We start from the raw sequence: 46798 nt of genomic DNA, 5'->3' as shown, positions 1-46798 counted from the left end.
GCCTGCCTGCACACCATCGACAAGCAGGAGGCGTCCAACGAGGCCGCGATGGCCGCGTTCGTGTCCGTCGCCCGCCGGGCCCGACGTCTGCGCGCTGGGCAGCCGGTACGGGCGCTGGGACCCGGACAGCCCACAGGCCGAGATCTGCCGGGACACGTACGGGAAATGACCCGGTCCGGGTTCGGGACACGCCCTGGCTAGTCGTCGCCCTCGCCCGCGCCGGGCAGCCCGCCCACCCGCTGTTCGAGCCGGGTGAGGGCGGCGCGCACGCCGTCGCCGTACCCGTCGTCCGCGAGCGCGTGGACCGACTCGCGGGCCCGGAGCAGATGGATGCGCGCGGCGTCCGGCTGGTCGAGCTTGACGTAGTCCGCGGCGAGATTGAGGTGGAGGGAGGGGTAGAGGGCCCGCAGGGCGAGGGAACGTTCGTGCTCGGCGAGGCGTTCGTCGGTGAGCGCGCCCGCCGCCGACAGGGCCCTCAGGTCCCAGGCCAGTTCGTCGGCCGGGTCGTCCTGGGTGTCGGCCATGTAGTGCGCCAGTGTGCAGCGGTGCAGCGGGTCGCCGCCCTCGCCGATCTCCGACCACAGGACGAGGAACCGGTCCCTTGCCTCCTCGCGGTCACCCGCGTGGTGCAGCATGACCACCTGCCCGATGCGGGTCATCATGGCGTCGTCCGCCGCCTGCTCACGCTGCTGTGCCACGGGCTCTCCTCCAGGCTCCCCTGCCGGTCACGGTCTGTCGACGCTAACCGCAGACGTCGGAAATACGGGCCAGGCGCGGCTCCGCGCCCCCGGCCCGTCCGCGCGCCGCTCAGCCGAGGTCGGGGATACGCCAGTCGATCGGCTCGTGGCCCTGGGCCGCCACCGCCGCGTTGATCTGCGTGAAGGGCTGCGAGCCGAAGAACTTGCGGGCGGAGAGCGGGGAGGGGTGCGCGCCCTTGACCACCACATGCCGCTCGGTGTCGATGAGCGGAAGCTTCTTCTGCGCGTAATTGCCCCACAGGACGAAGACGGCCGGGTCGGGCCGGTCGGCGACGGCTCTGATCACCGCGTCGGTGAACTTCTCCCAGCCCTTGCCCTTGTGCGAGTTGGCCTCGCCCGCCCGGACCGTGAGCACCGCGTTCAGCAGCAGGACGCCCTGCCGCGCCCACGGCATCAGATATCCGTTGTCCGGGATCGGGGTGCCGAGCTCGGCCTGCATCTCCTTGTAGATGTTCCGCAGCGACGGCGGCGTCCTCACGCCCGGCCGCACGGAGAAGCACAGCCCGTGTCCCTGCCCCTCGCCGTGGTACGGGTCCTGGCCGAGGACGAGCACCTTGACCTTGTCGTACGGGGTCGCGTCGAGCGCGGCGAAGACCTCCTCACGCGGCGGGTAGACGGGACCCTTCGCGCGCTCCTCCTCGACGAAGTCGGTGAGCTCCTTGAAGTACGGCTTCTGCAGCTCGTCGCCGAGGACGCCGCGCCAGGACTCGGGCAGCATCGCGATGTCGGTCACGTCAACAACCTCCGGGGTACGGGCACATGCACGGCCGCCCGCGCTCCGGCGCGGGCGCGGCCGTTCTTCCACCCCTGAACCTACCGGCGCCCACTGACAACGCCCGCCGCAGGAGCCCGTACGCCCGGCTCACCAGCTGGTCTTGCGGTGCAGCTGCCACATCAGCATGATCGTCGACGGGTCCAGGGCGCGTTCGCCGCCCGCGATCTCGTCGCTGGCCGCGATGTACTGCTTGCCCTGCCACAGCGGCAGCAGCCGCGCGTCGTCCGTCATGATCTGCTGCGCCCTCTCGAACTGCCGCACCACGCTGCCGCGGTCGCTCGCGCGGCGCGACTGCGGCAGCAGCTGTCCGGTGATCTCCGGCGAGGGGTACGGCGTGCCGAGGGCGTTCTTCTCCCCCACGAACGGGGCGATGAAGTTGTCGGCGTCGGGGAAGTCGGGGAACCAGCCGCGGCCGAACACCGGGTACTCGCCGTCGCGGTACCCCTTCTCGTACGTCTTCCAGGGGCGGCTCTTGAGGGTCACCTTGAACAGCTTGGACGCCTCCAGCTGCCGCTTGATCTCGGCGAACTCGGGGCCGGTGGCCGAACCGTAGCGGTCGGTGGTGTACCAGAGGGTGAGCGGTACGGGGGTGGTGATGCCCGCCTTCCGCAGGATCTTCGCGGCCTTGCTCGCGCTCGGTTTTCCGAAGTCGTCGAAGAAGTCGGTGGTGTGGCCGACCAGGCCGCGCGGGACCATCGAGTACAGCGGTTCGACGGTGTCCTTGTAGACGGTGTGCGCGATGGCGCCGCGGTCCACGACCTGCGCGACTGCCCGGCGTACCGGGAGCTTGGCGGCCATCGGGTCCTTGGGGTTGAAGACCAAATAATTGATCTCCATGCCCGCGCCCTCGACGAGCTGGAGCCCCTTCGATGCCTCCTGGTCGTCCCTCAGCCGCACGATGTCGGAGGCGGCCAGGCCGCGGAAGGTGACGTCGATCTTCTTGTCGCGCAGGGCGGAGACCATCTGCGCCGAGGACGTGAAGTAGCGGATCGTCACCGCGTCGTTCTGCCGGTCGGCGAACCCCTTGTAGTGCGGGTTCCTGACCAGTTCGGCACGCTCGCCGTCCTTGTAGGAGCGCAGTTCGTACGGACCCGAACCGGATATCTTCCCGTCGTCGCGCACCGCCTTGGCCGGGTAGTCGTCGGGGTCGACGATCGACATGGCGGGGGTGGCGAGCACGAAGGGGAACGTGGCGTCCGGCTTGTTCAGGTGGAACGTCACGTCCCGGTCACCGCTCGTCGAGACCCGGTCGAGGCTGCCGAGCAGCCCGGCCGGCCCGCCCTTGACGCCGATGGCGCGGATCCGGTCGATCGAGTACTTGACCGCCGCGGCGTCGAGCTTGTTCCCGTCGGAGAACTGCATGCCCGCGCGCAGCCTGCAGTGGTAGACGCGGTTGGCGTGGTCGGAGAAGGAGCAGTCGGCGGCGTCGGACTCCGGCTGGGCGGCGCCGGGCGGGAAGGCGACCAGCGTCTGGTACACGTTGCGGAACAGCTCCCACGAGCCGTCCCAGGAGGCCGCCGGATCGAGGGTGCTCGGGGCGCTGGTCGTCCCGACGACGATCGGTTTGTTGTCGTCCGAGCCGCCGGAGCCGGTCATGCCGCATCCGGCGAGCAGCGCCAGTGAGGCAGCCGCCGCGAGCGGACGGGGGGCAAGCAACCGTTTGAACACGCGCACGCACCTCGATCAGCCATGCCTTGGGAGTCGGCAGACAATATCGCAGTGCCCCGCCCGGGCAACTGCCTGTTCGGGCGGGGCACTTCACGCGCGCGTGGGTTTGTCAGCAAATGAGGGCCGAAGCCCTCTTGCGCGCCTCAGCCGACGCCCGCGTTGAGGAAGATCCCGCCGTCGACGACGAGGGTCTGCCCGGTGATCCAGTCGGCCTGGGACGAGGTGAGGAACGCGGCGGCGCCGCCGATGTCCTCGGGCACACCGAGCCTGCCGAGCGGGTAGGCGGCCGCGGTCTCGGCCTCGCGGCCCTCGTAGAGGGCCTTGGCGAACTTGGTCTTCACGACGGCCGGCGCGATGGCGTTGACGCGCACCTTGGGCGCGAACTCGTGGGCGAGCTGGAGCGTGAGGTTGACCATGGCGGCCTTGCTCATGCCGTACGCGCCGACGAACGGTGAGGCGGTGATGCCCGCGACGGAGGCGATGTTGACGATCGCGCCGCCGTTCTCCTTCTGCCACGCCCTCCAGGTCTGCTGGGCGAAGCCGAGGGCGGAGACGACGTTGGTCTCGAAGACCTTGCGGGCGACGTTCAGGTCGAGTTCGGCGATCGGCCCGAACACCGGGTTCGTACCGGCGTTGTTGACCAGGTAGTCGACACGGCCGAACGCCTCCATGGTGCGCTCGACGGCGGCGGCCTGGTGGGCCTCGTCGTGAGCCTTTCCGGCCACGTGGATCACGCGGTCGGAGCCGAGGCTCTCCACGGCCTCCTTGAGGGCGTCCTCGCCGCGTCCGGTGATGCAGACGCGGTCGCCGCGCGCGACGAGGGCCTCGGCGATGCCGTAGCCGATGCCGCGGCTGGCGCCGGTGACCAGGGCGACCTTGCCCGAGAGTTCTGCGGTCATGTGGGGGTCTCCACGCTCTTCCGGGGGTTTTCCGAGGGCTTGCGGGTCTCAGTTGAGCGGGCCGCCGGCCACGTACATGACCTGGCCGGAGACGAACCCGGCCGCCTCGCCCGTGAAGAACGCGATGGCGTTGGCGATGTCCTCGGGGCGGCCCACGCGCTGGACCGGGATCTGCGTGGCGGCCGCGGCCTGGAACTCCTCGAAGCCCATGCCGACGCGGTCGGCGGTGGCCTTGGTCATCTCGGTGACGATGAAGCCGGGGGCCACCGCGTTGGCCGTGACACCGAACTTGCCGAGTTCCTTGGCGAGGGTCTTGGTGAAGCCCTGCAGACCGGCCTTGGCGGCGGCGTAGTTGACCTGGCCGCGGTTGCCGAGCGCGGAGGACGAGGACAGGTTGACGATGCGGCCGAACTTGGCGTCCACCATGTGCTTCTGGACGGCCTTGGACATCAGGAACGCGCCGCGCAGGTGCACGTTCATGACCGTGTCCCAGTCGGACGCGCTCATCTTGAACAGCAGGTTGTCGCGGAGCACGCCCGCGTTGTTGACCAGGATCGTCGGGGCGCCGAGCTCCTCGACCACGCGGGCGACGGCGGCCTCGACCTGCGCCTCGTCGGAGACGTCGCAGCCGACGGCGAGGGCCTTGCCACCGGCGGCGGTGATCTTCTCGACGGTCTCCTTGCAGGCGGCCTCGTCGAGGTCGAGCACGGCGACGGCGCGGCCTTCCTCGGCCAGTCGGACGGCGGTCGCGGCGCCGATGCCGCGCGCCGCTCCGGTCACGATCGCTACCCGCTGCTCAGTGGTGGACATGCTCTTCGGTCTCCTCGCCCTAGAGGTCGGACGCACCACCCCGCACGGGTGAGCGACCGCTTAGTACCTTGTGCGGGTGACGCTAGAAGCCCTGGCACCCGGTGTCAACGTACCCACCGGGTGCCTCTGATCACTCGGGCGACTCCCGGCCGCCGCGCGCAGGCGGCTTCAGCGCACCAGAAGGTCGAGCAACCGCTCCGCCTCGGCCGCCGGGTCCGCCGTCAGTCCGGTGTGCACGGGGCCCGGCTGCACCACCGTCGAGCGGGGCGCGACGAGCCAGCGGTAGCGGCGCCCGGCGTCGTCGTCGGACGCCTGCCCCGCCGCCGGGCCGCCCGCGCAGTGCCGGGAGATCGCGGCGAGCACGGCACGGACGCCGGCCACGTCGGCCTGCGGATCAAGGGCGAGCAGCCTGCTCTCGTCCAGGTGGGTGAGGGCGGTGACGTACGACCGCGCACGGCAGTACACGACGACACCGGCGTTGATCCGTTCGCCGCGCTCGACACGCGGCACCACGCGCAGCAGGGCGTACTCGTAGACGTCGCGGGTCTCGCGCCCGGCACGGCTGTCGCGCGCGCTCACCGGCCCGCCTCCCGGGTGATCCAGCCCGGCGTCGGCCGGGTCCGTGCCGGGCCGGCGCCGGGCAGGGCGATGCGTTCGTGGACGGTGGCGGCGCGCCGGAAGAGCGAGTCGACGTACGCGCGGCGCACCGCGTCGGGCGTGTCGAAACCGGGCTCGTCGGTCAGCCAGACGTCCGGCACGTCGGCGGCGGCCGCGGCGATCGCCTCCTCGGTCACGCGCGGCGCCAGCTCGGCGGCGGCCGCGGCGACATCGGGCCCGAAGGGGGCCAGGGCGTGGTCGGTGGCGTCGTACGACCGGTCCGCCCAGGCGGCCGCGGTCGGCCAGTTGTGGTGCCAGATCATGCTCGCGCCGTGGTCGATGAGCCACACCTCGCCTTGCTGGACCAGCATGTTGGGGTTGCGCCAGGACCGGTCGACGTTGTTGATCAGCGCGTCGAACCAGACGACCCGCCCGGCCTGCGCCGGGTCGACCGCGTAGGCGAGCGGGTCGAAGCCGAGCGCGCGCGACAGGAACCGCATGCCCAGGTTGGTTCCGCCGCTCGACTTGAGCAGTCCCTGCACCTGCGGGTCGGGCTCGCCGAGCCCCAGGACCGGGTCGAGGTCGAGCGTGACGAGCTCGGGGACGCGCAGCCCGAGGTGGCGGGCGAGCTGCCCGCAGATCACCTCGGCGACGAGCGTCTTGCGTCCCTGCGCGGCTCCGGTGAACTTCATGACGTACGCGCCGCCGTCGTCGGCTTCGACGACGGCGGGCAGGGATCCTCCCTCGCGCAGGGGGGCGACGTAGCGGGTCGCTGCCGCTCGCGTAAGCATCGCCCCAGGTTATACGGCTACCGGGCTCACCTCGCGGTGAGTGTCCACAGGTGGTCGGCGGTGCCGTTGTCGGACCATTGCAGGACCTGCGCGCCGGAGGAGGTGCTCATGTCGTTCACGCCCAGCAGGAGACCGCTGTTGTAGTCGGCGATCTTGTCATGCCCGTCGGCGGCCGGGATGATCTGCCAGAGGTGGTCGGCGGTGTTGTTGTCACTCCAGATCAGAGCGGTGCCGCCGTTGTCCGTGCTCATGTTCCGGATGCCCAGGAGCAGGCCGCTCTTCTGGTTGACGATCTTGTACAGGCCCGAGCCGGCGGGCACCAGGGTCCAGTTCTGGTCGGTGCCCCCGGTGGGCGCGGACTGCACGACCGACGTGCCCACGGCGGTGCCCGCGCCGCTGGTGTCGAGCGCCAGGCCGCTGTTCGCGTTGGTGATGCGGTAGCGCCCGGCCAGCGAGGTGGAGGTGCCGCTGGGGGCGATCACGAGGTGGTAGCCGTCGGAGGCGTTCATCGTCACCGGCACCGTGACGGCACCGCCCGAGACCGTGTAGTCGGCCTCCGAGATGGTGATCGGGCCGGAGGAGGCCGTCGTACGGCCGGCGTCGGGGCTGTACTCCAGCTTGACGTGGACCCTGCCGCCGAAGGCGGGCAGCGAGGAGAGACCCTTGACGGTCACCGCGCAGGAGCCGGTGCAGCCGCCCGCGAGGACGCTGATCCGGTCGCCCGAGCCGTCGAGGGAGGCCAGTCCGTCCATGCCGGTCTGCGCGGGAGGCGTGGTGACCAGCATGTTTCCGGACATCTCGCCGTACCACTTGTACGTCCAGTAGGAGCCGTTGGGCGAGCCGCCGGTGTCGGTGAGGGTGTCGCCGAGGGTGCCGTAGTGGTTCCAGAAGGCGAGTTCGGCGTCGTGGACGCCTGCCCGCTCGAACTTGGCCGCGTAGCCGATGAGGGCACCGGAGTCGCCCATCTCGGCGGGCTTGCCGTACTCCTCGATGGAGATCGGGCGCGGGCTGATGCCGAGCCTCGACTCCAGTGACCGGTAGGCGGCGACGTCCGCGGCGATGTTCTGCGCGCCCTGGAGTTCGTGCCAGGAGATGACGTCGGGGACGGTGCCGTCGGCCTCGGCGTCGGTGAGGAAGGTGGTCATCCGGTTCAGGTTCCACGTCGAGTAGCTCGGCCCCTGGATCGGCGTGGAGGCGTCCTTGGAGCGGACCTCCTTGTAGGTCCGGGCCCAACCGGCGTCGAAGGGGCCCGCGTCCGTGGTGTCCCAGGTCCAGTCGGGCTCGTTCCACAGCTCGTAGGCGGCGATGTCGGTGGCGCCGGAGGACCGCACGGACGTGACCTGCTGATCCACGGCCGACAGCCAGTCGCTCCAACTGACCCATTTGTACGGGAAGTTCGGATACCAGTCCGGCATGCGTACGACTACCTCGGCACCCGCGCGGGCGGCTTTCGGGGCGACGACCAGAGCGTCACCCGCCGGTTTCGGCTCGCCGTTGGGGAGCTGGGAGCCGCCCGGGGCCATCTGAACGAAGGTGTTGGGCCTCAGTGCGCCGACCAGGCCGTCTGCGGGCGTGGCGTCGTCGGCGAGACCGTAGAGGCTGCCGGTGGCGACGTGTGTGACGGGGCGCAGGGTCTGGTCGGCGTCGACGACGAGTGTCGTGGACGAGGTGGGCACGGCCTGGGCGGGCGCGCCCGCGAGGACCACGGCGGCGGTGGCCAGGGCCGTGGTCAGGGCGGCGGCCGCGCGGCGGCCGTGCTTTGCGCCTCGACTGACGGGATTCTGACGGTGACTCAGGTGGAACATCAGCGGCTCTCCTGAAGGTCAGGGCAAAGAGGGTGGCGGACGCGCTTCGGGCGGTGGTGCTGTGCGACGAGTTCTCGACGACGCGACTGGGACGCGAGGAGGGGAGGTGCGGGCGCAGGGGGCAGGTGGGCCCCGGCTTCGGCCGTTGGGCGCCCGGGCGGCCGCGGGCACCGTGCTTCAGTCCTTGACCGCGCCCGCGGTGACGCCCGCGGCCACGTAGCGCTGGGCGAGGACCAGCAGGACGGCTGCGGGGATCGACGCGACGACGGCCGTGGCCATGATCGCGTTCCATTCCTGGTTGTTGTTGCCGATGTACTTGTAGATGCCGAGGGTGATCGGCCGCAGGTCGCCGCCGCCGTCGAGGGTGTTGGCGAAGACGAAGTCGGACCAGGACCACAGGAAGCTGAACAGCGAGACGGTGACGACGGCGTTGCGGCTCACCGGCAGGACGACGGACCAGAAGGTGCGGAAGGTTCCGGCGCCGTCGATGCGGGCCGCGGAGATCAGCTCGCCGGGGATGCCCGACATGAACGCCGTGAAGATCATCACGCCGAAGGGCACGGCGATGGTGGAGTCCGCGATGATCAGCCCCCACCAGGAGTTGAGCAGGCCGAGGTCGAGGAAGATGCCGTAGAAGCCCATCGCCATGACGATGCCGGGGATCATCTGGGCGACCAGGAGGAGGAGGCCGAGCGGTCCGCCGCCGCGGGGCCGGAGCTTGGCCAGGGCGAAGCCGGCCGGTGCGGCGAGGACGAGGGTGAGGGCGACCGTGCCGAGGCCGATGAGCAGGCTGGTGCCCAGGTAGGGCATCTGGTCGTCGAGGACCGCCCGGTAGCCCTCGAAGGTGGGATGCAGCGGGAGCAGATCGGGTGGGGTCTTGCGCATGTCCTGCTGCGGGGTGAGGGACACGTTCAGCATCCAGTACACCGGGAACAGCATCAGCGTGGTGAGCAGGACACCGAGGGCGGTGTTGCGGCGTGAGCGCCAGGCTCCGGCGCGGGGGGAGGTCACGCTTCCTGCCTCCTCTGGACACGGATGTACAGCAGCCCGAAGGCCAGGGCTATGAGGATGAGGATGTTGCCGACGGCCGCCCCGGGCCCGAACTTGGGCAGCAGCGTGCCGAAGCCGAGCTGGTAGGACCAGGTCGCCAAGGTGGAGGAGGCACCGCCGGGGCCGCCCTTGGTCATGATCCAGATCAGGTCGAACACCTTGAGCGTGTAGACGAGCCCGAGCAGCAGTGTGATCGCGGAGACGGGGCGCAGCAGCGGGAAGGTGATGTGCCGGAACTGCTGCCAGGCGCTCGCCCCGTCCAGCGACGCCGCCTCGTAGAGCTCGCCCGGGATGTTCTGCAGGCCGCTGTAGAGGATGACCAGGTTGAAGGGGATGCCGATCCAGATGTTCGCGATGATCACCGAGGTCAGTGCCCAGTGGGGCGAGGTGAGCCAGTCGACCGGTGCGACCCCGGCCAGGTGGAGGGCGTAGTTGACGACGCCCGACTCGCTGTTGAGCATCCACGACCAGGTCGACGCCGACACGATCAGCGGCAGCAGCCACGGGATCAGGAACAGCGCCCGCAGGGTCGGCGCGAGACGGAAGTGCCGGTTGAAGAAGACCGCCAGGGCGAGTCCGGCCGCGTACTGGAACACGATCGACACCAGGGTGAAGACCATGGTGTGGCGCATCGCCGGACCGAAGGTCGGGTCGTCGAGCACCGTACGGAAGTTGTCAAGGCCGGAGAACGGGGCGTCCCCCGCCACGAAGGACCTGACGGTGTAGTCGCGCAGGCTCAGGTCCAGGTTGCGGTAGAGCGGATAGACGTAGAACGCGGTGAGGTAGGCGAGCAGTGGCGCGACGAAGGCCAGTGCGGTCAGCCGGCTTCTGCGGCCCTGGCGACGCCGGAGCGCCGGGAGGCCCTTCCGGTCGTCGAGGCCGGCCGCCCCGGGACGTGCCGGGGACCGCCGTTGGCGGCGGTCGACGCGGGCGAGGGTCATGCGAGCTCCTGAGTGCGGATGGAGATGCCCGGGGCGGGCGCGGCTCGGGCGAGGGGGCCGGGTGTCCTGCGGTGTGCCCCGCACGTGTCGGCCGGTGGTCAGCCGTCGCCCTTGGCGGCGGCCTTCTGCGCCGCGTCGAGGGCGGCCCGCGGGCTCTTGCCGCCGGACAGGGCATCCTGCACGGCGGTCCACATCGACTGCGAGATGGTCGGGTACTTGGTGCCGAGGCCACCGCTGGTCCGGCCGCGGGCCGAGGCCACCGCGGCCACCCACGGCTTGAGCTTCGGGTTCCGCTTGACCTGCTCGGCCTGCACGACGGCGGTGGGTCCGACGTACGCGAGCGTCGTGTCGGTGGGCAGCAGGTTCGCGTCGCTGGTCAGACAGGTGACGATCTTCTTGCTGACCTCGTAGCGCCCGGTGTCCTTCTGCACCGGGACGGTGACGAACTCGCCGCCGGTCGGCACCGGCGCCGAACCGCCGTTGCGCGCCGGGATGCTGATCACGCCGTAGCCGAATCCGGCCTTGTCGGCGTTGCCGAGCTGCCAGGTGCCGTTCTCGCTGAACGCGTACTGTCCGGTGGCGAACTCCTGCCAGCTGGTGGTCTGGGTGTTCTGCAGGACGTCCTTGGGGGCGTAGCCCGCGTCGACCCACTGCTTCCACAGCGACAGCGCGGCGACCGCCTTGGAGGAGTTGAGCCGGGTGAGGTCGGCTCCCGCGCCCCAGAACCAGGGCAGGAACTGGAAGCTGCCCTCTTCCGTGTTGATCGCCGAGAAGGTGATGCCCTTCTTGCCGGCCGCCTTGACCTTCTTCAGGGCGGCCGTGAGCGAGGCCCAGTCCTTGATGGAGGCGGGGTCGACGTGGGCGGCGGACAGGACCTTCTTGTTGTAGTAGAGGGCAAGGGTGTTGGCGCCGATGGGGACTCCGTAGGAGGCGCCGTCGACCGTGGTTCCGGCGTCGATGATGTTCTTCTGGATCGACCCCGTCTTCAGACCGAGTGCGGCGGTCTGGTTGAGGATGCCCGCTTCCACCAGCGTGGAGACCACCGGGTTGTCCACCAGCATCACGTCGGGTGCGTTGCCCTGCTGGGCGGCCAGCAGCGCCTTGTTGCCCAGGTCCGAGGTGTCCATGCCGGTGCGCTTGATCTTGACCCCGGCCTCGGTCCCGCACTTGGTGACGAGCTTGGCCCACGCCGAGGACGCGTCGAACTGCGGGTACGGGTCCCAGAACGTGTACGTCTTCCCGGACGCGCCGGAGGAGTGCAAGGAGTTGGAACCGCCTCCGCAGGCGGTGGCGGAGGCCAGGGTGCCGATGACGGCGAGGGCGGCTATCAGGGTGCGGCGGGCGTTTCTCACGGGTGACCTCGATGTGTCGGGGGGTCGTGCGCAGGCGGTGGGGAGACGGGACGGAGCGGTCGGCAGAGAACGGTCGGAATCGAGCGGTCGGAATCGAGCGGTCGGAATCGAGCGGTCGGAATCGGGCGGTCGGGAAGGAGCGGGAGGAAGCTGTCGGGGACGAAGGAGCGTCAGGGAGCAGGGGCGTCAGGGAGCAGGAGCGTCGGCGAGGAAGGAGAGCGCGAGGGCGAGTGCGAGGCGCAGACAGAGAAAGAGAAGGGGTCAGCCGGTGGGCAGCCAGACACGCATGCCGCCGTCCTGGCGGTTGGCCCAGGCGTAGTACGGGATGGCGGTCAGTTCGACGGAACTCCCGGTGGACGGGGCGTCGGTGGTGGTGCCGGTGGAGGCCCCGGACTCGGCGCAGGCGTAGGGCCACCAGCCCCGGTCGGGGGTGGACCGGCGGTACCCGCCCGCCACTACGGTGACGACACCGCCGAGCAGGTCGGGGCGGTCCTTCACGGCGGGCGGCGCCGTGGTGTCGATGACCAGGTCGTCGAGGCCGCCGCCGGGGTGGTCGGCCTGTTCCAGGCAGTAGACGAGCGGCCCGCGTTCGATGGCGACGCAGCCGCGTACGGCGTCCACGCGGGGGTCGGCCTCGGTGAGGCGGGGCGCGAGGACGAGTTCGAGGACGACCTGATCGCCGGGGGCCCAGGAGCGCTCCAGCCGCAGCCAGCCGTCGGCGGCGGGGGCGTCGGTCCGGTCGTAGGTGGTGTCGCCGCACCGGACCCGGTACTCGCGGCACCACTGCGGGATGCGCAGGGACAGCGCCCAGGGGCGGTCGGTGGGCGTCTGCTCCACCGTCAGGCCGATCGTGCCGTGCCAGGGGTAGTCGGTCTCGGCGGTCACCGTGACCGGCGCTCCGGCCACGTCTCCCGTGTAGCGGCCGCTGACGTACTGGTGGATCTGCAGGCCGCCGGCGTCGGTGGAGGCGAGGTAGTGCTCCAGCGAGGCCAGCAGCCGCATGGCGTTCGGCGGGCAGCAGGCGCAGCGGAACCAGCGGGTGCGGCGGGCCGACTGGTCGCCGCCGGAGTCGGTGTGGCCGTCGCGGACCTGGAGCGGGTTGACGTACAGCCAGCGCTCACCGTCAAGGGAGACGCCCGCGAGGAAGCCGTTGTACAGGGTGCGCTCGATCAGGTCGCTGTACCGGGTCTCGCCGGTGAGCAGGGCCATGCGCCAGCTCCACTGGATGGAGGCGATGGCGGCGCAGGTCTCGCAGTAGGCACGCTCGTTGGGCAGCTCGTACGGGTCGCCGAAGTCCTCCTCGTCGTGGTGGGCTCCGAGGCCGCCGGTGAGGTGGGTCTTGGTGGCGGTCATCGCCTGCCACAGCCGCTCGGCGACGGACCGCAGTTCGGCGTCGCCCGTCTCGGCGGCCAGGTCGGTGGCGGCGGCCAGCAGGTACAGCTGGCGCACGGCGTGCCCTTCGACGTTCGTCGCCTCGCGCAGCGGCACCCGGTCCTGACAGTACGCCTCGCCGCCGAGCAGACCGTGGCCGAAGCGGTCGACGAAGTAACCGGCCAGATCGAGGTAGCGGCGTTCGCCGGTCTCCCGGTACAGCTCGACCAGGGCCGTCTCGACCTCCGGGTGGCCGTCGACGCCGTCGATGGGCTTGCCGCTCTCCGGGAGACCGAAGACGGAGTCGATGTGGTCGGCGAAACGGCGTGCCACCTGGAGGAGTTCGGTCCGTCCGGTGGCGCGGTGGTGGGCGACCGCCGCCTGGATGAGGTGCCCGGCGCAGTACAGCTCGTGGCCCCAGCGCAGATCCTGGTACCGCTCACCGCCCTTGAGGAGTTGGAACCAGGTGTTCAGGTAGCCGTCGGGCTGCTGGGCCTCGGCGACGAGCGCGACGATCCGCTCCACCTCGTCGGCGAGCCGGCCGGTCTTCTCGTCGGCGAGCCGGCCGGTCGCCTCGTCGGTGTCGGCGTGCGACGCCCCCTGGGCCAGCTGCCACGACGCCGCCTCCAGCCACTTGTAGACGTCCGAATCCACGAACGGGTACGCGCCCCGGAACTCACCCTCGGCCGTGCCCGCCGCCACGCGCAGGTTGTGCAGATTCCCCGCCGACTCCAGCAGTCCGGGTCCCTGTGGTACCGAGGTCCGCGCGTTCACCTCGCGCCGCACTGCCCAGAACCCGGCACACACCTCGGCGGTGGCAGGAGCGAGGGCGGTCGTGGCACCCTCGCCGAGGCGGACCGGGCCCCTGGGGGCGCCGCCCGCTTCGAGCGGGGTCGAACACTCGGCGGAGGGAACGGCGGGGCGTGTGCGGGGCATGGCTCTCCGAAGAAGTCGGGGGCGGGGCGGGGGTCGGGGGTCAGGCGTGCGTCTGTCGCACCGCCCGGCATTCCGGCGGGCGGTGGTTCTCCGCCCCGCGTGGTTCTCCGCCCTGCGGGCCGGCGTGAGCAAACGTTTTCCTGCCCCGAAAGGTATGGAGGCGTGGGTTGGCAGTCAAGACGCCTGCGCAAGCATTTTTCCCTCGCTCCGTCAGGGCTGGTCAGGGGCGACCGACGATGTCAGGATGGAACTGTCGATGTCACCTAGGAAAAGGTTTGCTCAGTGACCGCGGTCTCAGGTTCCCCGGCCAACGGGCGGGCGAAGCTCGCCGACGTCGCCAAGCTGGCCGGCGTCAGCGTCGGAACGGCCTCGAAGGCGCTGAGCGGCAGCGGCAGGATGCGGCCCGAGACCCGGCAGCGCGTGCTGGCCGCCGTGGAGGCGCTCGACTTCCGGCCCAACCAGTACGCGCAGAGCCTGCACACCGGGCGCAGCTGGACCGTCGGGCTGATGACGACCGACGGCATCGGCCGCTTCAGCACTCCGGTGCTCCTCGGCGCCGAGGACGCGCTCGGCGCCGGGAAGATCTCCGTGCTGCTGTGCGACACCCGCGGCGACGCCATCCGCGAGCAGCACCACCTGCGCAACCTCATGGACCGCAGAGTGGACGGCATCATCGTCACCGGCCGTCGCACCGACCCGCGTCCGCCGCTGACAGGCGTCGAGCGGGTCCCGACGGTCTACGCGCTGTCGCCCTCCACGGACCCGGACGACATGTCCGTGGTCTCCGACGACCACAGCGGCGCCCAGCTGGCCGTCGAGCATCTGCTGGCGACAGGTCGCACCCGGATCGCGCACGTCACCGGTCCGGCCCACCACGCGGCCGCCCGCGACCGCGCCAGGCACACCGTGGATCTGCTGGAGCGCAACTCGCTGGAACTCGCCACGGGCCGGGTCCACTTCGGCGAGTGGAGCGAGGCGTGGGGGCGGCGCGCCGCGGAGGCCGTCCTGCGCACCGCACCCGACACGGACGCCTTCTTCTGCGGCAACGACCAGATCGCCCGGGGTGTCGCGGACGCGCTGCGGGAGAACGGCACGGACGTCCCGGGCCGGATCGCGATCGTGGGGTACGACAACTGGGACATCATGGCCCTGGCCTGCCGTCCACCGCTGACCACGATCGACACGGACCTCACCGAGATCGGTCGGCAGGCGGCCCTTCGGCTGCTGAGCGCCATCGGCTCCGAGCCGCACCCCGGCCTGCACGCCGTCCCGTGCCGTCTCGTCGTCCGCGAATCGACCTGAGCCGGCGACCCGCCCCACGCACGGAGGCTTTCCGGCGCGGCGTTGAACGTTTGCCGCCCCCAGGACGTACGAAGGGGAGTCCGCTTCATCCAGAGGACCCCGCGCCCTCGTACTCCACGAAAGGAAGACGTCTCCATGACCGCTTCACAGGAGACCGCACCGTCGGACCGCCCCCTCGCCCGGTCCGCCACGCGCCGCGCCGTCGTCGCGGCAGTGGGTGCCACCGGTGTCGCCGCCGCGCTCAGCGCGTGCGGCGGCGGCTCGAACGACGCCGGTTCGAGCGGTACCGGTTCGGGTGACACGGGCTCGACCGGCACCGGCACCGGCACCGGGACCGGGACCGGCTCGGGCGACGGCAGCAGCGGCAAGGTGATCGCCAAGACGACCGACATCCCGGAGGGCGGCGGCAAGGTGTTCCAGAGCGCGGGCGTCGTGGTGACGCAGCCGAAGAAGGGCGAGTTCAGGGCCTTCAGCGACATCTGCACCCACCAGGGCTGCAAGGTCGACAAGGTCGCGGACGGCACCATCGACTGTCCGTGCCATGGCAGCAAGTTCTCCATCGAGGACGGCAGCGTGACGCACCCGCCGGCCCCTCGGCCGCTCCCGGCCAAGAAGATCACCGTCAACGGCGAGGACATCAAGCTCGCCTAGGTGCCGTCAGTGGTCCCCGGCCACGCCGGAACCGGCCGCCCCCCGTCGCCGTCAGCCCAGCCCGGGGAGTTTCCAGGCCGTCAGCACGTCCCTGGTCGTCACCACGGTGGCGACCAGGGCGAGCGTGTTGCGGATCACCGCGGCGGTGTAGTCGGCGGGCACCCCGGCGATGGCGTCGCTCGGGACGACGGCGGTGTAGCCGAGGTTGACCGCGTCGAAGACCGCGTTGGGGATCGCCACGTTGGCCGAGACGCCGGTGACGACGAGGGTGCGGCAGCCCAGGTTGCGCAGGAGCGGGTCGACGTCGGTACCCGCGAGCGGGGAGAGCCCGTGCAGCCGCCGTACGACGAGGTCCTCACCGGCGACCTCGATGGGCGGTGCCACGCAAACCGCCCGGGTACCGGTGAGCTGTTGCACGGGGAGGCGTTCGGCGGCACGGAAGAGGCGGCCGTTGCGGCTGGCGCCACGGCCGTCGGGGCGCCGTTCGGCGATCGCGTGCATGACCTGGGTCCCGGCGGCGTGGGCCGCGGAGACGAGTTGCGCCACGTGCAGCAGCGCGCCCGACGACCGTGCCTCATGGGCCAGTTCGGGCAGGGCGCTCTCCGCTCCGACGACGCCCTGCTGGCACTCCACCGTGAGCAGGACGGTGCTCGTCGGGTCGAGCAGTCCGGTGAGGTCTTCGCGTGACGCCATGGTCTCCCCTGCCGACGGCCCCTACGAGACGAGGTGCCGGAGACTAGCCACCATTGCGCGGAAGCGGAAGAGGCCGCATGCTCGATACCTGACGTGCCGTCAGTTCGCCCGTCGGCCGCACGGCACAGGTCGTGGACCGCGGAGGCGGCGGCACCGCCCCCACAGACCGCAGACCACGAACCGCAGACCGCAGACCGCAGACCGCAGACCGCAGACCACGAACCGAATACCGGATCCGCATACCCAGGAGCGCACCATGTCCGTCACTCAGCGGCGCGGCCGCAGGATCATGATGTCCGCGGCCGAGCTGGACGCCTTTCTGGCCGAGCAGCGCACCTGCCGGGTCGCCACGGTGTCCGCGGACGGCACGCCGCACGTGAGCCCCTTGTGGTTCCAGTGGGACGGGACGTCGCTGTGGCTGTACTCGCTGACCCGCAGCCGCCGCTGGGCCGACCTCGGGGCGGACGGGCGGGTGGCCGTGGTGGTGGACGCGGGCGAGGAGTACGGGGAGTTGCGCGGGGTCGAGCTGTCGGGGCGGGCTGTGTTCGTCGGGGAGTGCCCGCGCACCGGCGCGCCGTGCCCCGAACTCGACTCTGTGGAGCGGGCGTTCGCGCGCAAGAACTTCGGGCTCGATGAGATGGTGCACGACGGACGGCACGCGTGGGCACGGCTGACGCCGGAGCGGATCGCGTCATGGGACTTCCGCAAGCTGGCCGGCCTGTAGCCGGAGCGGTCCGCCTGTCTCCCGCGCGGTTACCGGCCCGCGGCACGCTCCAGCTCGGCACCGGTCCGCTGCAACGCGCGCACGGCCGCCCGGATGGACGGCCTGCGGTCGGCGTCGGCACGCCACACCACGTAGACGTGGCGCCGCACCTGCTGCCGGACCGGTACCGTCACCACGCCTTCCGGCACCGGGTGACGGCCGAGCAGCGGTGCCACGCAGACACCCAACCCGGCTGCGACGAGGTTGAGTTGGGTGTGGGTCTCGGCCGCGCGATGGCCGACCGTTGGTTCGACGCCCTTGGCACGCAGCGTGAACAGCAGCCACTCGTGACAGAACTCCCCCTGCCCCCAGGTGATCCACTCGTCGTCGGCGAAGTCTTCGAGGCCCACTTCGTCGCGGTCCGCGAGAGGGTGGTCGACGGGCATGGCGATGTCGGCGGGGTCGTCGAGGATGCCCGCCTTGACGAGGCCCTCGGGCAGCGGCATCGGCTTGTTGTACCAGTCGAGCACGACCGCCATGTCGAGGTCGCCGCGGACGACCGCGGCGATCCCGCTCTCGGGCTCCAGCTCCTGTGACCGGACGCGCAGTTGTGGGTGTTCGACACGGAGTGCGGTGAGCGTGGCGGGGAGCAGGCCGCGGGCCGCGGTCGGAAACGCGGACAGGCGCAGCTCCCCCACGACCTGCCCGCGCTGTGCCTCCAGATCGGACCGGGCGAGCTCCACCTGGGACAGGATGCGTCCCGAGTGATCGGCGAGCAGTCGCCCCGCGTCGGTGAGCCGCACGCCGCGCCCGCGCCTGGCGAGCAGCTGCTGTCCGACCTCGCGCTCCAGTTTGGTCATCTGCTGCGAGACGGCGGAGGTGGTGACGTGCAGCGCCTCCGCGGCGCCGCTGACCGATCCGTGCCGCGCGAGCGCGTCGAGCACGCGCAGCCGCTCCAAGTTCAACATGTAAGCGATGCTAAGCGGTACTGACGAAGAAATCTCGCTTGTGCTACGAAGAAGTGCGACGCCACCCTTGGGGACATGCGCCACCTCACCGCCTCCGCCACGGGGCCGCGGCCCTCTGCGGCTCCCGCCGCACCCAGCCCCTCCGCGCCGTCCGCACCGTCCGCACCCGCCGCCCCCACGACCGGCGGTGATCGGCGCCCGGCGCTGGACTGGCGGCTGCGTTTCGGGGTCCTCTCCCTCATCTGGGGCTTCAGCTTTCTGCTGATCAAGGTGGGCACGAACGGTTACGCCCCGTTCCAGGTCACGCTCGGCCGACTGACGTTCGGGACACTGGTGCTGGTGGCGGCGATGGCCGTGAAGCGGGAGCGGTTGCCGCGAGGGGCCCGCACGTGGGGCCGTCTGGCGATCGCCGCGTTGTTGCTCAACGCGCTGCCGTTCTCGCTGTTCGCGTTCGCCGAGCGGTCGATCCCGTCGACACTGGCGGGGATCTGCAACGCGACGTCGCCGCTGTGGGGCATGGCCCTGTCGCTGGTCGCGCTCAGCGAGGACCGGCCGACACGGCGCCGGGTCGCGGGCCTGGGCATCGGCTTCCTGGGCGTCCTGACGGTGCTCGGTGTGTGGCAGGGCTTCCACGGCCTGGACCTGACCGGCACGGCGATGGCGCTGCTCGCTTCGTTCAGCTACCCGGTCGGCTGGATCTACGTCCGCCGTACTCTGGCGCACACCGGTACGTCACACCTGTCGATGACAGGCGCCCAACTGCTCCTCGCCACCGTCCAACTGGCGCTCGTGACGCCGCTGTTCACGTCCTGGCCCGCCCGTTTCGCCCTGGTCCCGTCACTGGCCGTCGTCGCGCTCGGCGCACTGGGCACCGGCCTGGCGGTCCTGATCCAGTACGGCCTGGTCGCGGAGGTCGGCCCGACGACCGCGCAGATGGTCACGTACTTCATCCCGGTCATCGCGACGGCCGCGGGTGTCGCCCTGCTCGGCGAGTCGCTGAGCTGGTCGACGCCGGTCGGCGCGGCGATCGTCCTGGCGGGCGCGGCGCTCACGCAGTCGCGCGGCCGCCCGCAGCGGCACCGCTCGTAGCCGCACAGCCCGCAGTCGCACAGCCCGCAGCGACATCACCCGTAGCCGCACCGCTCGCAGCCGCACAGCCAGTGGCCGCACCGCTCGTGGCAACGGCACAGCGGTCGCGGCCGACGGTCACGCGTCCTCACGCGTAGTGCCGTCGCGGTGCCGGCCTGACCGCCTCCGCGACGGCGTCCGCCACCGTGTCGACATCGCCGGAGGCCAGGCGGGACACGGTGATGCGCACCCCGGGCCCCGCCTCGATCCGGAAACGCGCGCCCGGCGCGACGGCCCAGCCCGCGTGCAGCAGCCGCGCCACGGCGCCCGTCTCGTCCGGAACGGGCACCCACACGTTCATGCCGCTGCGCCCCCGGCCCGCGACCCCCCGGGCGGCGAGCGCGGCGACGAGGGCCTCGCGACGCCGACCGTAAGAGGCGGCCACCGCCCCCGGATCGACGGCGCCGCTCGCCCACAGCGCGGCGACGGCCCGCTGGACGATCCGGCTCACCCAACCGGGGCCGAGCCGCTGCCGCCCGCGCACCCGGTCGACCGTGGTCGCGTCCCCCGTGAACACGGCGAGCCGCAGATCGGGGCCGTACGCCTTCGCCGCCGAGCGGACGAACGCCCAGTGCCGCGTGACACCGGCCAGCGGGTGGAGCGGCAGGTCGACGATGCCGTGCCCGTGGTCGTCCTCGATGAGCAGCACCTCCTGGTGCGCGGCGAGGAGCGCCCGCAGTCGCTTCGCTCGCGCCGCGCCCACCGCGGCACCGGTCGGGTTCTGCGCGCGGCACGTCACCACGAACGCTCTGACCCCGCCTCGCAGGGCCCGCTCCGCGTCGTCCGGCAGCGGCCCGTCGTCGTCGACGCCGACCGGGACGACGCGCAGTCCGAGCGCGGGCACGAGGTCCAGCATGCTGCCCCAGCCCGGGTCCTCCACCGCGACCGCGTCGCCGGGCTTGAGGTGCGCGGCCAGCACCCGCTCGATCGCGTCGAGCGACCCGGAGGCCACGGCCACCGTCCCGTCCGGCACCCCGTCGGCGCGGAACGCCGCCCGCGCCGCACGCTCCAGTGCGGGTTCGAGGGCGTCGTCCCCGTACAGCACCGGGTCGCGGTCGGCCGCGGTCGCGGCCTCGGTGAACGCCTCGGCGAGGGAGGGCAGCAGGGCCGTGTCCGGGTTGCCGTCGGAGACGTCCCGCACCCCCTCGGGCACGTCGACACGGATGCGCTCGCGGGCGGTGGTGGCGGGTTTCGGGCGTACACGGCTGCCGCGGCGCCCCGCGGTCTCGATGACCCCGCGCTCGCGCAGCGTCCGGTACGCGGCCGCGACCGTGTTCGGGTTCACGCCGAGACTGTTGGCCAACTCCCGCATCGGCGGGAGCAGTTGGCCGGGCTCAAGGGCGCCGTCGGCGACCGCCCGCTCCACGCTCGCGGAAATGTCCACTGCGCGCCGCCCACTGATCGGATACTCTCCTAGCACAAAGAACAGTTTGCACTAGTGCAATCAATGACGCAACGGGAGACCGCACCATGCCCCTGGCCCACGAACCGTCCACGGCCCACGCGACCGACGCCGCCTACGCGCCGACCGAGCGCACGGTCCCCACCCGTGCCAGGGAACGCGCCGGCTACGACCGTGCCCTGGTGCACGCGATACTCGACGAGGCGTACGTATGCCACCTCGGCTTCGTGCGGGACGGCGCTCCGGTCGTGCTGCCCACGCTGTACGGCCGCGTCGGCGACCGGCTCTACGTGCACGGCTCCACCGGATCCCGTCCGCTGCGGGCCGCCGGGCGGCAGGACCCGGGGCTCGCGGTCTGCCTGACCGTGACCCACGTCGACGGCCTGGTCCTCGCCCGCTCGGCCTTCCATCACTCCGTCAACTACCGCTCCGTGGTGGTGCACGGGACGGCGTACCAGGTCGTCGACGAGGACGAGAAGCGCATGGCGCTCGACGCGCTGACCGACCATGTCGTGCCGGGCCGGGCGGCCGACTCACGGCCCGCGAACGCCAAGGAGCTCGCCGCGACCGCCGTGCTCCGCCTCGATCTGGCGGAGGTGTCGGCGAAGCTGCGCACGGGCGGACCCAACGACGAACCGGAGGACGCTGGCCTGCCGCACTGGACGGGCGTGGTACCGGTCCGGCGGGGGTACGGCACTCCGGTCCCGGCCGACGATCTCGCCGAAGGGATCGAACTCCCGGCGTACCTGCGGGAGCCGGCATGCTGATCCACCCGTGGGACGCCGCGCGCGACACGGCCGAGTGGCAGGCGTGGCTGGCCACTCATGACTTCGGGCAGCTCGCGGTCAACGGGTTGCCGGGCGAACCGCCGTTCGTGCAGCCGATGCACTTCGCGTACGACGCCTCGCGCGGCGGCGAGTTCGGCGAGGCCGTCGCCCACCTCGCCCGGCCCAACCCGGTCTGGCCTGCGCTCGCGGCGGACTCCGAGGTGCTGCTGAGCGTGGTGGACGACTACGCGTTCGTACCGGGACCGTGGCAGGCTCCGCCCGGCGCCCCGGCGGAGCACGGCACGCCGACGAGCTTCTACGCAGCCGTACAACTGCGCTGCACCGCCCGGGTGGTGGACGCCCCGGAGGAGAAGGCCGAGCTGCTCAACCGGCTGGTGGGCCGATTCCAGGCGCCGGGCCGGTCGGCGACGGTGACCCCTGGCGAGGCCCCGTACGGGCGCATGCTGCCGGGGATCCGGGGCCTGCGACTCGAAGTGACCGACGTACGGGCCAAGTTCAAGTACGCCGGACACAAGCCCGAGGAGGTCCAGGACCGGATCGCCCGGGGCCTGGCCGAACGGGGCGACCCGCGCGACGCCGCCGCGCTCGCCGCCCAGCGGCGTCGCCGACAGGCGTAGGGGCAGGGCAGAGGGCGCGGCCAGGGCCTGCCCGACGGGTCCTGCTGCCGAGCGGACGCGGCCGACCGAGTCCAGCCCGACCCGCGGGACAGGCCCTAGGCGACGCCGCTCTCGCTCGGCACCGGATTCTTCGGCGCGAGGCCGGGTGGTGTCGAGGGCCGCGCGGAACGAGAGCTCTGCGCGATGAAGGCCCCCACCAGCACCAGCGCGCCGCCGAGCAGTTGCGGCGGGCCGAGCCGTTCGCCGAGCAGCACCCACGCCAGTACCGTCGCGACGACTGCCTCCAGGAACGCCACCACCCCGGCCACCTGCGGCGACAGACGGCGTACCGCCAGGACACCGGTGACGTACGCGACCACGGTGGCGAGCAGCACGATCCAGCAGAGCAGGAGCCACGCGGGTACCCGCGTGCCGTTCATGGAGGCGCTGCCCGCGAGGATCGACCAGTCCATACCCCAGGGGCGGGCGACCACGGTGAGGACGACGGCGCCGACGAGCAGCCCGTACGCGATCATGCCGAGCGGGTCGGGGACCTCGCCCCCGGTGGAGTCGGCGTCGCTGCCCTGGTCCGCCAGGACGAAGTAGCCGCACTGGCAGCAGGCCGCGCCGAGCCCGAGGAGCACGCCGACCGGGTCGAAGCTCAGACCGGACCAGACCTCGACCACGCAGGCGAGCCCGCCCACGGCGAGCACGACACCGGCCGCGGCGGCCCGGGTGACGGGCTTGCGCTGCACGAACCTCACCCAGCCGAGGAGCAGCGCGGGCCCCAGGTACTCGATGAGCAGGGCGACACCCACGGGGATACGGGAGATGGCGGCGAAGTAGAAGGCCTGCACGCCTGCCACGGCGAGCAACCCGAACCCGGCGAGCAGCGCGGGCCGCCGCAGCACCAGCGCGCGGTGGCGCCACGCGACGGGCAGCATGACGAGGGCGCCGCCCGCGACGCGCAGCCACACCACGTGGAGCGGGTCGAGTCCCGCTTCGATGAGCGGCTTGGCGGCGACCCCTGATCCACCGAAGGCGAGCGCGGAGACGAGGGCGATCCCGAGTCCGACGCCGCGAGCGCCGGTTCCCTGACCGTTCTGAGACTGTGTTGACCCCTGCACCGGCCCATCATGACAGGGTGGGTCAGGAGCGTCACGCCGATTGGCGCCTGTCTCAGTGGGCGGACGGGGCGGCGGGGCGGCGCGTCAGCCGAGCCGTCGTACCAGTTCGGGGACGTCCACCCCGGCGCGGCGCAGCACCTCGACGGCGCGGCACTCCGGGTCCGCCGCGAGCGCCGCGAGGATGTCGGTGCCGCGGGCGTGGGTGCGACCGCGGGCGAGCGCCCGTTCGATGCCCGCGTCCATGGCGACGGCGACAGCGGGCGACCAGTCGGGAGCGGCTGCCCCGAGGAGCGGCACGGCGCCGGAGTCCTCGACGGTGCCCTGCCATTGGAGGCCGTAACCGATGCTGCGCTGCACGAGATAACCGAGCAGCCGGGCCACCTGCGCGCCTTCGGGGAAGGCGGCGCGTACCTCGGGGTCGGCCTCCAGGAGGGAGTGCAGGAGGTGCGCGGTGTCGATCTGCGGGTCCCCGTCTCGCACCGCGCGCCGCTTGGCGCCGGCCACGACGAGCGTCACCGCGTCACTGAGCTGGGCTTCGGCGGACGGGCCGCGGGCGGGGTCGTGCGCGCTGGCGTCGGGCGGGGTCGGACTTTGCACGTACCCCACCTCATCAGCACCGATACGCTGAAACATCCCCGTTCGGAAGCATCTTCTCGTCCGACACAAGGTGGGCACGTGCGCCCGCCTTCTCCTCCTTGCGGATGAGATCCGGCCACACCGCCCCGAAGGGCGCGCGCCGCCTTGCTTCGCGCCCTCGGCGCAACCAACCCCCGCGAGCAGTCGTCTGCCCCTGTGATGGAGAGCAGGAGCTGGCTCGTGGCCCTGCCCGCGGTCGACGGCAGGCAGTACGTGTACCGGGTGTACGCACCCGACGACGCGCTGCTCGCCGACCTGTTCTGGGACGCCTGGCACTGCCACGACGAGGGGCCGCACCCGCGCGCGTACGACCTCTTCGACGCCGCGCGGATCCGGCGCGTGGGCTGAACCGGCAGACCGGCCGAACCATTGCGACCGGTCCGACCGGTCCGACCGGTCCGACCGACTGACCGGCTGACCGGCACCCCTCGAATTTCTGACGGTTCATCAGTATTGAATGTTCGGGACCGCGCGGCTACGTTCCGCGACGAGACAGTCGCACCCGTCACGGCTCACGACTCAAAGGGGTGGCCGCATGGCCGAAGTCAGCGCGGAATCACGCATCGAGGCACCCGCGCAGAAGGTCTGGGCGCAGCTCACGGACTTCTCGGCGTACGGGGAGTGGAACGCGACGCACACCTCGTTCCCCCGGGGCGGGCCCGCTTCGCTGGAGGTCGGCGGCACGTTCGAGGAGAACATGAAACTGATGGGCTTCCCGGCCGAGGTGACCTGGACGATCGAGGACGTGGAGACCGCTCGTACGCTCGCCATCGCGGGCAAGGGCCCGATGGGTGTGAACGTCGCCACCCGCTACACGCTCACCCCCGACGGCGCGGCGACGACCGTCCGCATCGACGGCTCGTTCACGGGCGCCGCGGTGTCACTGATGGCGGGCAAGCTCAAGGACTCGGCGACGGCGGCCCTCAACGAGTCCCTGCGCAAGCTGGCCGGTCTGGTGACCTGACCCCCGCCGCACGCCGGACCGCGACAGCCGAAGAGGCGCCCCGCACACCGGTGCGGGACGCCTCTTCGGCTGTTTCACATCCGACGTCACGAGCCCGCACGGGCTCAGTCCTCGTCGGCGAGGATGAGGTACAGCTTCTTGCGCGCCTCGTTGATGACACCGAGCGCCTTCTCACGCTGTTCCTTGCTGCCGGTCTTCCAGACCTGGCCGAACGCCTCCATCAGGCCGAACCCGGCCTGCCGGATCTCGTTCATGGCCTCCCAGTCGACGCCGCGGCCGGCTTCCTCCCAGGGGGCCTCGGGACCCTCGTCGGCAGCGGTGCGGCCGTCCTCGGTGAGCGAGAAGAGCTTCTTGCCGCCCTCGCTCTCACTGGCGATCAGGCCCTCGTCCTCGAGCAGTTGCAGCGTCGGATAGACCGAGCCGGGGCTCGGCTTCCACGCGCCGCCGCTGCGCTCGGCGATCTCCTGGATCATCTCGTAGCCGTGCATCGGGCGGTCCTTGAGCAGCGCCAGGATCGAGGCGCGCACATCGCCGCGCCGCGCCCGGCCGCGAGGCCCGCCACCGCGGCCGCCTCGGCCGCCCCAGGGGCCGCCGGGGCCGAAGCCGGGCCCGAAGGGCCCGAAGGCCGCGCGCCGCCCCTCGAAGCCGCCGCGCTCGAAGCCCCGGTCGAAACCGCCCCGGCCGGCGTGGCCGGGGCCGCAGTGCCCGTGTCCGTGGTCGTGGTTGTGGTCGTGTCCGTGGTTACGCATGGGAATCAGTCCTTTCGTACCGATCGGTGAGTCATTCCATGCAACTTCCGCGATCCGGTCTTTGACCGATCGCGATGCCTCAACGATATATCGGGACTGTTCGCCTGGCAAGCCCTTGGGGAGAGCCACTGTTCGCCGATTGGCATTGGCGGCACGGTCGGGCACCCAACTAGCGTCCCCACCATGCGCATTCGTATCGTCGACGCCTTCGCCGACCGCCCCTTCACCGGCAACCCGGCCGGTGTCCTGCTCCTCGACACGTTCGCCGACGACGCCTGGATGCAGGCCGTCGCGCGGGAGGTCAACCACGCCGAGACCGCCTTCGCGCACCCGCTGCCCACCGGCGGGGAAGCCGACTGGGCGCTGCGCTGGTTCACGCCCGCCGCCGAGGTCGACATGTGCGGTCACGCCACCCTGGCCACCGCCCACGTCCTGCACGCCACCGGGGCCGCGCGCGGGCCGGTCCGGTTCGCCACCCGCAGCGGCGTACTCACGGCCGAGCCGCGGGGCGACGGCTCGGTCACCCTCGACTTTCCCACCGCGCCGCTGACCGAGGAGGCCGTGCCCGACGGCCTGGCCGACGTGCTCGGCGCGTCGCCGCTGTCCGTGCACGACACGGGTACGGTCCTCGGCGACATGCTCGTGGAACTGGCGGACGAGAGGACCGTGCGCGCGCTGGAGCCCGACCTCACGGCGCTCGCCGCCCGGTTCGAGCGCGGCGTCATCGCCACCGCGCGGGCCGAGAGGGCGGGCGCCGACCACGACTTCGTCTCCCGGTGCTTCTTCCCCCGGGTCGGGATCGACGAGGACCCGGTGACCGGCAGCGCGCACACGGCCCTCGCCCCGTTCTGGTCCCGCCGCCTCGGGCGCGCCGACCTGACCGGGCTGCAGGCGTCGGCCCGGTCGGGGCTCGTCCGCGTCGGTCTGCGCGGCGCGCGCACGCTGCTCACCGGCCGCGCGGTCACCGTCATCGAGGGCGAGCTCACCGCCCCGTAGGCGATGACGCGCACATCAGGCCGTGGGCAGCCAGCCCACCTTGCCCGCGAGCAGGGCGTATCCGACGAACGCGCCGATGTCGAGGAGGGAGTGAGCCACCACCAGCGGCCCGACCCTGCCCCACCGCCGGTACAGGAAGACGAAGACGAGCCCCATCGCGAGGTTGCCGAGGAAGCCGCCGATGCCCTGGTACAGGTGGTACGAGCCGCGGAGCACGGACGACGCCAGCAGCGCCGTGCCGGGCGTCCACCCCAACTGGCCGAGCCTGCGCAGCAGGTAGCCGACCACGATGACTTCTTCGAGCACCGCGTTCTGCACGGCCGACAGGACGAGCACCGGATACTTCCACCACACGCCCGGCAGCGCCTCCGGCACCACCGTGAGGTTGAAGCCCAGCCCCCGGGCGGCCAGGTAGAACGCGATACCGGTGCTGCCGATGACCGCGGCGATCACGGCGCCGCGCGTCAGGTCGAAGCCCGGACGCCGCCGGTCGAAGCCGATGGTGCGCAGGCTGCCGCCCTCCCGGAACAGCAGGTGCGCGACGAGCGCCACAGGCACCAGGGCGGTGGCGATCCCGAAGAGCTGCCAGGCGAGATCGAGCCACGGGCGGCCGGGCGCGGCCGAGGCGTTGAGCGTCGCCGCCTGGTCCTTGAGGCCGCCCGGTTTGGTGACCGACCCGATGAAGCTGATCAGCGCGGAGACGCCGCTCGCACCGAGCGAGAGTCCCAGGACCAGCAGCGTCTCGTCCCGCAGAATCCGCCGCGCACGCCCCTCGGAAGGAAAAATATCGGCCACCGGCCCCGTCTTCACCTGCACACCTGTCCTCAGTTGAGTAATCCCGCCGCATCCTTCACTGCGCACCGCTAGGGTCTCGAATGCAGGTACGAAGATCGCGTGCGACAGGCCGAGGGGGCGGGCGCCGCAGTCCGACACACCGCGCACCACTCCCCTCCGCTGTTGTTCCGCTTATATCGCAACCGCCTTCACGGCTGGGGAGGGGCACCACCGTCATGGGACGTCACAGCAGTTCGCCCGAGGCGTACGGGCCATCGGCGACCGCACCCCGGCCCCGGCCGCGGCGCCGCAGCGTGGCCGTCGCGACGGCCCTGGTCCTCGTCGTCGCGGCAGGCACGGCGGTGGCGCTGGGCACCGATCTGCTCGGCCTCGGGCACGGCTGCGGCGACCGCGTCCACCTCGACCTCGTCGCCTCCCCCGACGTGGCCCCCGCGCTCAAGGACGCGGCCGAGCACGCCCGCGGGGGCCGGGCCGCGGGAAACGGCGCCTGCCTGGACATCACGGTGACCGCCCGCCCGTCGTACCAGGTCGCCGAGGCGCTGCGGTCCGGCGGGGGCAAGGACGAGTACCAGGTCTGGGTGCCGGACTCGGACCTGTGGCTGCGCCGCGTCTCCCGGGGCGCCGGGGCAACCGAGGTCACGGCGGCGGGCGACATCGCCTCGTCCCCGATCGGCGTGGGCATGGTGCCGTCGGCCGCGAAGAAGTTCGGCTGGCCCGACAAGACGTACAGCTGGAGCGGTCTCATCGGCTCGGCGCTGAGCGACGGCGGGCCGCGGCTCGGCGCCGCCGACCCGGCCCGCAGCGCCACCGGGCTGCTCGCGCTCACCCGGCTGGCGACGGCGACGGGGAAGAAGTCCGGGCAGGAGGGGAACACCGAGGCGGCCGCGATGGCGAAGGCACTCTCGCGCCGCACCTGTGACACCGACGCCCAGCTCCTCGACACGGTCGCCCGCGACACGTCGGGCACCGAGGGGGGCAACCCCCGCCGCAACGAGGCGTTGATCATGTCCGAGCAGGCCGCGTTCACGTACAACGCCCAGGCGGGCGACGGCGGGCGTCTCGATCTCTTCTACCCGAAGGACGGCTCGCCCGAGCTCGACTACCCGTTCGCTCTGGTCGACCAGGCCGGGATGAGCGACGGCCAGAGCCAGGCCGCGGTGCGTTTCATGACGCTGCTCGGCTCCGACGGCGGCCGCGCGATCCTGGAGAAGCACGGGTTCCGCACGACCGACGACGACTCGCCCGGCCCGGTGGCGGCGCAGGCCGGCGCCCGCTCGCCGCAGCCCTACACCGAACCCACCTCGCGACCCGCCACGGACCAGCAGGTCGACGAGACCCTCGGCATGTGGACGATCACGGTGCAGAGCGCGCGGATCACCACGGTCGTGGACGCCTCGGCCTCCATGGCCGAACCGGTGCCGGGCCGCGGTCAGTCCCGCATGGAGGTGACGAAGCAGTCGATGCTCAAGGCCCTCGCGACGTTCACGCCGGAGGACCAGATCGGCCTGTGGGAGTTCTCGACCCGCCTCGACGGCTCCCGCGACTACCGCAAGCTGGTCCCCACCGAGCGCCTGGGCGACCACGTCGGCGCGGGCACCCAGCGGGACCGCCTGACGACCGCGTTCCGCACGCTGCGGCCGGTGCCCGGCGGGGCGACCGGCCTGTACGACACGACACTGGCCGCGTACAAGGAGGCCACCAGGACCTACCACGACGGGATGTTCAACGCCGTGGTCGTGGTCACCGACGGCGTCAACCAGGACGACCACTCGATCTCCCGCAGCGACCTCCTCCACCAGCTGCGCGGTCTCGCCGACCCGCGGCACCCCGTCCCGCTCATCGTCATCGCCGTCGGCCCCGACACCGACAAGGACGAGATCCAGCAGATCGCCGAGGCCACCGGCGGCTCCGGCCACCAGGTGACCGACCCCGGCGACATCCAGCAGGTCATCCTCAAGGCCATCATCGAGGCGGGTGCCTCGGCCGGGTGATCCCGGCTCGGCCCGCCGCGCGCTCAGCGCAGCGACGCCGCGGGCTCCAGAAGCCCCACGGGCCAGGTGTGCACGGGCTCACCGAGGTGCATCAGCTCGCAGTACCGGCGCGTGGTCGCGGCGAGCGCCTCCTGGCGGTCGAGTCCGCTCTCTCGCGCGCGGTGGTACGTCGCCGCCTGCCACGCCGCGCCGTTGGTGCGCCGCGCACACCGTTCCTCGATGACGCCGAGGTAGCGGTCACGGTCGGCCGGTTCCACGCCCCACGCGTCGAGTCCGGCCGCCGCCAGCGGCAGCAGTTCGTCGCGTACGAGGCTGACGGCCGGCACGAGCTCGGTGCCGCCGAACCGGCCCCGGCGCGGCCACTCCAGGCGCGCGTCGATCCCGTACCGGCAGGCCGCGCCGAAGTTCCGGTCGGCGGCCTCGAAGGGCAGCCGGGTCCAGACGGGGCGGGGCTGCTCGGCCAGGGCCCGTACGAGGCCGTAGAAGAACGCCGCGTTGGCGACGACGTCGGTGACGGTGGGGCCGGCGGGCAGCACGCGGTTCTCCACCCGCAGGTGCGGGACGCCGTCCGCGACCGCGTAGACCGGGCGGTTCCAGCGGTACACGGTGCCGTTGTGCAGCACGAGTTCGGCCAGGCTCGGGACGCCTCCCCTGTCGAGCACGTCGAGCGGGGACTCGTCGTCGACGCGGGGCAGCAGCGGCGGAAAGTACCGCAGGTTCTCCTCGAACAGGTCGCGCGCGGAGTCGATCCACCGCTCCCCGAACCAGGTGCGCGGCCGTACGCCCTGCGCCTGCAGCTCCGGCGGGCGGGTGTCGATCGACTGCTGGAACAGCGGTGGCCGCGACTCGCGCCACAGCTCGCGGCCGAACAGGAACGGCGCGTTGGCCCCCATCGCGATCTGCGGCCCGGCGACGGCCTGCGCCGCGTTCCACACGGCCGCGAAGCGGACCGGGGTGACCTGGAGGTGCAACTGCACGGAGGTGCAGGCCGCCTCGGGGGCTATCGACGACGATGTGCAGGTCAGCCGCTCGACGCCCTCGATGTCCAGCACGAAGTCCTCACCGCGGGCGGCCACGATCTGGTCGTTGAGCAGCGTGTAGCGGTCGACGGCGGAGAGGTTCGCCGAGACGAGATCCCGCGCGGTCAGGGTCGGCAGAATTCCGATCATCGCGATACCGGCGTCGACTTCGTTCGCCTTTCGGTGAGCGTAGGCGAGCCCCGTACGGAGTTCCTCGGCGAGCCGGTCGAGAACGCGTCCGGCGAGCCGGTGCGGCGCAATGTTCACCTCCAGGTTGAACATGGCCAGTTCGGTCTGGAAATCACGGCTCGCGATCCTTTCGAGTACTTCCGCATTCAACATGCGGGGCATACCGTCGGACCCCAGGAGATTCAATTCGATCTCAAGCCCCATCAGATTCCTCGGGCGGTCGAACCGCTTCTCGCCCAACAGCCGCTCAAGCCCCTCCAGACACTCCTTCAACTTCTGCCTGTAGCGCTGTCGGTCGGCCGGATCGACCGCGCCCGCAACGACCTTCTCCCCCATGGAAGCGTCCCTTCCCCGCATGGGTGTCCCGGCCGCCCGGCCGCGTGTCACGGATGATGATGCCCAGGCAATGCGATCGATAACGCCCCGCGCAAGACCGTCGCACAGTAGGCTCGAAGCAATTCGGGCGCGGCACATTCCATAGGCATGCGGCCCGGCGCAGATTCCGGTGACAGGCGCCTGGTGAAAACCGCCGACGAGTTCCGGCCGACCGCTCTTTCGGCAGATGTCGAGGTCACCGCGGCGGAATGCGCGGGAAATCGTGATGACCACCGCAAAGCAGCACGGTCAGGTCGACCGGAATCCCGCTTGCCATGGTTTCGCGAGACGTTCGAGGAAACTTCATGCGAACGTGTGTCGTATAAACTCCGCTGGCGAGACCCGGAGTCGGCGCCCGCGGGCCGAGGCCCCCCGCCCCTCCGGCCCGCGCACCGCCGCATACCCACACGCACACACCGTGCACCCGCAGCAGACAGCGCCGTCCGCTCGCCCCGCACCGCCCTCGCATCACGTGCCTGTCGAATGAGAGGCGACCCACCATGCCGCTGCATGTCCCCCCGGCTCCCGCGCCCGCCCTGCGCAGTGTCCTCGCGGCCCTCGGCTCCCCGACCGCCGTCCGCGAGGCGCGCACACCGTCCCTGCGCACCGCGCAGGGACCCGCCACCGCCGAACTACCGCTCCCCGTCCACGTGCTGGACCACATCACCGAGACCACCGGGCCGTCGCGGGCCCGCCTCACCGGGTGGCGCTTCCTCATCCGCTGCGGGGGGCACGCGGTGGCCGCGGCCGACACCCGGCTCACCCCGGACGGCTGGGCCTTTTGCCACTTCTTCGAGGGCCCGTACGTCACGTCGACCGAACGCGCCCTGCGCCAGGCCGAGTCGCTGCCCGGCCCCTACCAGCCGCGGCTGCTCTCCGTACCCGAGCTGTACATGCTCACCCTGTGGCTGCACGGCGACTGCGCCGCCGACGCCGCCACCGGGCACCCCGCGGCCGACGACATCCTCGTGCCGCTGGCGCCCGCGCCACCGGGGATCGCGGCGTACCGTCCGCACCGCGTCGCCGAACTGCTGCCGGTCCTCACCCACCGGCTCACTCCGGCGGCGACGCTGCTGGCCTGAGCCCGGACCCGGCTCCTCGGAGACCTGGGCCCCGCGACCGACCGCCGTCCGGTCGCGGGGCCCAGCACTGTCCGACCGCCCGCTCGAGCGGACTAGCCCGCCGGGGCCACCCCGAACCATCCGAAAAGGCCGTGCTGTTGAGCTGAACCGCCCGCACGGGTGATGCGTCTGTCCCCTGTGAGGACCGCTACCGAGAAATCCCTGCGGAACGACGCCCACAGGGCAACACTGGGTTCCGGACCGACTGGAGACGGGGGACGGCCATGAACAGCACACCCGACCGCAGCACCATCACTTCGCAGCGAAAGAACCGATCCATGTGCCAGCACCAGCCTTCGTGCCCGACAGCCGACTCAGCGGACAGGGAGGCCGCGCTTCCGGTGGCCTACCACCCGGAACAGGGCTGGAGCCTGCTGTGCAACGGTGTCCTGCTCTTCGAGGACACCGGCGAACTCCTCCCGAACGGCACGATCATCGCTCCGCACCGCCCGGTGGGCCCGGTGGTGAGGGCGGCCTGAAGGACCGCCCTGACCGAGGCGCGGGTCTGCGCGACCAGCCATGACGAACCGGTGATCGCGCAGCCCCCTGGACTCACCCCTCGTAGGCGTCCAGCGGAGGGCAGGAACAGACGAGGTTCCGGTCACCGAAGGCCTGGTCGATCCTGCGCACGGGCGCCCAGTACTTGTCGGAGGCGTCCACCCCGCCAGGGAAGACGCCCACCTCACGGCTGTAGGCGTGCTCCCACTCGCCCGCGAGCATCCCCGCCGTGTGCGGTGCGTTCCGCAGCGGGTTGTCGTCCGCCGGCCACTCGCCGGAGGCGACTCGGTCGATCTCCCCGCGAATCGCGATCATCGCCTCGCAGAACCGGTCGAGTTCGCCCAGGTCCTCGCTCTCGGTCGGCTCGATCATCAGCGTCCCGGCCACGGGGAACGACATCGTCGGCGCGTGGAACCCGTAGTCGATCAGCCGCTTGGCGATGTCGTCCACGCTGACGCCCGTCGCCTTGGTCAGCGGCCGCAGGTCGATGATGCACTCGTGCGCGACGAGGCCGCCCGGACCGGTGTAGAGCACCGGGTAGTGCGGTTCGAGCCGCTTGGCGATGTAGTTGGCGGAGAGCACCGCCACCTGCGTCGCCCGCTTCAGCCCCTCGCCGCCCATCAGACGTACGTACGCCCACGAGATCGGCAGGATTCCGGCGGAGCCCCACGGCGCCGCGGAGACCGGTCCGACGCCGGTCTCCGGGCCCGCGGCGGGCTGCAGCGGGTGGTTGGGCAGGTACGGCGCGAGGTGCGCGCGCACGCCGACCGGCCCGACACCCGGGCCGCCGCCGCCGTGCGGGATGCAGAACGTCTTGTGCAGGTTGAGGTGGGAGACGTCGCCGCCGAACCGACCCGGCTTGGCGAGGCCCACCAGAGCGTTGAGGTTGGCGCCGTCGACGTAGACCTGGCCGCCCGCGTCGTGCACCTGCGCGCAGATGTCGGCGACGTGCTCCTCGAACACGCCGTGCGTCGACGGGTACGTGATCATGAGCACGGCCAGCTGGTCGGCGTACTGCTCGATCTTGGCCCGCAGGTCGTCCACGTCGATCTCGCCGTCATCGGCCGTCTTGACCACGACGACCTTCATGCCGGCCATCACCGCGCTCGCCGCGTTGGTGCCGTGCGCCGACGACGGGATGAGGCAGACGGTGCGCTGCTCGTCCCCGTTGGCCCGGTGGTAGCCGCGGACGGCGAGCAGGCCCGCCAGTTCGCCCTGGGAGCCGGCGTTGGGCTGGAGGCTGACCTTGTCGTAGCCGGTGACCTCGGCGAGCCGTTCCTCCAGCTCGCGGATGAGGGTGAGGTAGCCCTGTGCCTGCTCGGCGGGGGCGAACGGGTGCAGCCCGCCGAACTCGGGCCAGGTCACCGGCTCCATCTCCGTCGTCGCGTTGAGCTTCATCGTGCAGGAGCCCAGCGGGATCATGCCGCGGTCGAGCGCGTAGTCGCGGTCGGCGAGCCTGCGCAGGTAGCGCAGCATCGCGGTCTCGGAGCGGTGCTGGTGGAAGACCGGATGGGTGAGGAACTCGTCGTGGCGAAGGAGCCCGGCGGGCAGCGCGTCCGGCACCTCGGCGTCCAGGGCCTCTATGTCGCCCTCGACCCCGAAAGCGCTCCACACGATGCCGAGCTGCGCCCGCGTGGTCGTCTCGTCGCAGGCGACCGAGACGTGGTCGGCGTCGACGAGCCGCAGGTTGACCCCGGCCTGGCGGGCGGCGGTCACGACATCCGCCGCGCGGCCCGGCACCCGCACGGTGAGGGTGTCGAAGTAGGCGGCGTGCACGACCTCGACACCGCCCGCGGTCAGGCCGGCGGCGAGCAGCGTGGCGTACCGGTGGGTGCGCTGCGCGATGGAGGTGAGGCCCGCCGGGCCGTGGTACACGGCGTACATGCCGGCCATGACGGCGAGCAGCACCTGGGCGGTGCAGATGTTGCTGGTCGCCTTCTCGCGGCGGATGTGCTGCTCGCGCGTCTGCAGGGCGAGGCGGTACGCCTTGTTGCCGTCGGCGTCGACGGAGACGCCCACGAGGCGGCCCGGCAGCGAGCGGGCGAACGTGTCGCGCACCGCCATGTATCCGGCGTGCGGCCCGCCGAAGCCCATCGGCACGCCGAACCGCTGCGTGGTGCCGACGGCGATGTCGGCGCCCAGTTCGCCGGGCGAGGTCAGCAGGGTCAGCGCGAGAAGGTCGGCGGCGACCGTCACGACCGCGCCGAGTTCGTGCGCCTGGTCGATGAGGGGCTTGATGTCACGCACGGCGCCCGATGCGCCCGGGTACTGGACGAGTACACCGACGACACCGCGCTCGGCGACCTCCGGGGGGATGCCCTCGCTCAGGTCGGCTTCGACGATCTCCACGCCGGTCGGTTCGGCGCGTGTCCGGATCACGGCGGTGGTCTGCGGCAGGGCGTCGGCGTCGACGACGTAGACGCCGTCCTTGACCTTGCCGACGCGCCGCGACAGGGCCATGGCCTCGGCGGCCGCGGTGCCCTCGTCGAGCAGCGAGGCGCCCGAGGTCGGAAGTCCGGTCAGGTCGGCGACCATCGTCTGGAAGTTGAGCAGCGCCTCGAGGCGGCCCTGCGAGATCTCCGGCTGGTAGGGCGTGTACGCCGTGTACCAGGCCGGGTTCTCCATGATGTTGCGCAGGATGACGGGCGGCGTGAACGTGCCGTAGTAGCCGAGGCCGATCATCGAGCCGAGGACCTGGTTGCGGTCGGCCAGGGCGTGCAGCTCGTCGAGCACCTCGGCCTCGGTGCGCGCGGCCGACAGCGCCAGCGCCTCGGTGCTCTTGATCACATCCGGTACGGCGGCCGCCGTGAGTTCGTCGAGCGAGCCGTATCCGACCTGCGCGAGCATCTTGGCCTGCGCGGCATCGTCCGGACCGATGTGCCGCTGCTCGAACGGAATGCCCTGTTCGAGGCGGGTGAGCGATGTACGGTTGGCGGTCATTGCGGAGGCCTCCTGGTCGTCACGACCTGCGAGGGGCACCACGGCGCGGGTGCCCGGACGGCCTCCCCCTCTGTCATCTCGACCTGAGAGCTTCACCGGCCCGCCTGCGCGATCACGCGTGCGCCGCCGGTTTTCACCGTCGGTGAGAGCGGAAACCGTGCACCCGCTCTGCTTTCCAGAGTGACCTCGCCCGTGCGGTACTGGGGCCTGAGAGATTCCGGGGAGGATTTGCTCCTTCGGCGCCCCCGAAAGCTCTCGGAGGACTCTCCCGCACGAGGTCGGCAGCCGTCTGCCAGCCTACCAGCGGCGACATGGAGCATCGCTCGAGTGGCCGCCTTCCCGAATGTGCTCTTTCGTAGTGTTTACAGAGCACTTGCGATCAGTTGGAGGGCCCGTGCAGACCGACATCGACCCGCGCAATCTGATCGGCCGCAAGGCTTTCGACCGCAACGGGACCAAGATCGGAACGATCGACGAGGTCTACCTCGACGACGCCACCGGGGTGCCGGAGTGGGCGGCCATACGGACCGGCCTCTTCACCCGCGACGCCTTCGTGCCCCTGGAGCCCAGCGAGCTCGTCGACGACGCGCTCCGTGTGCCCTTCGAGCGCTCCCTGATCAAGGACGCTCCCGACTTCGGCGTGGGCCGCCATCTCTCGCCCGAGCAGGAACTGCAGCTCTATCACCACTACGGCCTTGACGTGGCCGTCCCGGGCTCTCCCGACGTCTCGTTCGGCCACGTCGCGGGGGCCGAGGAGGAAGAGCCGACCTGAGGAGACCGGCGCCCGTCCTGGGGCCGCACCAGCGGCAGCGGGTCGGCCGAAACCAGCGCCGGGTCGTCGGCCCGGAACGTCCGTACCCGGCCCGGCCGGTCCGCGTACGGCGTCTCGAACCGGACGGTCACCCGCCCGAGCCCGCTCCCCTGCACCCAGCCGGGGCCGTACTCCGCGTGCCGTACGTCGTGCCCGGCCGGCCACCGTCGCCCGGGGGGCTCGGCGGCGGTGGCCGGGGCGGGGGCCGCCGCCTCCGTCAGAGCCCCCGCCGGGGCGGCCGCCGCGCCTTCCTCCGGGCCCGCCGCCGCGGTCTCCTCCCCCGCCTCCTCCGTACCGCCGCCCGTCACCCCCTCGCCCGCCTGCGCGAAGAGGTCCTCCTGGGTGAAGTCGGCGAGACCGCTCACCCCGACCCCGAGCAACCGGACCCCGCCCGTCGTGTCCACGGCCTCAAGGAGGCGCGCGGCCGCCTCCCGCACCACGGCGGGGTCGTCCGTCGGCCCGCGCAGCGTCTCGGAGCGGGTCAGGGTGGAGAAGTCGTAGCGCCGGACCTTCAGCACCACGGTCCGCCCCGACCTGCCGGCCTCCCGCAGCCGCTCCACGCACCGGTCCGCGAGCCGCCGAACCTCGCCGCGCACCCGCACCCGGTCGTGGATGTCGATGTCGTACGTGTCCTCGACCGACACGGACTTCGAGTCCCGCTCGGCGACGACGGGCCGCTCGTCGCGCGCGAGCGCCATCTCGTACAGGTGGCTGCCGTGCGCCTTGCCGAGCAGCCGCACGAGCTCGTCCTCGCCCGCCTCGGCGATCTCCTCCACCGTGTGGATTCCGGCACGGCGCAGATGCTCCGCGGTGGCCGGTCCCACGCCGGGCAGGATCCGCACGGTCTTCGGCCCCAGCAGCGCCCGCTCGGTGCCCGGCGGTATGAGGACGAGACCGTCCGGCTTGGCCTGCTCGGACGCGATCTTGGCGAGCATCTTGGACACGGCGAGCCCCACCGAACCGGTCAGCCCGGTCACCCGCCGGATGTCGGCGCGCAGCCGGACCCCGACGGCCTCGGCCGAAGCCGCGTCCCAGGCCGCCTCAGCGGCCTCCAGATCGACGAACGCCTCGTCCAGGCTCAGGGGCTCCACGAGGGGTGAAAGCTCCCGCAGAAGCGCCATCACCTGCTCGCTGATGTCCCGGTAGAGGCGGAAGCGCGGCACGAGGTACGCGGCGTGCGGTGCGAGTCTGCGGGCCTGCCCCATCGGCATGGCGGAGTGCACCCCGAACCTGCGTGCCTCGTACGACGCCGTGGCGACGACGCCGCGCGGCCCGAGCCCGCCCACGACGACGGCCTTTCCGCGCAGGCTGGGCTTCGCCGCCTGCTCCGCGGAGGCGTAGAAGGCATCCATGTCCAGATGCAGGATCGTCGGCGCGGTTCTCACATCTCAGATGCTGCCTCACACCACTGACAATCGGGCCGCACAACCGTTCACACGGCCCGGTTGCGCCGCCTTGCCAGCTCGTCGGCCGGGTTGTGCCCGATGAGCGTCTCCCCGGTGTCGACGCGCTCGCCGTGCAGCTGCGACAGGGCGCTCTCCACGTCCCGCCACACCACGCCCACGGCGATGCCGAAGACGCCCTGCCCGCCCTGGAGCAGATCGTGCACCTCGCTGGGCGACGTGCACTCGTACACCGTCGCGCCGTCGCTCATGAGCGTCATCCGCTCCAGGTCCCTGAATCCGCGCTCCCGCAGATGCTGGACGGCGGTACGGATGTTCTGCAGCGAGACTCCGGTGTCCAGGAAGCGCTTGACGACCTTGAGGACGACGACGTCACGAAAGCTGTAGAGGCGCTGCGTGCCCGACCCGTACGCGGGCCGCACGCTGGGCTCGACGAGGCCGGTCCTGGCCCAGTAGTCGAGCTGGCGGTAGGTGATGCCGGCCGCCGCGCACGCGGTCGGCCCCCGGTACCCGACACCGTCGGGAGCTCTTTCGCCGCTCTCCCCCGGCACCGCGGTCACCGCCTGCGGACGCTGCGGAGGGTGATCGGCTGCGCCGCCGTGAAACGGGTACGGACCGCCCGTCGCCGTACCGTCGCCGCTGCTTCTCACGCCGACCTCCTCTTTGACCTGCCTTCTCGACGGTAGGCAGTCACAGGGGGTGCGTCAACGAACGCCACACTCGCCACGCCGAGTGATAATCACCCTACGAGTGGTTTCCCGTGTCCCACCGCGGGGAACAGTGCCTGAATGTGCCGAATCGGCCGTCGGCGGCACGCGCCGACAGCCGACCGGTTCACTGGCTGTTGGTTCCGAAATCCTCGGGCGAGATCTGGTCGAGGAACTCGCGGAACTTCTCCACTTCGTCCTCCTGCTCGTCCGGGATCGCGATCCCGGCACCGTCCAGGACTCCTTCGCTGCCGAAGATCGGCGTCCCGGTGCGCAGCGCGAGCGCTATGGCGTCGGACGGGCGGGCGCTGACCTCGACGCCGCTCGCGAACACCAGTTCCGCGTAGAAGACCCCTTCGCGCAGGTCCGTGATGCGCACTTCGGTGAGCTCCTGTCCGACCGCTTCCAGCACGTCCTTGAACAGGTCGTGGGTCAGCGGGCGCGCAGGGGCCATGCCCTGCTGCGCGAAGGCGATGGCCGTCGCCTCCCCCGGTCCGATCCAGATGGGGAGGTAACGGTCGCCCCCCACTTCACGCAGGAGGACGATCGGTTGGTTGGAGGGCATTTCGACCCGGACACCTACGACGTCGAGCTCGTTCACACAGCAACCCTAGGACGTGCCCGGCCGGTTTGGGTAGTCGGGCCGTCGCCGACAGGCCCCCCGGTGGCCTTTCGCACGCCCACGATCAGGGCAGACGCACTCCGAGAGCCGTTTGGACGAGTGCCGCGTGGAGCCTCACCGTGAGTCCGGCCAGTTCCGTGGCGCGCTCCTGGGCGTGCGCCCGGGTCTGCGGGTTGCGGTGCACCTTGAGCGGAGCGACGACCTGGTCGATCAGCCCGGCCTCGCGGTCCGCGGCGGCCCGCGCGGCCCGCAGATGCCGGGGACCGATCCCGAACCGGCCCAGCTCCTGGACGAGCTCGGCGACCACGACCGCCGCGGCGTCGTAGCCCCCGTCCGGCAGCGGAGCGAGCAGACCGTACGACTCCCACTCCGCCAGCTCCTCCTCGGCGATCCCGGCGGCGGCGAGGAGTTCGTCGCGGCCCACCCGCGCGGCCGTGGGGCCCGCCTCACCGCGCTCACCCGCGCCTGCGGCATCGCCGCCCTGCGACGGCACGGGCAGCGGAAGGGGCTCGCCGCGCTCCTCGGCGTCGAGGTGCTCCCTGATGACCTTCAACGGCAGATAGTGGTCCCGCTGCATCCTCAGGACGTGGGCGAGCCGCTCCACGTCACCCGGGCTGAACTTCCGGTAGCCCGAGGGCGTGCGCTCCGGCTCCACGAGGCCTTCCGACTCCAGGAAGCGGATCTTGGAGATGGTGACCTCGGGGAACTCCTCGCGCAGCAGATTCAGTACGGTGCCGATGCTCATCAGCCGACTGTCCACGGTGGCGGTGCCGCTGTCGGCACCGCCCCTCGGTGTATGCAGCATGGACCTTCCTGGCGGTTGGCTGGTCAGATGCCCCGCTGGCTCGCGTAGAAGACCAGCCGGTACTTGCCGATCTGGACCTCGTCTCCGTTGTTCAGCGTCACCGAGTCGATGCGCTCACGGTTCACGTACGTCCCGTTGAGGCTGCCGACGTCGGCCACCGTGAACGAGCCGTCCTGCATGCGACGGAACTCCACATGGCGCCGCGACACGGTCACGTCGTCCAGGAAGATGTCGCTCTGCGGGTGACGGCCCGCCGTGGTCAGCTCGCCGTCCAGGAGGAAGCGGCTGCCCGAGTTGGGCCCGCGGCGCACGACGAGCAGCGCCGATCCGAGCGGCAGTGCGTCGACCGCGGCCTGCGCCTCGGGCGACAGGGCCGGCAGCTGCGTCTGACCGGTCACCTCGGCGTCGTACGCCTCGATGCCGGAGATGGAGATGGTGGACGTCGTCTCGGAGGGGCGCTCGGCGGCCGCGCCGGCGCGCAGCGGCGCGCCGCAGTTCGAGCAGAACCGGCTGTTCTCCCCGTTCCGGTTTCCGCACCTCGCACACACCAGGGCCGACATGGACGGATCCTCCTGCCGCGGCTGCCCCGACGGGGCGTGGGACGCGTACGGATCGGGGGCGTGCCCTCCACCCGCACTCGAGGCTGACGGTTCCCCGAAACCTATGCGGCCGGAACCGGCAGGGTCAACAGACGACGCGCCCTGTCCGCCCGAAATGTCCCCAGGGATCTGGTCCCGGAACAGAGGGCGCTCGCCGACCTGGGTCTCCGGCACGTCTCCCTGGCGCGGCGCACGGTGACGGGCGTCCTCACGCGCGCTCTTGCCGAACAACTTCGCAAACAACTTCACGGGCGATTCCCCTTGACCGAAACAGACCCGCCCGTGGGGCAGGACGAACCCTCATTGCACACATCGGCGTACATCGCTGACACGGACACCTTCACAACGTCCGCACCCGCCGAACAGTTTCCACCACGCACCGCCTCTTCGATGCGCCGACCCCCCGCAACCTCATGCCCTCGCACACCGTCCCCCATGCACCCTCGCCTCACTGCGAGGACGACTGAGCGTAGTCAGGCTGATGCGCGGCTCGCAAGGCGTCCACGACGACCTTCTCCGAACGGGTCACGGTGACCGTGGCCTGCTCCTTCTCCAGCGTCTGCACGACCCCTCCGGGGATGTTGAGGGCCGGCTCGAGATCCTGCGGCTTGCCGATGACCTTGAACCGGTAGGGCTGGCTCAGGTGATGTCCGTCCACGCTGACGCCCTTCCCTCCGTCCGCGTCCGTCAGGTACGTGTTGACGACGACACGGACACCGTTCACCTGAATCGCCTCCGCTCCGGCCGCCCGCAGCTCCTGGATCGCGTCGAGCAGCATGTCCGCCTGGACGGCCCCCTTCGGGTCCGTGACGGTCATGGTGATGCCGGGGCCCTGCGCGACCTCGGTGCCCGCCAGAATGCCGAGTTGGCGCTCCTTCTCAGCGGTCTGCTTGCGCGCCTCGTCGGCCTGGTCCGAGCTGTTCTCCAGCTCGGTCCGCTGGTGTTCGAGACCTTGCTTCTCATCTTCCAGACGTTGAGTCCGCGAATCGAGTTCATCGAGGATGCGCACGAGATCTTCCTGCCGCGCGCCGCGCAGAGCGCTGTTGTCGCTGTGGGAGCGCACCTGGATGGCGAGTCCGAGACCCAGTACGAACAACAGCACGGCCACGATGAGCTGGGCGCGCGACACGCGGGGCGGCCACAGCCCTTTCACGAGTCGCTGGCGACCGGTCAGCTCCCGCTCCCCGTCGGCCACCTGCCCGGCCGTGCCGGGCCCGCCGGGCTCCGGCCCGTCCGTCGCGGCCGGCCGCGGCCGCGCTCCTCGCACCTCGGCGGGCAACTCGCTGCGCAGGCTCGGCGAGCGGCGCTCGGGGGCGGGCGCCTCTCCGGGAGACTGAGCCGGGGTCCGCGCGGGGGGCTGCGCCGGGGTGTGCCCGGGGGCCTTCCGGCCGTCGGCGCTCTGCGGGCGTTCCGGCTCCGCGGGGCGCTCGGAGCCCTCGGGGCGGCCGTCGTTGTCGTCGCGGTCGTTCATCTGCCTCACGCCCGGAACACGTGGCGCCGGATGGCGGCCGCGTTGGAGAAGATCCGGATGCCGAGCACCACGACGACACCGGTCGACAGCTGAGCCCCGACGCCCAGCTTGTCGCCCAGGAAGACGATGAGCGCGGCCACGACGACGTTCGACAGGAAGGACACGACGAACACCTTGTCGTCGAAGATCCCGTCCAGCATGGCGCGCAGCCCGCCGAACACCGCGTCGAGCGCCGCCACGACGGCGATCGGAAGGTAAGGCTCGACCACCGCCGGAACCTCGGGCCGGACGAACAGTCCGACCACGATTCCCACGACGAGGCCCAGTACGGCGATCACTTTGTGCCCTTCTCCGTCTTCTCATTGCTCGGCCGAGCTGTCCGTACGGTCACGCTGGGCGCGGCGGGTAGTTCGAGGTTCTTCTCGGCCGAGATCTTGGTCCGGATCCCGAAGTTCTCCTGCAGGGCATGGAGATACAGCCCGTCGGGGCTGTTCTGGAACCGAGTGCTCAGCCGTTGCCCGTCCCCCACCGCGAGCACCGTGTACGGCGGCACCAGCGGCCTGTTGTCGACCAGTATCGCGTCACCGGCGGCCCTGATCGCGGAGAGCGCGGTCAGGCGCTCTCCGTTGATGCTGATGGCCTCGGCACCCGACTGCCACAGACCGTTGACCACGCGCTGCATGTCACGGTCGCGCACCCGTCCCGTGTCGGAGAACCCGGCGCTCTCGCGCGGCCCGGTCCCGCCGCCGATCTCGGCCGACTTGGCGTCGTCGACCACGAGCTTCACCCCGGGACCGTGCACGGCGACGGCCCCAGAGAGCACACCCACGAGTTCGCCCCGCTTGCCGCCGTGCTGGTCGAGGGCCCGGTGCTGTATGTCGCCCACCTCGGTACGGAGCGAGTCGACCTTGCCCTCCAGCTTGTCGGCGGAGTCCGTCTCCCGGTTGATCCGGTCGATCAGCTCCTGGCGTTCCTTGGCGACGACGGGGGCGGCGACGCGGGCCTGCGCGGCCCCCACCGTCACCACGCCGGCGGCGAGCACGAGACCCGCCGCGAGCCCGAGCTTGGCCCGCAGCGTCTTCGGCAGCCCGCTGCGCCCCGCCTCCTTCTTCCGGGCCGCGGCCTCGGCATACCCCTCGTCCAGGCTGTGGTCCATCACATTGGTCAGCAGCGACATGGAGGCATCGGGGCGCGAGGGGCGCCTGGGACTGCTCCGAACGGGGGGCTGCTGCGACATGCCGCACATCGTCGCACGTGCGGCCCGCCGCCTCCGAACGGCCCCACCGACGAACCGGTCCGCACCGGACACCGGGCGGGCCGGTGGCGGTGCGGACCGGTGCGGTCGGTGCGGACCGGTTCGGTGCGGACGGGCTCCTGCCCGAGGATCAGTGGCCGGCGCTCTCCACGACCGCCGCCCACTCCTCCAGCAGCCGCTGCGCGGACGCGTCGTCGGGTCCCTCGGCCCACAGATGGGTGACCGCTTCCGCGGGGTCCGGGAGCACCATGACCCAGCTGCCGTCGGGCTCCACGACCCGCACGCCGTCGGTGGTGTCCACGTTCCGGTCACCGGCCGCCTCGACCACGCGCCGCATCACGAGCCCCTTCACGGCCCACGGCGTCGCCAGGTCGCGCTTCAGTACGTGCGCCCGCGGGATGCGGGCGTCGATCTGGCTCAACGTGAGCTGTGTACGGGCGACGAGGCCGATGAGCCGGACGAACGCCGCGCTCCCGTCGAAGACGCTGCTGAACTCGGGCACGATGAACCCGCCGCGCCCGTCGCCGCCGAAGATGGTCGTGTCCTCCCGTCCCACGCGGGTGAGGTCGTCGGGGGACGTGGTCGTCCACTCGACCTGCGTCCCGTGGTACGCGGCGACCTGTTCGGCGATCCGCGTCGTCGTCACGGGGAGCGCGACCCTGCCGCTGCGCCGCTCGGCCGCGACCAGGTCGAGCATGACCAGCAGCGCCCTGTGGTCCTCGACGATCCGCCCCTTCTCGTCGACGAGCGAGAGCCGTTCGCCGACCGGGTCGAACCGCACACCGAACGCGGCCCGTGCCGACGCGACGATCTCACCGAGCCGCACGAGCCCGGCCCTGCGCGCCTGCGCCGTCTCGGTCGGCCGTGACTCGTCGAGGCCCGGGTTGATCGTCAGAGAGTCGACCCCGAGCCGTCCGAGCAGGCTGGGCAGGACGAGCCCGGCACTGCCGTTGGACGCGTCGACGACGACCTTGAGCCCGGACTCGGCGATCCCGTCGATGTTCACGTTCCGCAGCACGGCCCCGGTGTACGAGTCGAAGACGCTGGACGGGAAGCGCAGGTCCCCGATCTCCCCCGGGAACGCCCTGCGGTACTCCTGCCGGGCGTACACGCGGTCCAGCTTGCGCTGGCCGGCCTGCGACAGGTCAGCTCCACGCTCGTCGAAGAACATGATGTCGACGGAGTCCGGCACGCCCGGCGTCGTACGGAGCATGATGCCGCCGGCGCTGCCGCGCGCCGTCTGCTGCCGTGCGACGGGCAGCGGTACGTTCTCCAGGTCCCGTACGTCGATGGCGCTCGCCTGCAGCGCCGAGATGACGGCCCGCTTGAGCGCACGGGCACCACGTGAGTGGTCGCGGGCGGTCGTGACGGTCGAGCCTTTCTTCAGAGTCGTCGCGTACGCTCCCGCGAGGCGCACGGCCAGCTCGGGGGTGATCTCGACGTTCAGGATTCCGGAGACTCCCCTGGCGCCGAACAGATGGGCCTGTCCGCGCGACTCCCAGATCACCGACGTATTGACGAAGGCTCCGGCCTCGATCGTCTTGAACGGGTAGACGCGAACGTTTCCCTGGACGATGGACTCCTCGCCGACGAGACACTCGTCGCCGATGACGGCGCCGTCCTCGATCCGGGCCGCCCGCATGATGTCGGTGTTCTTTCCGACCACGCAACCGCGCAGGTTGCTCTGCTGGCCGATATAGACGTTGTCGTGGACGACGGCCTTGTGGAGAAAGGCGCCGCTCTTGACCACGACATTGGATCCGACGACCGTGTGCTCACGGATTTCCACGTCGGCCTCGACCTTGGCATAGTCGCCGATGTAGAGCGGGCCGCGCAGCACTGCGTCGGGGTGCACCTCGGCGCCCTCGGCGACCCATACACCGGGCGAGATCTCGAATCCGTCGATCTCGACGTCTACCTTGCCTTCGAGCACGTCGGCCTGCGCCTTCACGTAGCTCTCATGTGTGCCGACGTCCTCCCAGTACCCCTCCGCGACATAGCCGTAGATGGGTTTGCCTTCCTTCATCAGCTGCGGGAAGACATCTCCGGACCAGTCGACGGGAACGTCGGCCTCGACATAGTCGAAGACCTCGGGCTCCATCACGTAGATGCCCGTGTTCACCGTGTCCGAAAAGACCTGGCCCCAGGTCGGCTTCTCCAGGAACCGCTCGACTTTGCCGTCGCCGTCGACGATGGTGATCCCGAACTCCAGGGGGTTGGGAACCCTTGTCAGGCAGACCGTGACGAGGGCGCCTTTCTCTTTGTGGAAGTTGATGAGTTCGGTGAGGTCGAAGTCGGTGAGAGCGTCACCGGAGATCACGAGGAAGGCGTCGTCCTTCAGCGCCTCCTCCGCGTTCTTCACACTGCCGGCGGTGCCGAGTGGCTTTTCCTCATTGGCATAGGTGAGCTCCATTCCAAGCTCTTCGCCGTCCCCGAAGTAGTTCTTGACGAGGGAAGCCAGGAACTGCACAGTTACCACTGTCTCGCTGAGCCCATGCCGCTTGAGCAGCCTCAGCACGTGCTCCATGATCGGCCGGTTGGCCACCGGCAGGAGCGGCTTGGGCATGCTCGAGGTCATGGGGCGAAGGCGGGTTCCTTCGCCTCCGGCCATCACGACGGCCTTCATGTCGGAAGCGTCCTCCTTGAAGAGACGACTGTCTAGCCGACTTCGCTCGTCGTGAATGGCCTGCGATTGTGCTGGTGCGGGCCACTCGGCCTCACGGTGCGCTCAATGGCGAGCTCAATCGGCTGTGGCGTCCGCCCAGACAAGTCGGCGGACTTGTACCACGTAGAGGATCCCTGCCCACCAGTACAGCGTTGTACCCCATCCGGCGAACGCCCATCCGAAAATAGCAGCGACTTCGTGGATCCAGCCACTTCCGTCACTGAGAAGCAGCAGCGGGAACGCGTACATCAAGTTGAACGTCGCGGCCTTGCCGAGGAAGTTCACCTGCGGCGGCGGATAGCCATGCCTGCGGAGGACTCCCACCATCACCAGGAGAACCAGTTCGCGCGCCAGCAGTACAGCCGTCAACCAGATCGGGAGAATCTCCCGCCAGGTCAACCCGACCAGAGTGGACAGGATGTACAAGCGGTCGGCGGCCGGATCCAGCAGGCGGCCGAGGCTGCTGATCTGGTTCCAGCGCCGTGCGAGCTTGCCATCGAGGTAGTCGCTGACCCCGCTCAACGCGAGCACCAGCAACGCCCAGCCATCGCTCTTAGGCCCCCCGAACTCGGGCCTGAGGATGAGCCACAGGAAGACGGGAACGCCGACCAGCCGCGCCATGCTGAGGATGTTGGGGATGGTGAGGACCCGCTCCGTCTGTACGCGGGTCTCCTGGACCTCCACCCGGGGGCCTCCTGTGAGGAAATGAGCCAACGATGCCCCCTGACCTTACCCTCGGCCCCAAGGCCGGTTCGAAGGGGGTCACCGACAACGCAGAAAGCCCCCGCACCTTGCGGCGCGGGGGCTCCTGTCACTAATAGTTCGGCGGCGTCCTACTCTCCCACAGGGTCCCCCCTGCAGTACCATCGGCGCTGAAAGGCTTAGCTTCCGGGTTCGGAATGTAACCGGGCGTTTCCCTCACGCTATAACCACCGAAACACTATGAAACTGTCAACCGCACCATGTGTGGCACATGGGGTTGTTCGTGGTTTCAGAACCAACACAGTGGACGCGAGCAACTGAGGACAAGCCCTCGGCCTATTAGTACCAGTCAACTCCACCGGTCACCCGGCTTC

45 protein-coding genes, 1 rRNA gene and 2 riboswitches are annotated in these 46798 nt (G+C 71.1%); of the genes, 14 read left to right on the top strand and 32 right to left on the bottom strand.

The window, feature by feature from the left end; translation table 11 throughout:
- On the top strand, positions 1-201 hold a 201-nt coding region (locus OFY01_RS21540), incomplete at its 5' end, for a hypothetical protein (protein WP_266602405.1).
- Here the strand turns inward: OFY01_RS21540 and OFY01_RS21535 are convergent.
- The 12 genes from OFY01_RS21535 to OFY01_RS21480 form a co-directional block, all read right to left on the bottom strand.
- A complete protein-coding gene (locus OFY01_RS21535; protein ID WP_266602404.1) occupies positions 198-698 on the bottom strand; it encodes a hypothetical protein in 501 nt (166 codons plus the stop codon). The genes OFY01_RS21540 and OFY01_RS21535 overlap by 4 nt on opposite strands.
- Positions 699-807: 109 nt before the next feature.
- On the bottom strand, positions 808-1476 hold the full coding sequence (locus OFY01_RS21530; protein WP_266602412.1) for a uracil-DNA glycosylase: 669 nt from the start codon (positions 1474-1476) through the stop codon (positions 808-810).
- A 144-nt stretch (positions 1477-1620) separates the two neighbouring features.
- Positions 1621-3129 (bottom strand): ABC transporter substrate-binding protein, encoded by a 1509-nt coding sequence (locus OFY01_RS21525; RefSeq protein ID WP_266602410.1) that lies wholly within the window; start codon positions 3127-3129, stop codon positions 1621-1623.
- Between the two features lie 215 nt (positions 3130-3344).
- Positions 3345-4100: an SDR family oxidoreductase gene (locus tag OFY01_RS21520; RefSeq protein WP_266602403.1), complete on the bottom strand. Its 756-nt coding sequence runs from the start codon at positions 4098-4100 to the stop codon at positions 3345-3347.
- A gap of 48 nt (positions 4101-4148) precedes the next feature.
- The gene (gene fabG / locus OFY01_RS21515; protein WP_266602402.1) at positions 4149-4910 is read right to left on the bottom strand and encodes a 3-oxoacyl-ACP reductase FabG; all 762 of its coding nucleotides are present in this window, start codon (positions 4908-4910) and stop codon (positions 4149-4151) included.
- Positions 4911-5078: 168 nt separating this feature from the next.
- Positions 5079-5489: a DUF3037 domain-containing protein gene (locus OFY01_RS21510; protein WP_266602401.1), complete on the bottom strand. Its 411-nt coding sequence runs from the start codon at positions 5487-5489 to the stop codon at positions 5079-5081.
- Positions 5486-6298: a HipA family kinase gene (locus OFY01_RS21505; protein ID WP_266602399.1), complete on the bottom strand. Its 813-nt coding sequence runs from the start codon at positions 6296-6298 to the stop codon at positions 5486-5488. Before OFY01_RS21505 ends, OFY01_RS21510 begins: the two co-directional genes overlap by 4 nt.
- 26 nt (positions 6299-6324) lie before the next feature.
- Positions 6325-8103 (bottom strand): RICIN domain-containing protein, encoded by a 1779-nt coding sequence (locus OFY01_RS21500; RefSeq protein WP_266602397.1) that lies wholly within the window; start codon positions 8101-8103, stop codon positions 6325-6327.
- 177 nt (positions 8104-8280) lie between these two features.
- Entirely contained in the window at positions 8281-9042 is a 762-nt protein-coding gene (locus tag OFY01_RS21495) for a carbohydrate ABC transporter permease (RefSeq protein ID WP_266602408.1), read from the bottom strand.
- Positions 9043-9110: 68 nt separating this feature from the next.
- Entirely contained in the window at positions 9111-10094 is a 984-nt protein-coding gene (locus OFY01_RS21490; protein WP_266602395.1) for a carbohydrate ABC transporter permease, read from the bottom strand.
- Between the two features lie 98 nt (positions 10095-10192).
- Complete coding sequence (locus OFY01_RS21485) at positions 10193-11446, bottom strand: sugar ABC transporter substrate-binding protein (RefSeq protein WP_266602393.1); 1254 nt, start codon at positions 11444-11446, stop codon at positions 10193-10195.
- Between the two features lie 261 nt (positions 11447-11707).
- Positions 11708-13753: a glycoside hydrolase family 127 protein gene (locus OFY01_RS21480; protein WP_266602391.1), complete on the bottom strand. Its 2046-nt coding sequence runs from the start codon at positions 13751-13753 to the stop codon at positions 11708-11710.
- 282 nt (positions 13754-14035) lie between these two features.
- Between OFY01_RS21480 and OFY01_RS21475 the strand changes: the two genes are divergently transcribed.
- Both OFY01_RS21475 and OFY01_RS21470 read left to right on the top strand, forming a co-directional pair.
- Positions 14036-15055 (top strand): LacI family DNA-binding transcriptional regulator, encoded by a 1020-nt coding sequence (locus OFY01_RS21475; RefSeq protein WP_266602389.1) that lies wholly within the window; start codon positions 14036-14038, stop codon positions 15053-15055.
- 135 nt (positions 15056-15190) lie between these two features.
- A complete protein-coding gene (locus tag OFY01_RS21470) occupies positions 15191-15706 on the top strand; it encodes a Rieske (2Fe-2S) protein (protein WP_266602387.1) in 516 nt (171 codons plus the stop codon).
- A 51-nt stretch (positions 15707-15757) separates the two neighbouring features.
- On the opposite strand, the gene OFY01_RS21465 is transcribed toward OFY01_RS21470, so the two are convergent.
- Positions 15758-16399, bottom strand: coding sequence for an isochorismatase family protein (locus OFY01_RS21465; RefSeq protein WP_266602385.1), 642 nt, complete (start codon positions 16397-16399; stop codon positions 15758-15760).
- 256 nt (positions 16400-16655) lie between these two features.
- On the opposite strand from OFY01_RS21465, the gene OFY01_RS21460 reads away from it, so the two are divergent.
- Positions 16656-17123 (top strand): pyridoxamine 5'-phosphate oxidase family protein, encoded by a 468-nt coding sequence (locus OFY01_RS21460; protein ID WP_266602383.1) that lies wholly within the window; start codon positions 16656-16658, stop codon positions 17121-17123.
- Positions 17124-17152: 29 nt separating this feature from the next.
- On the opposite strand, the gene OFY01_RS21455 is transcribed toward OFY01_RS21460, so the two are convergent.
- Complete coding sequence (locus OFY01_RS21455) at positions 17153-18070, bottom strand: LysR family transcriptional regulator (protein WP_266602381.1); 918 nt, start codon at positions 18068-18070, stop codon at positions 17153-17155.
- A gap of 75 nt (positions 18071-18145) precedes the next feature.
- Here OFY01_RS21455 and OFY01_RS21450 point away from each other — a divergent pair, with 75 nt between their 5' ends.
- Entirely contained in the window at positions 18146-19159 is a 1014-nt protein-coding gene (locus OFY01_RS21450; protein ID WP_266602379.1) for a DMT family transporter, read from the top strand.
- A 127-nt stretch (positions 19160-19286) separates the two neighbouring features.
- On the opposite strand, the gene OFY01_RS21445 is transcribed toward OFY01_RS21450, so the two are convergent.
- Entirely contained in the window at positions 19287-20618 is a 1332-nt protein-coding gene (locus OFY01_RS21445; protein ID WP_266602377.1) for an aminotransferase class I/II-fold pyridoxal phosphate-dependent enzyme, read from the bottom strand.
- 50 nt (positions 20619-20668) lie between these two features.
- On the opposite strand from OFY01_RS21445, the gene OFY01_RS21440 reads away from it, so the two are divergent.
- Both OFY01_RS21440 and OFY01_RS21435 read left to right on the top strand, forming a co-directional pair.
- Positions 20669-21367, top strand: a complete 699-nt coding sequence (locus OFY01_RS21440) for a pyridoxamine 5'-phosphate oxidase family protein (protein WP_266602375.1) — start codon at positions 20669-20671, stop codon at positions 21365-21367.
- Positions 21361-22005, top strand: coding sequence for an FMN-binding negative transcriptional regulator (locus OFY01_RS21435; RefSeq protein WP_266602373.1), 645 nt, complete (start codon positions 21361-21363; stop codon positions 22003-22005). Before OFY01_RS21440 ends, OFY01_RS21435 begins: the two co-directional genes overlap by 7 nt.
- A 95-nt stretch (positions 22006-22100) precedes the next feature.
- On the opposite strand, the gene OFY01_RS21430 is transcribed toward OFY01_RS21435, so the two are convergent.
- Both OFY01_RS21430 and OFY01_RS21425 read right to left on the bottom strand, forming a co-directional pair.
- Positions 22101-23111 (bottom strand): EamA family transporter, encoded by a 1011-nt coding sequence (locus OFY01_RS21430; RefSeq protein ID WP_266602371.1) that lies wholly within the window; start codon positions 23109-23111, stop codon positions 22101-22103.
- 84 nt (positions 23112-23195) lie between these two features.
- Positions 23196-23708 (bottom strand): Clp protease N-terminal domain-containing protein, encoded by a 513-nt coding sequence (locus OFY01_RS21425; RefSeq protein WP_266602369.1) that lies wholly within the window; start codon positions 23706-23708, stop codon positions 23196-23198.
- Positions 23709-23906: 198 nt separating this feature from the next.
- Here OFY01_RS21425 and OFY01_RS21420 point away from each other — a divergent pair, with 198 nt between their 5' ends.
- Positions 23907-24095, top strand: coding sequence for a hypothetical protein (locus OFY01_RS21420; protein ID WP_266602367.1), 189 nt, complete (start codon positions 23907-23909; stop codon positions 24093-24095).
- A gap of 187 nt (positions 24096-24282) precedes the next feature.
- Positions 24283-24711 (top strand): type II toxin-antitoxin system Rv0910 family toxin, encoded by a 429-nt coding sequence (locus OFY01_RS21415; protein ID WP_266602365.1) that lies wholly within the window; start codon positions 24283-24285, stop codon positions 24709-24711.
- A 104-nt stretch (positions 24712-24815) separates the two neighbouring features.
- Here the strand turns inward: OFY01_RS21415 and OFY01_RS21410 are convergent, their stop codons facing one another.
- Positions 24816-25460, bottom strand: a complete 645-nt coding sequence (locus OFY01_RS21410; protein ID WP_266602363.1) for a PadR family transcriptional regulator — start codon at positions 25458-25460, stop codon at positions 24816-24818.
- Between the two features lie 183 nt (positions 25461-25643).
- Here OFY01_RS21410 and OFY01_RS21405 point away from each other — a divergent pair, with 183 nt between their 5' ends.
- The gene (locus OFY01_RS21405) at positions 25644-26456 is read left to right on the top strand and encodes a PhzF family phenazine biosynthesis protein (RefSeq protein WP_266602361.1); all 813 of its coding nucleotides are present in this window, start codon (positions 25644-25646) and stop codon (positions 26454-26456) included.
- A gap of 15 nt (positions 26457-26471) precedes the next feature.
- Here the strand turns inward: OFY01_RS21405 and OFY01_RS21400 are convergent, their stop codons facing one another.
- Complete coding sequence (locus OFY01_RS21400; protein ID WP_266602359.1) at positions 26472-27272, bottom strand: CPBP family intramembrane glutamic endopeptidase; 801 nt, start codon at positions 27270-27272, stop codon at positions 26472-26474.
- Between the two features lie 194 nt (positions 27273-27466).
- On the opposite strand from OFY01_RS21400, the gene OFY01_RS21395 reads away from it, so the two are divergent.
- Positions 27467-29242, top strand: a complete 1776-nt coding sequence (locus OFY01_RS21395; RefSeq protein WP_266602357.1) for a substrate-binding and VWA domain-containing protein — start codon at positions 27467-27469, stop codon at positions 29240-29242.
- 23 nt (positions 29243-29265) lie between these two features.
- Here the strand turns inward: OFY01_RS21395 and OFY01_RS21390 are convergent, their stop codons facing one another.
- Entirely contained in the window at positions 29266-30786 is a 1521-nt protein-coding gene (locus OFY01_RS21390; RefSeq protein WP_266602355.1) for a glutamate--cysteine ligase, read from the bottom strand.
- A gap of 539 nt (positions 30787-31325) precedes the next feature.
- On the opposite strand from OFY01_RS21390, the gene OFY01_RS21385 reads away from it, so the two are divergent.
- Together OFY01_RS21385 and OFY01_RS21380 are read left to right on the top strand one after the other, a co-directional pair.
- On the top strand, positions 31326-31907 hold the full coding sequence (locus tag OFY01_RS21385; protein ID WP_266602353.1) for a hypothetical protein: 582 nt from the start codon (positions 31326-31328) through the stop codon (positions 31905-31907).
- A gap of 317 nt (positions 31908-32224) precedes the next feature.
- Positions 32225-32425 (top strand): DUF5999 family protein, encoded by a 201-nt coding sequence (locus OFY01_RS21380; protein ID WP_266602351.1) that lies wholly within the window; start codon positions 32225-32227, stop codon positions 32423-32425.
- A 73-nt stretch (positions 32426-32498) separates the two neighbouring features.
- Here OFY01_RS21380 and gcvP read toward each other — a convergent pair whose 3' ends face one another.
- A complete protein-coding gene (gcvP, locus tag OFY01_RS21375; protein ID WP_266602349.1) occupies positions 32499-35384 on the bottom strand; it encodes an aminomethyl-transferring glycine dehydrogenase in 2886 nt (961 codons plus the stop codon).
- Positions 35385-35444: 60 nt separating this feature from the next.
- Positions 35445-35569, bottom strand: a riboswitch (glycine riboswitch).
- A riboswitch (glycine riboswitch) is annotated at positions 35570-35665 on the bottom strand. It abuts the riboswitch before it with no gap.
- A 113-nt stretch (positions 35666-35778) separates the two neighbouring features.
- Between gcvP and OFY01_RS21370 the strand changes: the two genes are divergently transcribed.
- Entirely contained in the window at positions 35779-36156 is a 378-nt protein-coding gene (locus tag OFY01_RS21370) for a PRC-barrel domain-containing protein (protein WP_266602347.1), read from the top strand.
- Here OFY01_RS21370 and OFY01_RS21365 read toward each other — a convergent pair.
- The 11 genes from OFY01_RS21365 to rrf all read right to left on the bottom strand — a co-directional run bounded on the left by OFY01_RS21365 (position 36072) and on the right by rrf (position 46659).
- Positions 36072-37580 carry a DNA polymerase IV gene (locus tag OFY01_RS21365; RefSeq protein WP_266602345.1) on the bottom strand — a complete coding sequence of 503 codons (1509 nt, stop codon included), beginning with the start codon at positions 37578-37580 and terminating at the stop codon, positions 36072-36074. The two genes, OFY01_RS21370 and OFY01_RS21365, sit on opposite strands and share 85 nt — an antisense overlap.
- A gap of 47 nt (positions 37581-37627) precedes the next feature.
- On the bottom strand, positions 37628-38248 hold the full coding sequence (locus tag OFY01_RS21360; RefSeq protein WP_266602343.1) for a MerR family transcriptional regulator: 621 nt from the start codon (positions 38246-38248) through the stop codon (positions 37628-37630).
- Between the two features lie 184 nt (positions 38249-38432).
- Positions 38433-38906: a bifunctional nuclease family protein gene (locus OFY01_RS21355; protein ID WP_266602341.1), complete on the bottom strand. Its 474-nt coding sequence runs from the start codon at positions 38904-38906 to the stop codon at positions 38433-38435.
- 85 nt (positions 38907-38991) lie between these two features.
- Positions 38992-39732, bottom strand: coding sequence for a transcriptional regulator FtsR (gene ftsR, locus OFY01_RS21350; protein ID WP_266602339.1), 741 nt, complete (start codon positions 39730-39732; stop codon positions 38992-38994).
- 23 nt (positions 39733-39755) lie between these two features.
- A complete protein-coding gene (locus OFY01_RS21345; RefSeq protein ID WP_266602406.1) occupies positions 39756-40622 on the bottom strand; it encodes an FHA domain-containing protein in 867 nt (288 codons plus the stop codon).
- A 157-nt stretch (positions 40623-40779) separates the two neighbouring features.
- Positions 40780-41802: a DUF881 domain-containing protein gene (locus OFY01_RS21340; RefSeq protein WP_407700396.1), complete on the bottom strand. Its 1023-nt coding sequence runs from the start codon at positions 41800-41802 to the stop codon at positions 40780-40782.
- Positions 41803-41807: 5 nt separating this feature from the next.
- Complete coding sequence (locus OFY01_RS21335) at positions 41808-42140, bottom strand: small basic family protein (RefSeq protein WP_266602336.1); 333 nt, start codon at positions 42138-42140, stop codon at positions 41808-41810.
- Positions 42137-43048 (bottom strand): DUF881 domain-containing protein, encoded by a 912-nt coding sequence (locus OFY01_RS21330; RefSeq protein WP_266602335.1) that lies wholly within the window; start codon positions 43046-43048, stop codon positions 42137-42139. Before OFY01_RS21330 ends, OFY01_RS21335 begins: the two co-directional genes overlap by 4 nt.
- Before the next feature lie 139 nt (positions 43049-43187).
- Entirely contained in the window at positions 43188-45683 is a 2496-nt protein-coding gene (locus tag OFY01_RS21325) for a mannose-1-phosphate guanyltransferase (protein WP_266602334.1), read from the bottom strand.
- Between the two features lie 114 nt (positions 45684-45797).
- Complete coding sequence (locus tag OFY01_RS21320; RefSeq protein ID WP_266602333.1) at positions 45798-46406, bottom strand: CDP-alcohol phosphatidyltransferase family protein; 609 nt, start codon at positions 46404-46406, stop codon at positions 45798-45800.
- A 136-nt stretch (positions 46407-46542) separates the two neighbouring features.
- Positions 46543-46659, bottom strand: a 5S ribosomal RNA gene (gene rrf, locus OFY01_RS21315).
- Between the last annotated feature and the right edge of the window lie 139 nt (positions 46660-46798).

It is taken from the genome of Streptomyces beihaiensis (assembly GCF_026274175.1).
Lineage (GTDB): Bacteria > Actinomycetota > Actinomycetes > Streptomycetales > Streptomycetaceae > Streptomyces > Streptomyces beihaiensis.
The sequence above is the reverse complement of the archived record's forward strand: the minus strand, read 5'-3'. Positions and strand labels throughout refer to the sequence as shown.

Excerpts from the sequence above, each read along its gene's own strand:
- OFY01_RS21530 (WP_266602412.1), bottom strand. The coding sequence starts at position 1,476 with ATGCTGCCCGAGTCCTGGCGCGGCGTCCTCGGCGACGAGCTGCAGAAG.
- OFY01_RS21525 (WP_266602410.1), bottom strand. The coding sequence starts at position 3,129 with ATGACCGGCTCCGGCGGCTCGGACGACAACAAACCGATCGTCGTCGGG.
- OFY01_RS21520 (WP_266602403.1), bottom strand. The coding sequence starts at position 4,100 with ATGACCGCAGAACTCTCGGGCAAGGTCGCCCTGGTCACCGGCGCCAGC.
- fabG (WP_266602402.1), bottom strand. The coding sequence starts at position 4,910 with ATGTCCACCACTGAGCAGCGGGTAGCGATCGTGACCGGAGCGGCGCGC.
- OFY01_RS21505 (WP_266602399.1), bottom strand. The coding sequence starts at position 6,298 with ATGCTTACGCGAGCGGCAGCGACCCGCTACGTCGCCCCCCTGCGCGAG.
- OFY01_RS21500 (WP_266602397.1), bottom strand. The coding sequence starts at position 8,103 with ATGTTCCACCTGAGTCACCGTCAGAATCCCGTCAGTCGAGGCGCAAAG.
- OFY01_RS21495 (WP_266602408.1), bottom strand. The coding sequence starts at position 9,042 with ATGCTGTTCCCGGTGTACTGGATGCTGAACGTGTCCCTCACCCCGCAG.
- OFY01_RS21490 (WP_266602395.1), bottom strand. The coding sequence starts at position 10,094 with ATGACCCTCGCCCGCGTCGACCGCCGCCAACGGCGGTCCCCGGCACGT.
- OFY01_RS21480 (WP_266602391.1), bottom strand. The coding sequence starts at position 13,753 with ATGCCCCGCACACGCCCCGCCGTTCCCTCCGCCGAGTGTTCGACCCCG.
- OFY01_RS21470 (WP_266602387.1), top strand. The coding sequence starts at position 15,191 with ATGACCGCTTCACAGGAGACCGCACCGTCGGACCGCCCCCTCGCCCGG.
- OFY01_RS21465 (WP_266602385.1), bottom strand. The coding sequence starts at position 16,399 with ATGGCGTCACGCGAAGACCTCACCGGACTGCTCGACCCGACGAGCACC.
- OFY01_RS21460 (WP_266602383.1), top strand. The coding sequence starts at position 16,656 with ATGTCCGTCACTCAGCGGCGCGGCCGCAGGATCATGATGTCCGCGGCC.
- OFY01_RS21455 (WP_266602381.1), bottom strand. The coding sequence starts at position 18,070 with ATGTTGAACTTGGAGCGGCTGCGCGTGCTCGACGCGCTCGCGCGGCAC.
- OFY01_RS21450 (WP_266602379.1), top strand. The coding sequence starts at position 18,146 with ATGCGCCACCTCACCGCCTCCGCCACGGGGCCGCGGCCCTCTGCGGCT.
- OFY01_RS21440 (WP_266602375.1), top strand. The coding sequence starts at position 20,669 with ATGCCCCTGGCCCACGAACCGTCCACGGCCCACGCGACCGACGCCGCC.
- OFY01_RS21435 (WP_266602373.1), top strand. The coding sequence starts at position 21,361 with ATGCTGATCCACCCGTGGGACGCCGCGCGCGACACGGCCGAGTGGCAG.
- OFY01_RS21420 (WP_266602367.1), top strand. The coding sequence starts at position 23,907 with ATGGAGAGCAGGAGCTGGCTCGTGGCCCTGCCCGCGGTCGACGGCAGG.
- OFY01_RS21415 (WP_266602365.1), top strand. The coding sequence starts at position 24,283 with ATGGCCGAAGTCAGCGCGGAATCACGCATCGAGGCACCCGCGCAGAAG.
- OFY01_RS21410 (WP_266602363.1), bottom strand. The coding sequence starts at position 25,460 with ATGCGTAACCACGGACACGACCACAACCACGACCACGGACACGGGCAC.
- OFY01_RS21405 (WP_266602361.1), top strand. The coding sequence starts at position 25,644 with ATGCGCATTCGTATCGTCGACGCCTTCGCCGACCGCCCCTTCACCGGC.
- OFY01_RS21395 (WP_266602357.1), top strand. The coding sequence starts at position 27,467 with ATGGGACGTCACAGCAGTTCGCCCGAGGCGTACGGGCCATCGGCGACC.
- OFY01_RS21390 (WP_266602355.1), bottom strand. The coding sequence starts at position 30,786 with ATGGGGGAGAAGGTCGTTGCGGGCGCGGTCGATCCGGCCGACCGACAG.
- OFY01_RS21385 (WP_266602353.1), top strand. The coding sequence starts at position 31,326 with ATGCCGCTGCATGTCCCCCCGGCTCCCGCGCCCGCCCTGCGCAGTGTC.
- OFY01_RS21380 (WP_266602351.1), top strand. The coding sequence starts at position 32,225 with ATGTGCCAGCACCAGCCTTCGTGCCCGACAGCCGACTCAGCGGACAGG.
- gcvP (WP_266602349.1), bottom strand. The coding sequence starts at position 35,384 with ATGACCGCCAACCGTACATCGCTCACCCGCCTCGAACAGGGCATTCCG.
- ftsR (WP_266602339.1), bottom strand. The coding sequence starts at position 39,732 with ATGCTGCATACACCGAGGGGCGGTGCCGACAGCGGCACCGCCACCGTG.
- OFY01_RS21340 (WP_407700396.1), bottom strand. The coding sequence starts at position 41,802 with ATGAACGACCGCGACGACAACGACGGCCGCCCCGAGGGCTCCGAGCGC.
- OFY01_RS21330 (WP_266602335.1), bottom strand. The coding sequence starts at position 43,048 with ATGTGCGGCATGTCGCAGCAGCCCCCCGTTCGGAGCAGTCCCAGGCGC.
- OFY01_RS21325 (WP_266602334.1), bottom strand. The coding sequence starts at position 45,683 with ATGAAGGCCGTCGTGATGGCCGGAGGCGAAGGAACCCGCCTTCGCCCC.